This window comes from Bradyrhizobium sp. GW821-FHT13H05 (assembly GCF_058804065.1).
Genome location: NZ_JBXAPO010000002.1, coordinates 458329 through 515999, shown reverse-complemented (window position 1 = coordinate 515999; position 57671 = coordinate 458329). Strand labels below are relative to the sequence as shown.

The 57671-nt window shown below is 64.6% G+C and carries 47 protein-coding genes and 1 pseudogene (2 of these 48 only partly in view); 31 read left to right on the top strand and 17 right to left on the bottom strand.

The window, feature by feature from the left end; all coding sequences use genetic code 11:
• Both AC1RR3_RS06795 and cyoD read left to right on the top strand, forming a co-directional pair.
• On the top strand, positions 1 to 58 hold the 3' end of the coding sequence (locus tag AC1RR3_RS06795; protein WP_492820656.1) for a cytochrome (ubi)quinol oxidase subunit III. It extends 584 nt beyond the left edge of the window; the window shows 58 of its 642 coding nt (coding positions 585-642); its start codon lies beyond the left edge, outside the window; its stop codon occupies positions 56 to 58.
• Positions 55 to 444 (top strand): cytochrome o ubiquinol oxidase subunit IV, encoded by a 390-nt coding sequence (cyoD, locus tag AC1RR3_RS06790; protein ID WP_492820654.1) that lies wholly within the window; start codon positions 55 to 57, stop codon positions 442 to 444. The genes AC1RR3_RS06795 and cyoD overlap by 4 nt, the downstream gene beginning before the upstream one ends.
• 237 nt (positions 445 to 681) lie before the next feature.
• Here cyoD and AC1RR3_RS06785 read toward each other — a convergent pair whose 3' ends face one another.
• Entirely contained in the window at positions 682 to 1470 is a 789-nt protein-coding gene (locus tag AC1RR3_RS06785; RefSeq protein ID WP_492820652.1) for a thermonuclease family protein, read from the bottom strand.
• A gap of 203 nt (positions 1471 to 1673) precedes the next feature.
• On the opposite strand from AC1RR3_RS06785, the gene AC1RR3_RS06780 reads away from it, so the two are divergent.
• Genes AC1RR3_RS06780 through AC1RR3_RS06750 form a run of 7 tightly spaced genes read left to right on the top strand, consistent with a single transcriptional unit; the run spans position 1674 to position 10433 of the window.
• Positions 1674 to 3272: a GMC family oxidoreductase gene (locus AC1RR3_RS06780; RefSeq protein WP_492820650.1), complete on the top strand. Its 1599-nt coding sequence runs from the start codon at positions 1674 to 1676 to the stop codon at positions 3270 to 3272.
• A gap of 7 nt (positions 3273 to 3279) precedes the next feature.
• Positions 3280 to 3732 (top strand): hypothetical protein, encoded by a 453-nt coding sequence (locus tag AC1RR3_RS06775; protein ID WP_492820648.1) that lies wholly within the window; start codon positions 3280 to 3282, stop codon positions 3730 to 3732.
• A gap of 51 nt (positions 3733 to 3783) precedes the next feature.
• Positions 3784 to 4572, top strand: coding sequence for a gluconate 2-dehydrogenase subunit 3 family protein (locus AC1RR3_RS06770; RefSeq protein ID WP_492820646.1), 789 nt, complete (start codon positions 3784 to 3786; stop codon positions 4570 to 4572).
• Positions 4572 to 6335: a GMC family oxidoreductase gene (locus AC1RR3_RS06765; RefSeq protein WP_492820644.1), complete on the top strand. Its 1764-nt coding sequence runs from the start codon at positions 4572 to 4574 to the stop codon at positions 6333 to 6335. Before AC1RR3_RS06770 ends, AC1RR3_RS06765 begins: the two co-directional genes overlap by 1 nt.
• Positions 6332 to 7576, top strand: a complete 1245-nt coding sequence (locus tag AC1RR3_RS06760) for a cytochrome c (RefSeq protein ID WP_492820642.1) — start codon at positions 6332 to 6334, stop codon at positions 7574 to 7576. Before AC1RR3_RS06765 ends, AC1RR3_RS06760 begins: the two co-directional genes overlap by 4 nt.
• 57 nt (positions 7577 to 7633) lie before the next feature.
• On the top strand, positions 7634 to 8653 hold the full coding sequence (locus tag AC1RR3_RS06755; RefSeq protein ID WP_492820640.1) for a S1C family serine protease: 1020 nt from the start codon (positions 7634 to 7636) through the stop codon (positions 8651 to 8653).
• A 58-nt stretch (positions 8654 to 8711) separates the two neighbouring features.
• Positions 8712 to 10433 carry an FAD-dependent oxidoreductase gene (locus AC1RR3_RS06750; RefSeq protein ID WP_492820638.1) on the top strand — a complete coding sequence of 574 codons (1722 nt, stop codon included), beginning with the start codon at positions 8712 to 8714 and terminating at the stop codon, positions 10431 to 10433.
• A 132-nt stretch (positions 10434 to 10565) separates the two neighbouring features.
• On the opposite strand, the gene AC1RR3_RS06745 is transcribed toward AC1RR3_RS06750, so the two are convergent.
• The gene (locus AC1RR3_RS06745; RefSeq protein ID WP_492820636.1) at positions 10566 to 14042 is read right to left on the bottom strand and encodes an indolepyruvate ferredoxin oxidoreductase family protein; all 3477 of its coding nucleotides are present in this window, start codon (positions 14040 to 14042) and stop codon (positions 10566 to 10568) included.
• 168 nt (positions 14043 to 14210) lie between these two features.
• Between AC1RR3_RS06745 and AC1RR3_RS06740 the strand changes: the two genes are divergently transcribed.
• The 3 genes from AC1RR3_RS06740 (at position 14211) to AC1RR3_RS06730 (ending at position 17732) form a co-directional block, all read left to right on the top strand.
• The gene (locus AC1RR3_RS06740; protein WP_492820634.1) at positions 14211 to 15164 is read left to right on the top strand and encodes a hypothetical protein; all 954 of its coding nucleotides are present in this window, start codon (positions 14211 to 14213) and stop codon (positions 15162 to 15164) included.
• Positions 15165 to 15370: 206 nt separating this feature from the next.
• Positions 15371 to 16069, top strand: coding sequence for a cysteine hydrolase family protein (locus AC1RR3_RS06735; protein ID WP_492820632.1), 699 nt, complete (start codon positions 15371 to 15373; stop codon positions 16067 to 16069).
• 10 nt (positions 16070 to 16079) lie between these two features.
• On the top strand, positions 16080 to 17732 hold the full coding sequence (locus AC1RR3_RS06730) for a regulator (protein WP_492820630.1): 1653 nt from the start codon (positions 16080 to 16082) through the stop codon (positions 17730 to 17732).
• A gap of 94 nt (positions 17733 to 17826) precedes the next feature.
• Here the strand turns inward: AC1RR3_RS06730 and AC1RR3_RS06725 are convergent, their stop codons facing one another.
• The 11 genes from AC1RR3_RS06725 to AC1RR3_RS06675 form a co-directional block, all read right to left on the bottom strand.
• Positions 17827 to 19341, bottom strand: a complete 1515-nt coding sequence (locus AC1RR3_RS06725) for a DASS family sodium-coupled anion symporter (protein WP_492820628.1) — start codon at positions 19339 to 19341, stop codon at positions 17827 to 17829.
• A gap of 120 nt (positions 19342 to 19461) precedes the next feature.
• Complete coding sequence (locus tag AC1RR3_RS06720; RefSeq protein ID WP_492820626.1) at positions 19462 to 20286, bottom strand: carbohydrate ABC transporter permease; 825 nt, start codon at positions 20284 to 20286, stop codon at positions 19462 to 19464.
• Positions 20283 to 21221 carry a carbohydrate ABC transporter permease gene (locus tag AC1RR3_RS06715; protein WP_492820624.1) on the bottom strand — a complete coding sequence of 313 codons (939 nt, stop codon included), beginning with the start codon at positions 21219 to 21221 and terminating at the stop codon, positions 20283 to 20285. Before AC1RR3_RS06715 ends, AC1RR3_RS06720 begins: the two co-directional genes overlap by 4 nt.
• Positions 21218 to 22540, bottom strand: a complete 1323-nt coding sequence (locus tag AC1RR3_RS06710) for an ABC transporter substrate-binding protein (protein ID WP_492820622.1) — start codon at positions 22538 to 22540, stop codon at positions 21218 to 21220. The genes AC1RR3_RS06715 and AC1RR3_RS06710 overlap by 4 nt, the downstream gene beginning before the upstream one ends.
• Positions 22541 to 22619: 79 nt before the next feature.
• A complete protein-coding gene (soxA, locus tag AC1RR3_RS06705; RefSeq protein ID WP_492820620.1) occupies positions 22620 to 23399 on the bottom strand; it encodes a sulfur oxidation c-type cytochrome SoxA in 780 nt (259 codons plus the stop codon).
• The gene (soxZ, locus tag AC1RR3_RS06700) at positions 23396 to 23713 is read right to left on the bottom strand and encodes a thiosulfate oxidation carrier complex protein SoxZ (protein WP_492820618.1); all 318 of its coding nucleotides are present in this window, start codon (positions 23711 to 23713) and stop codon (positions 23396 to 23398) included. Before soxZ ends, soxA begins: the two co-directional genes overlap by 4 nt.
• Entirely contained in the window at positions 23713 to 24180 is a 468-nt protein-coding gene (locus tag AC1RR3_RS06695; RefSeq protein WP_492820616.1) for a SoxY-related AACIE arm protein, read from the bottom strand. Before AC1RR3_RS06695 ends, soxZ begins: the two co-directional genes overlap by 1 nt.
• Positions 24181 to 24188: 8 nt before the next feature.
• Positions 24189 to 24635, bottom strand: coding sequence for a sulfur oxidation c-type cytochrome SoxX (gene soxX, locus AC1RR3_RS06690; RefSeq protein ID WP_492820614.1), 447 nt, complete (start codon positions 24633 to 24635; stop codon positions 24189 to 24191).
• Positions 24628 to 25911, bottom strand: coding sequence for an FCSD flavin-binding domain-containing protein (locus AC1RR3_RS06685; protein WP_492820612.1), 1284 nt, complete (start codon positions 25909 to 25911; stop codon positions 24628 to 24630). The genes soxX and AC1RR3_RS06685 overlap by 8 nt, the downstream gene beginning before the upstream one ends.
• 48 nt (positions 25912 to 25959) lie before the next feature.
• Positions 25960 to 28146 (bottom strand): xanthine dehydrogenase family protein molybdopterin-binding subunit, encoded by a 2187-nt coding sequence (locus tag AC1RR3_RS06680; RefSeq protein ID WP_492820610.1) that lies wholly within the window; start codon positions 28144 to 28146, stop codon positions 25960 to 25962.
• Positions 28147 to 28157: 11 nt separating this feature from the next.
• The gene (locus tag AC1RR3_RS06675; protein ID WP_492820608.1) at positions 28158 to 28607 is read right to left on the bottom strand and encodes a (2Fe-2S)-binding protein; all 450 of its coding nucleotides are present in this window, start codon (positions 28605 to 28607) and stop codon (positions 28158 to 28160) included.
• Between the two features lie 270 nt (positions 28608 to 28877).
• Between AC1RR3_RS06675 and AC1RR3_RS06670 the strand changes: the two genes are divergently transcribed.
• From AC1RR3_RS06670 to AC1RR3_RS06640, 7 genes are all read left to right on the top strand, one after another.
• A complete protein-coding gene (locus AC1RR3_RS06670; RefSeq protein WP_492820606.1) occupies positions 28878 to 29132 on the top strand; it encodes a hypothetical protein in 255 nt (84 codons plus the stop codon).
• A 55-nt stretch (positions 29133 to 29187) separates the two neighbouring features.
• Entirely contained in the window at positions 29188 to 30261 is a 1074-nt protein-coding gene (locus AC1RR3_RS06665) for a radical SAM protein (protein WP_492820604.1), read from the top strand.
• Positions 30258 to 32204 (top strand): RiPP maturation radical SAM C-methyltransferase, encoded by a 1947-nt coding sequence (locus AC1RR3_RS06660; RefSeq protein ID WP_492820602.1) that lies wholly within the window; start codon positions 30258 to 30260, stop codon positions 32202 to 32204. The genes AC1RR3_RS06665 and AC1RR3_RS06660 overlap by 4 nt, the downstream gene beginning before the upstream one ends.
• Entirely contained in the window at positions 32201 to 33361 is a 1161-nt protein-coding gene (locus AC1RR3_RS06655; RefSeq protein WP_492820600.1) for a radical SAM protein, read from the top strand. The genes AC1RR3_RS06660 and AC1RR3_RS06655 overlap by 4 nt, the downstream gene beginning before the upstream one ends.
• The gene (locus tag AC1RR3_RS06650) at positions 33358 to 34779 is read left to right on the top strand and encodes a class I SAM-dependent methyltransferase (protein ID WP_492820598.1); all 1422 of its coding nucleotides are present in this window, start codon (positions 33358 to 33360) and stop codon (positions 34777 to 34779) included. The genes AC1RR3_RS06655 and AC1RR3_RS06650 overlap by 4 nt, the downstream gene beginning before the upstream one ends.
• Before the next feature lie 22 nt (positions 34780 to 34801).
• The gene (locus AC1RR3_RS06645) at positions 34802 to 35641 is read left to right on the top strand and encodes an aKG-HExxH-type peptide beta-hydroxylase (protein ID WP_492820596.1); all 840 of its coding nucleotides are present in this window, start codon (positions 34802 to 34804) and stop codon (positions 35639 to 35641) included.
• Between the two features lie 180 nt (positions 35642 to 35821).
• On the top strand, positions 35822 to 37438 hold the full coding sequence (locus AC1RR3_RS06640) for a B12-binding domain-containing radical SAM protein (protein ID WP_492820594.1): 1617 nt from the start codon (positions 35822 to 35824) through the stop codon (positions 37436 to 37438).
• Between the two features lie 4 nt (positions 37439 to 37442).
• Here AC1RR3_RS06640 and AC1RR3_RS06635 read toward each other — a convergent pair whose 3' ends face one another.
• Positions 37443 to 38831 carry an MFS transporter gene (locus tag AC1RR3_RS06635; protein WP_492820592.1) on the bottom strand — a complete coding sequence of 463 codons (1389 nt, stop codon included), beginning with the start codon at positions 38829 to 38831 and terminating at the stop codon, positions 37443 to 37445.
• A gap of 173 nt (positions 38832 to 39004) precedes the next feature.
• On the opposite strand from AC1RR3_RS06635, the gene AC1RR3_RS06630 reads away from it, so the two are divergent.
• Positions 39005 to 40066, top strand: a complete 1062-nt coding sequence (locus tag AC1RR3_RS06630; protein WP_492820590.1) for an isocitrate/isopropylmalate dehydrogenase family protein — start codon at positions 39005 to 39007, stop codon at positions 40064 to 40066.
• 234 nt (positions 40067 to 40300) lie between these two features.
• Here AC1RR3_RS06630 and AC1RR3_RS06625 read toward each other — a convergent pair whose 3' ends face one another.
• Positions 40301 to 41395 (bottom strand): amidohydrolase family protein, encoded by a 1095-nt coding sequence (locus tag AC1RR3_RS06625; protein ID WP_492820588.1) that lies wholly within the window; start codon positions 41393 to 41395, stop codon positions 40301 to 40303.
• A gap of 281 nt (positions 41396 to 41676) precedes the next feature.
• On the opposite strand from AC1RR3_RS06625, the gene AC1RR3_RS06620 reads away from it, so the two are divergent.
• On the top strand, positions 41677 to 42030 hold the full coding sequence (locus AC1RR3_RS06620; protein ID WP_492820586.1) for a UBP-type zinc finger domain-containing protein: 354 nt from the start codon (positions 41677 to 41679) through the stop codon (positions 42028 to 42030).
• Positions 42031 to 42442: 412 nt separating this feature from the next.
• Here AC1RR3_RS06620 and AC1RR3_RS06615 read toward each other — a convergent pair whose 3' ends face one another.
• A complete protein-coding gene (locus tag AC1RR3_RS06615) occupies positions 42443 to 43186 on the bottom strand; it encodes an SDR family NAD(P)-dependent oxidoreductase (RefSeq protein WP_492821421.1) in 744 nt (247 codons plus the stop codon).
• Positions 43187 to 43342: 156 nt separating this feature from the next.
• On the opposite strand from AC1RR3_RS06615, the gene AC1RR3_RS06610 reads away from it, so the two are divergent.
• From AC1RR3_RS06610 to AC1RR3_RS06585, 6 genes and pseudogenes are all read left to right on the top strand, one after another.
• A complete protein-coding gene (locus AC1RR3_RS06610) occupies positions 43343 to 44113 on the top strand; it encodes a methyltransferase domain-containing protein (RefSeq protein WP_492820584.1) in 771 nt (256 codons plus the stop codon).
• Between the two features lie 199 nt (positions 44114 to 44312).
• The gene (locus tag AC1RR3_RS06605; protein WP_492820582.1) at positions 44313 to 45314 is read left to right on the top strand and encodes a DctP family TRAP transporter solute-binding subunit; all 1002 of its coding nucleotides are present in this window, start codon (positions 44313 to 44315) and stop codon (positions 45312 to 45314) included.
• Between the two features lie 235 nt (positions 45315 to 45549).
• Positions 45550 to 45915, top strand: a pseudogene (locus tag AC1RR3_RS06600) (TRAP transporter small permease); the annotation flags it as partial.
• 243 nt (positions 45916 to 46158) lie between these two features.
• Entirely contained in the window at positions 46159 to 47442 is a 1284-nt protein-coding gene (locus AC1RR3_RS06595) for a TRAP transporter large permease (protein WP_492821419.1), read from the top strand.
• Positions 47443 to 47675: 233 nt separating this feature from the next.
• Complete coding sequence (locus tag AC1RR3_RS06590) at positions 47676 to 48833, top strand: diguanylate cyclase domain-containing protein (RefSeq protein ID WP_492820580.1); 1158 nt, start codon at positions 47676 to 47678, stop codon at positions 48831 to 48833.
• 69 nt (positions 48834 to 48902) lie between these two features.
• Positions 48903 to 50837 (top strand): alkyl/aryl-sulfatase, encoded by a 1935-nt coding sequence (locus tag AC1RR3_RS06585; protein WP_492820578.1) that lies wholly within the window; start codon positions 48903 to 48905, stop codon positions 50835 to 50837.
• Between the two features lie 177 nt (positions 50838 to 51014).
• On the opposite strand, the gene AC1RR3_RS06580 is transcribed toward AC1RR3_RS06585, so the two are convergent.
• On the bottom strand, positions 51015 to 52085 hold the full coding sequence (locus AC1RR3_RS06580; protein WP_492820576.1) for a glycosyltransferase family 4 protein: 1071 nt from the start codon (positions 52083 to 52085) through the stop codon (positions 51015 to 51017).
• Positions 52086 to 52370: 285 nt separating this feature from the next.
• Here AC1RR3_RS06580 and AC1RR3_RS06575 point away from each other — a divergent pair, with 285 nt between their 5' ends.
• The 4 genes in view from AC1RR3_RS06575 to AC1RR3_RS06560 are tightly spaced (at most 58 nt apart) and all read left to right on the top strand, a layout consistent with a single transcriptional unit that may run on beyond the window.
• Positions 52371 to 54134: an ABC transporter ATP-binding protein gene (locus tag AC1RR3_RS06575; RefSeq protein ID WP_492820574.1), complete on the top strand. Its 1764-nt coding sequence runs from the start codon at positions 52371 to 52373 to the stop codon at positions 54132 to 54134.
• 58 nt (positions 54135 to 54192) lie between these two features.
• Positions 54193 to 56394 (top strand): amylo-alpha-1,6-glucosidase, encoded by a 2202-nt coding sequence (locus AC1RR3_RS06570; RefSeq protein WP_492820572.1) that lies wholly within the window; start codon positions 54193 to 54195, stop codon positions 56392 to 56394.
• A gap of 21 nt (positions 56395 to 56415) precedes the next feature.
• On the top strand, positions 56416 to 56949 hold the full coding sequence (locus AC1RR3_RS06565) for a PRC-barrel domain-containing protein (protein WP_492820570.1): 534 nt from the start codon (positions 56416 to 56418) through the stop codon (positions 56947 to 56949).
• A gap of 23 nt (positions 56950 to 56972) precedes the next feature.
• Positions 56973 to 57671, top strand: partial view of an MFS transporter gene (locus AC1RR3_RS06560; protein WP_492820568.1) — the 5' portion only. 621 nt of this gene lie beyond the right edge of the window; only the first 699 of its 1320 coding nucleotides appear in the window; it begins with the start codon at positions 56973 to 56975; its stop codon lies beyond the right edge, outside the window.

The following is a 57671-nucleotide window of genomic DNA, read 5'->3' as shown; positions in this document are numbered from 1 at the left end:
CGACATCATCTGGGTCGGGGTGTTCTCCGTCGTCTATTTGCTTGGAGGTGGCGTATGAGCGATCAGGCGCACGTACCTGTTGGCCACGACCTCGCACCGGGCGAAGAAGAGCAACACAGCGTCGGCGAGCGGATCATCGGTTATGTCGTCGGCCTCGGCCTGGCGCTGCTGCTGACGGCGACCTCGTTCTTTATTGCCGGCACCGACTTGGTCTGGCAGCCCTCCATCCCCGTCGCGCTGATCGTGCTGGCGATCGCGCAGATGGGCGTGCACCTCGTGTTCTTCCTGCACATCACGACCGGCCCCGACAACACCAACAACGTGCTGGCGCTGGCCTTCGGGTTGCTGGTCGTCTTCCTGGTGGTCGGCGGCACCGTCTGGATCATGGGCCACCTCAACCAGAACATGCCGCCGATGGACCAGATCATGCAAATGCATCGCTAGTGCGAGCATGAATGCGGAAGTAGGGCGCACAAAAAAGAAGAGCCGCTTGTTTGTGACAAGCGGCCCAAGTCTAGGGAGGAAACGCCCGAGCAAAGACAATCCGATGAGGATCGTCTGCCAAGGAAGCGCTCGCGCAAAGCGCGTGCGCACGTTCATAAGTGCAGCAACTCACGACGAAGTTCAATTCCGGATCAATACTGTCTCCGGCTACCACTCACGGCTGCGTGAACCACTTGTTCACTTTGGCCGGCGGCAGTTGTAGGCCTTGCGGAAGCCGGCAGCCTGGGCGTCGTCCTCGGAGCAGAACCAGCGGTCCGGCTTGGTTGTCGCCGGATAGCTCGGGCAGCCCCGCAAATGATAGATGCCGATATTGCCGGTGACGCGGGCGCGCACCGCGAGCTTGCCCTTGATGCCGCAGCTCGGCGGCATCGTCAGGTCGTCCGGGAACAGGGCCGCGCGGATCTCCTTGTCGCGGTCCGACCGGCATGCCGCGCCGAGCAGCGTGCCGTCCTTCTTGCCGGTGCGGAATTCCTGCGGTGCAACAAAGCAGCCCTTCCAGATGCCGGCGGAGGCCGTCTTGGCGTCCGCCGCAGCCGGCTTGACGTTCGCCTTGATCGGCTCGCGGGCGATGGCATAGCCGAGTTTCACCAGCTGCTCGTTCAGGCTGACCTTGTCGCCTTCAGCCGTGCAGATGGCGCGGTGGCGCTTGCCAAAGCTCTTTTCCGGCCCGACGTCGTCACAGCGCACAGAGCGCTTGTTGATCAGTTTCGCCAGCTGGTCGCGGGCCTCGATGCCGCAGGTCCAGGGATCGGCGTGATCGTCGATGCAGACCTGGTCCAGTTCGGGCGCATCGACGCCGTCGAGGCGGTAGGTGACATCGCCGAGCTGGATCGAATTGGCGTCCCGGACGGTCGCAGCCGCCGTCAGCGCGGAGGCCGGGCTGGAGAGGCCCAGGACACCGGTCAGAGCGAGAAACAAAACAAGCGCGAAAGCGCGGGCGGCAGCAAATGAATTCCTGAAGGACATGCGGTCTCGCTATCGATGGCTCTGACGTCTCGTTCCTAGCATCCGGATCGGGCGATACCAAATGGTCTGCGCCCAGCGAAGTGCGACATTCGCCCGCCAGCCTTTACTCGCCGGGCACTCTGCCCATATCGTCCGGCGCTGTAGACAAAGGTTGCGTGGCCGAATCGTCCGGGAAGCGGCGAGGGCGGGAGGAAAGTGCTTCGATGAAAGACCCCGTGGACGTCCTGATCATCGGCGCCGGCGCTTCAGGCGCCGCGGTGGCGTGGTCGCTGGCCGAGACCAAGATGCATATCCTCTGCCTGGAGCAGGGCGGCTGGATGAACCCGGCGGAATATCCCAGCACGGGCCGGGACTGGGAGGCCAAGTTCTACGGCGAGTGGTCGTCGAGTCCCAACGTCCGCGGCCGGCCTGAGGACTATCCGATCAACGACGACAATTCGCCGATCAAGGTGGTCAACTATAATGCCGTCGGCGGCTCGACGGTGATGTACACCGCGCACTGGCCGCGGCTGCATCCCTCCGATTTCAAGGTGAAGACGCTCGACGGCGTCGCCGACGACTGGCCGATCGACTACGACGCGCTGACGCCGTTCTTCGAAGAGAACGACCGCATCATGGGCACGTCGGGGCTGTCAGGCGATCCGCTGTCGCCGCTGACGCATCCACCGATGCCGCAGCAGCCGATGGGATTGTCCGGTGCCATCATCGGCAAGGCCATGAACAAGCTCGGCTGGCACTGGTGGCCGTCGGACACGACGGTTGCGACCACAGACTATGAGGGCCGGGCGCGCTGCATCAATCTCGGCCATTGCACGCCGGCCTGCGCGCAAGGCGCCAAATCCTCGACCGACATCACCTATTGGCCGCAAGCGGTCCGCGCCGGTGTCGAGCTGCGCACTCATTGCCGGGTGCGCGAGATCACCACCGACGAGAACGGCATGGCCACGGGCGTGGTCTATTACGACAAGGACGGCACCGAGCAGTTTCAGCCGGCGCATGTCGTCATCATCGCCTGCAATGGCGTCGGCACGCCGCGGTTGCTGCTCAACTCGAAATCTAACCGCTTCCCGGATGGCCTCGCCAATTCGTCGGGCCTTGTCGGCAAGAATTTGATGTTCCACCCCTATGCGCAGATCTACGGCTATGTGAAGGAGCCCACCGACAGCAATCGCGCGCCGCCGACCTGCCTGTGGAGCAAGGAGTGGTACGATACGGACCTCTCGCGCGGCTTCGTTCGCGGCTATGGCGTCCAGTTCGTGCGCGGCGCCGGGCCGGTGTTCGAGGCCGTCGTCAGCGAGCAGAGGGGCATTTTGCCGTGGGGCGCGGATCATCACCGCGTGTTCCGCAAGCTCAACGGCCATCGGCTGGGGTTCTCGGCAATCTGTGAGGACCTGCCGGAGGAGCACAACCAGGTCACGCTCGATCCGGTCCTGAAGGACAGCCACGGTATTCCGGCGCCGAGGATCGACTACACGATCAGCGAGAATAGCCGGAAGATGATGGAGCATGCGCTCGCCCGCGGTCGCGAGGTTCTGGAAACGGCCGGTGCGACCGACATCTGCATCAACTCTCCGATCCCCTGGGGCGGCTGGCATTTGCTCGGCACGGCGCGGATGGGCACCGATCCCGGACGTTCCGTCGTCAACGAATGGGGCCGCTCGCACGATGTGAAGAACCTCTTCATCGTGGACGGCAGCATCTTCGTCACCTCGGGCGGGGTGAACCCGACCTCCACCATCCAGGCCCTTGCGCTCTACATCGCCGACCAGATGAAGCAGCGCCTCGCAAACTTGTTCGATTGAGGCCGTCATGTCCGAAAGTGAACAGCTCACGCGCGCCCAGCGCGACGATCTCCGCACCATCGCCGCGATGATCGTGCCCGCCAGCGACGAGTACGAGGTGCCCGGCGCCGACGATCCCGCGATCCAGGCCGATATGCTGGCGACGCTCGGCCGCGATACCAAATTGGTGGTAGCGGCGCTGAACCATCTGGCGCTATTGGCTGGGCAACCCCTCGCCGAACTCGATGCCACCAGGCGCGATGCGGTGGCGCAGGAGTTTCGCAAGCGCGGCGGCGTTGCTCCCGCAACACTCGTCCGCGTCGTCCTGCAATGCTATTACCGCGATGATCGCGTGCTGCGTTCGCTCGGGCTCGAGCTTCGCGCGCCGTTCCCCAAGGGTTATGTGCTGCCGGACGGCGACTGGTCGCTGCTCGATCCCGTGCGGGCACGTGGGGGGACGCCAAGAGGCGTGTCGCGTTGAAGTTGATGATTATGCATACCACCGTGGGGACGACAGTCCCGGGAGACGGCGATGAAACCTGACGATCCCCGGCGTTCGAACACGTCTATCCCTGAGTGGAACGCAGATCGCCCCCATCGCGGTGTTACGCGTCGCGCTCTGCTTGCGACCGCATCTCTCCTGGTCACGACCTCGGGTGTCAGCGCACGCGTGATCACAAAAGTGCTGCCCTGGAAGCCGAACGAGGCCTATCCGGTCTCACCGGTCCTGCCCGGCGGCTATCTCTTCTTCACCGCCAACGAAGCGGCCACGGTCGATGCCTTCGTGGACCGGCTGATTCCGACCGACGAACTTGGCGCCGGGGCAAAGGACGCTGGCGTCACCACGTTCATCGATCGGCAGCTCATGGGCCCGTATGGAGGGCATGACTGGCTCTATATGCAGGGGCCATTCCCGCCAAATCCGCTGCCGTCGCAAGGTCTGCAATCGCCGTTGACGCCGCGCCAGCAATACCGGCTGGGACTGGCCGCGCTCGACGCCTACTGCACGACGACGTTCAACCGCAGATTCGTCCAGCTCGATGCGGATGAGCAGGACAAGCTGATCGGAGGCCTGGAGAAGGGTGAGGTTCAACTGCCGAACTTCTCCAGCAGAATGTTGTTCAACGCGATCTACGCCAACACCATGGAAGGCTATTTCGCCGACCCGATCTACGGCGGTAATCGCGACATGGCAGGCTGGAAGCTCGTTGGATTCCCTGGCGTGCGATACGACTTCCGCGATGTCATCGACAAGCCGAACCAGCCCTACACCCTGCCGCCGGTCGGCATGCAGGGCCGTCCGGCCTGGGGAGAGCGCTGATGGTTCGCCGTCTTCCTCGCAAGGATGTCGTCATCGTCGGCCTCGGCTGGACCGGCTCGATCCTGGCCTATGAGCTTTCGCGTACCGGCCTCGACGTGGTCGCGATCGAGCGCGGACCATGGCGGGACACGGCGGCGGACTTCAACATCGGCACCGCTGCCGACGAGCTGCGCTATGCCGTGCGTCACGATCTCTTCCTGCGCCCGAAGCAGGAAACCCTGACCATGCGCAACAATCCGTCGCAGACGGCATTGCCGATCAGGCGGTGGGGAAGCTTCCTGCCAGGCAATGGGGTCGGCGGCGCGGGCATGCACTGGAACGGCCAGACCTGGCGCTTCCTGCCCGACGATTTCCGCATCCGCAGCCACATGATCGAGCGCTACGGCGAGAAGATCCTGCCCGAGGGCAATCACATCCAGGACTGGCCCGTCAGCTACGACGAGCTCGAGCCCTACTATGACAAGTTCGAGCGTGTCGCCGGCATCTCGGGCAAGGCCGGCAACATCAAGGGCGCGATCCAGCCGGGCGGCAATCCCTTCGAGGGGCAGCGTGCCAGCGAATATCCGACGCCGCCACTGAAGCAGGGCTATCAGCAGGAGCTGTTTACCAAGGCTGCCGCCAATATGGGGCTGCATCCGTTCCCCCGGCCATCGGCAAACATCTCGGTGGCCTACACCAATCCGTACGGTTGCAGCATGGCGCCATGCACCTATTGCGGTTTCTGCGAATGGTTCGGCTGCGCCAATTATTCGAAATCGTCACCGCAGACCTGCGTGCTGCCTGCGCTGATCCGCGAGCCGACCTTCGAAGCGCGGACCGAATGCGAGGTGACCAAGGTCAATCTCGCCGCCGATGGCAAGATGGCGACCGGTGTCACCTATGTCGATGCCAGTGGCGAGGAGTGGGAGCAGCCGGCCGACCTTGTGCTGGTCTGCGCCTACGGCCTGTTCAATGTGCGATTGCTACTGCTGTCCGGCATCGGAAAGCCTTATGATCCCGCGAGCAATGAAGGTGTGGTCGGCCGCAACTATGCCTACCAGACCGGCTCCGGTTCAACGGCGATCTTCGAAAACGTGAAGTTCAATCCGTTCGCGGCCGCAGGTTCGCTTGGCGCTGCACTCGACGACTACAACAGCGACAATTTCGACCACGGCCCGCATGGTTTCGTCGGCGGCGCCTCGATCACCTGTGCCCATACCAATGGAAGGCCGATTCGCTATCACCCGACGCCCAGGGGCACGCCGACCTGGGGCAGCGCCTGGAAGAAGGCCGTGCGTGACACCTATCAGCGTGTCGCCAATGTCGGCGCGCAGGGCAGCGTGATGAGCTACCGCAACAACTATCTCGATCTCGATCCGACCTACAAGGATCCGCTCGGCCGCCCCTTGATGCGCATGACCTTCGACTATCAGCCGAACGAGCAGAAGATGGCCAACTGGATGGCCGAGCGCTGTGACGAGATTGCGAAAGCGATGGGTGCGAAGACGACCCAGGTCAATCGTCTCAACGTGCCCTGGAACGTCGTGCCGTACCAGACGACGCACAACACCGGCGGCGCTGTCATGGGCAACGATCCCAAGACCAGCGTGCTCAACCGGTATCTGCAATCGTGGGACGTGCCCAATGTGTTCGTGATGGGTGCTTCCGCGTTTCCGCAGAATGCCGGCTACAATCCGACCGGGACGGTCGGTGCGCTGACCTATTGGGGGCTGGACGCGATCTTCAACTATCTGAAGTCGCCCGGCGCGCTGGTGCGGCCATGAGGTTGGAGCGTATCGTGCGGCTGCGCCATCTGATCCTGTTGCTGCCGCTGCTCGCGATCGGCGGCGCCGCGGCCGATCCCGACTCCTATGTCGATGTCGCGCGCGGCAAGGCGCTCGCGATCGCCGGCGATTGCGTTGCCTGCCACACCGCCAAGGGCGGCCGGCCCTTCGCCGGCGGGCTCGCGTTGCAGACCCCTTTTGGCGCTATCACGACCGCGAACATCACGCCCGATGATGCCACCGGGATCGGGAGCTGGTCTGCGAACGACTTTGCGCGCGCCATGCACGACGGCAGGCGACCGGACGGCACTTACCTCTATCCGGCCTTTCCCTATCCCTATTACACCAAGGTGACGCGCGACGATCTCGATGCGATCTACGCATATTTGCGCACGCTGCCGCCGGTCGAGAACCACGTCAACCGCAACACCCTGCCGTTCCCGTTCAACATCCGCATGTCGATGATCGGATGGAACATGCTGTTCTTCACGCCGGGCGAGTTCAAGCCTGATCCCAGGCGCTCGGACGAGTTCAATCGCGGCGCCTATCTCGTCGAGGGACTCGGCCATTGCGGTGCCTGCCACACGCCGTTCAATGCGCTCGGTGCGAGCAAGGACGACAAATATCTGCAAGGCAACCAGATCGACAACTGGACCGCGCCCAATATCACCAATGATACGCAGGCCGGCCTGGGCAAATGGACCGTCGACGACATCGTGCAATATCTGAAGACCGGGCAGGCGCGCTTTAGTCTCGCCAGTGGCCCGATGAAGGACGTGGTCGAGAACTCGACCTCGCACATGCCTGACACCGACCTGAAGGCGATCGCGGTCTATTTGAAGGAACGCGGCGCGGCCGGGCCCGCCGCACCTGCGCCGCTGCCGGCTTCCGATCCGCGCATGCAGGTGGGAGAGGCGATCTTCGTGGACACTTGCGCCGCCTGCCATATGCGCAACGGTGCAGGCGTCGAGCGCATGTTTCCGAAGCTCGCCGGCAATGTGGTGACGACCCAGGACGATCCCGCAAGCCTGATCCACATCATCATCGGTGGCGGCCGCGCCGCGGCGACCGATATAACGCCGACCTCGCCCGCAATGCCTTCGCTCGGTTACCGGCTGAACGACGCGCAGATCGCGGCCGTGGTCACCTATGTCCGCAACAGCTGGGGCAATGCCGCGGCCCCGGTCTCGACGGAAACCGTGCAAGGCATGCGTGCAAGGGTGACCGGCGCGGGCGACTAGCGGTCTTGCGGGAGCGACGCCGGGTAACCATCTGACTGGCCCAAAGGAATATTTGCCATGTTGGATTTTACCTCGGATGTTTCCGCGGCCGGCCTGTCGGCCGCCCCCGGTGATCGCGGTCCCGTCAACGATCAGCCGTTGCTGGACGCCTATTCCAATGCCGTGATCGACGTCACCGACCGCGTCGGTCCTGCCGTCGTGCGCGTCGAGACCGGGCCCAAGGTGCCGAACGGCCGCGAGCGCGGCGGGCTCGGCTCGGGCATCGTGATCTCGCCGGACGGGCTGGTCCTCACCAACAGCCACGTGGTCGGCTCATCGAAAGAGATTCGCCTGCGGGATGTCGAGGGCCATGTCGGCGACGCCCGGGTGCTCGGCGTCGATCCCGACACCGACCTTGCGCTGCTGCGCGCCAACGGCGTGCGCGACTTGCCCTATGCCGCGCTCGGCAACTCCCAGACCTTGCGGCGCGGCCAGCTTGTGATCGCGATCGGCAATCCGCTCGGCTTCGAATCGACCGTGACCGCCGGCGTGGTCTCGGCGCTGGGGCGCTCGATCCGCTCGGTGAGCGGACGTACGATCGAGGACGTGATCCAGACCGATGCCGCGCTCAATCCGGGTAATTCGGGCGGGCCGCTGGTGTCGTCGAATGCCGAGGTGATCGGCATCAACACCGCCATCATTAACGGCGCGCAAGGCATCTGCTTTGCAGTCGCCAGCAATACGGCGCAGTTCGTGCTGTCGGAGATCATCCGCCACGGCTATGTCCGACGCGCCTTCATCGGCGTTGCCGGACAGACCGCGCCGGTCCCGCGGCGGCACGCGGTGCTGGCCGGCGTCGAGAACAAGATGGGCGCGCTGCTGATGCAGATCGAGCCTGATGGTCCGGCGGCCAAGGCCGGCCTGTTGCCCGGCGACGTCGTCATCAAGCTCGACGGTGTCGAGATCAACGGCGTCGATGATCTGATCCGCGTGCTCGACCGCGACCGGATCGGCCGGCGGCTCGCCATGGACGTGCTGCGGCTCGGTCGCCTGCGGGCGATCGACATCGACCCGATCGAGCGGAAGCCGGCCCGCTAGCTGCGAGCCCGCGGGCGAGGTATGACGGTGTCATGCCTCGCTCCCGGAAGCCTGCCGCATGATGCCGGTGCATGAGATCTACGATGTGATCGTCATCGGCGCCGGTGCCGGTGGTATGACGGCAGCCGCCGTTGCCGCGGCCGAAGGGCTGCGCGTCCTTGTGATCGAGAAGACGGCGTTCGTCGGCGGCACCACCGCCTGGTCCGGCGGCATGGTCTGGATCCCCGCCAATCCCAAGATGAAAGAGGCGGGGCTCGCCGACAGCGTCACCGACGCCGTCCAGTATCTCGCAAGCACGGTGCCGGAGCCCGCCAATGCGGGTCTGCGCGCCGCCTTCCTCGCGCGCGGGCCGGAGGCGGTCGCCTGGCTCGAAGCCAATACCGAGGTGCGACTGCAGCCGGTGAAGGCCTATCCGGATTACTATCCGGAGCGGCTGGGCGCGACATCAGGCGGGCGCGTGCTGGAGCCGGTTGCCTTTGACGGCACGCGGCTGGGCGAGGGCTTTGCGCGGCTGCGCGCGCCGTTGCCGGAGTTCACGCTGTTCGGCGGGATGATGGTCAACCGGCTCGACATCCCGCATCTGCGGCGGATCGGCAAATCGCTGCGTTCGACCCTGCGCGCAGCGCGGCTCGTTTCCGAATACGCGTTGCAGCGGCTGCGCAGCCCGCGTGGCACGACGCTGCATCTCGGCAATGCGCTCGCTGCGCGACTTTTCGCGTCACTGCTGGCACGGCAGGTCGAGATTCTCTTCAGCGCCGACGTCGAGGATTTGTCGATGCAAAGCGAGCGCGTTAGCGGCGTGGTGATCCGCCACGGCGCCCGCGACCGCCTGATCGCCGCGCGCCGTGGCGTGGTGCTGGCGGCCGGCGGCTTCTCGCACGATGCCGTTTTGCGCAAGCGCTTCTTCCCGCCTGCGGCCGGCTTCGTCTCGGCAACCAGCACAGCAGGCACTGGCGACGGCCTTCGGCTTGCGGCGACGGCCGGTGCTGCGCTCAACACGGACGCGACGAGCCCGGCCTATTGGGTGCCGGCCTCGCTGTTCCGCCGCGCCGATGGCAGCCGCGACGTCTTTCCGCATACGGTGACCGACCGTGCCAAGCCCGGCGTGATTGCCGTCAACGCGGCCGGCCGGCGCTTCGTCAACGAGGCGCTGTCGTACCATGAATTCGTGCTCGCCATGCTGCGCGACGGCGACGGCGAGCCGGATCGATCGTTCTACCTGATCTGCGACCGCGAGTTCCTGTGGAGCTACGGTCTCGGCCGCATCAAGCCGTTTACGCGGAGTATTCGGCGCTATGTGGCGAGCGGCGAGTTGATCGAAGCGCCGGATGTCATGCAGCTCGCGGCCAAGATCGGCGTCAAGCCGTCAACACTCGCGGCGACGATTGCGAGCTACAACGAAGGCGCGAAGGAGGGCCGCGATCCCGAATTCGGCCGCGGCAGCACGACTTATCAACGTCATCTCGGCGATGCCGCTCACAAGCCCAACCCGTGCGTCGCCCCGATCGTGCGCGCACCGTTCTTTGCCCTACGCATCTATCCAGCCGACCTCGGCACCGCGATCGGCATGAAGGTGGATGCCCAGGCGCGCGTACTTCGTGAAGATGACACGCCGGTCGCGGGTCTTTACGCCTGCGGCAACGACATGGGCTCGATCATGAATGGCAACTATCCGGGGCCCGGGATCACGCTCGGGCCGGCGCTGACGTTCGGGTATATCGCGGGAAGGCATCTGGCAGAGGGGGCGGTGACGGCGAGTGCTGCGACGGCAACCGCCTGATTGTCGTCTCCGCTATATCCCCGTCATTGCGAGCGAAGCGAAGCAATCCAGAATCGTTCCGCGGAGGCAGTCTGGATTGCTTCGTCGCAAGGGCTCCTCGCAATGACTGGGAGAGAGCTCGCGCTCTATCTGCTACTCCGCCGCCGCCGCAAAGCGGCTGTTCTCCAGCTCCGCTTCCAGCCGCGCTTTCTCGGCCGCCGCCAGCTTGACGTTGGCCTCCTTGACATGGCCGAATCCACGGATCGTCTCCGGCACGCGCGCGAGCCGTGCCAGCAGCGGGATCTGCTCAGCCTTGAGCCCGGCCATCCGCTGATCGATCATCCCAAGATAATCCTCAACCAGCTTCCGCTCGGTCCGGCGCTCCTCGGTGCGGCCGAACGGATCGAACGCGCCGCCGCGCAGGAACTTGAGTTTTGCGAGACCACGGAAGACGTGGATCATCCAGCCGCCGAACTCTTTCTTCTGAAGATGCCCGGTGGTCTTGTCGCGCTGCGCGAAGATCGGCGGAGCCAGGTAGAACTTCAGCGAGAAATCGCCGTCGAATTTCTCCGAGACCTTCTTGGCAAAGCTGCCATCGGTGTAGAGCCGCGCGACCTCGTACTCGTCCTTGTAGGACATCAGCTTGAACAGGTTTTTGGCAACAGCTTCGGTCAGCTCCGAGGACGCGGGCGAGGCGGCGGTTTCCGCCTTGCGCACCCTGGCAACGGCCGCGAGATAGCGGTCGGCATAGGCCTGGTCCTGATAACCGGTCAGAAACTCCGCGCGGGTCGCGATGACGTCGTCGAGCGACTTTGTCGGCGCGGAGGCGCGGCTCTTGAATTGCAGCACGCTGCGGACCCGCGACATGTCGTGAGCGGCCAGCCGTCCCCAGGTGAAGGCGAGCTTGTTCATCTCGATTGCGGCGCCGTTGATTTCGATGGCGCGGAGCAGGGCCTCCAGCGACAGCGGGATCGCGCCTTTCTGAAAGGCGAAGCCGAGCATGAAGGGATTGGTTGCGATGCTGTCGCCCATCAACGCCGAGGCAATGCCTGTGGCGTCGATGATGTCGAGGTTCTTGTCGCCGACGGCGTCGCGCAGCACGGTCTGCATCGTGCCCATCTCGAAATCGAGATCGGGGTTCTGCACGAAACTCGCGGTCGGCTGCAAATCGGCGTTGATATAGGCCCTGGTCACGCCGCGCTCGGCGCGGCTGAGCGCGGTGGGGCCGGCCGAGACGATCATGTCGCAGCCCAGAATGACGTCGGCGCCACCGGTGGTGATGCGGACGGCCGAGATGTCCTCCGGCTTCGGGGCGATGCGGACATGGCTCATCACCGCGCCGTTCTTTTGCGACAGGCCGGTGAAATCCAGCGCCGAGCAGCCGCGGCCGTCGACATGGGCGGCCATGCCGAGCAGCGCGCCGATGGTGATGACGCCGGTGCCGCCGATGCCGGTGACGAGGATGTTGTAGGGTCCATCAAGCTCACGCGCGGGCGGCAACGGCAGATCGGCGAACAGCTGGCCGGAGTCCACCGCTGACGTCTTCATCCGCTTCAGCGAACCGCCATGCACGGTGACAAAGCTCGGGCAGAAGCCCTCGACGCAGGAAAAATCCTTGTTGCAGTTGGACTGGTCGATCTGGCGCTTGCGGCCGAACTCGGTCTCCAGCGGCTGCACCGAGACGCAGTTGGAGGCCTGCGAGCAATCGCCGCAGCCTTCGCAGACGAGCTCGTTGATGAAGGCGCGCTTGGCGGGATCGGGATAGAGCCCGCGCTTGCGGCGGCGGCGCTTCTCGGCGGCGCAGGTCTGGTCGTAGATCACGACCGTGAGTCCCTTGATGTCGCGCAGCTCGCGCTGCACGGCGTCGAGCTCGCGGCGATGATGGATGGTCGCGCCTTGCGGGAAGTAATTGCCTTCAGGGTACTTGGCGGGATCGTCCGAGACGATCGCAAGGCGCTTGACGCCCTCGGCCCAGACCTGATGCGCGATCTGCGCGACGTTGAAGGCGCCTTCGGCCGGCTGGCCGCCGGTCATCGCGACGGCGTCGTTGTAGAGGATCTTGTAGGTGATGTTGATGCCGGCGGCGGAAGCCGCGCGAAGGGCGAGAAGCCCGGAATGGGTGTAGGTGCCGTCGCCGAGATTCTGGAAAATATGCTGCTCGGTGGTGAAGGGCGACTGGCCGATCCAGTTCACGCCCTCGGCGCCCATATGTGAGATCAGGTCGGTGCGGCGGGTCGGCATGCTCAGGGCCATGCCGTGGCAGCCGATGCCGGCCATGGCGCGGCTGCCCTCCGGCACGCGCGTCGAGGTGTTGTGCGGGCAGCCCGAGCAGAAGAACGGCGTGCGCGCGAGCTTGATCTGCGTGGTGGTGGTGGCGGGACTGTCAAACGCCTCGAGCCGTGCCAGGCGCTGCTCCAGCACCGGGCTGTGATGACCGAGCTTGCGCAGCCGCGCCACCAGCGCGCCCGCAACGATGGTCGGCGTCAGCTCGCCCTCGCTCGGCAGCAGCGCTGCGCCGCTCTCGTCGCGCTTGCCCGTGACGGTCGGCCGCTTCGACGCATCGATATTGTAGAGGATGCGCATCAGCTGGTCTTCGATGAAGCCACGCTTCTCCTCGACCACCAGCACGTCCTGAAGGCCTTCGGCGAAACGCTTGGCGCCGCTTTCCTCCAGCGGCCAGGTCAATGCGACCTTGTAGATGCGAAGGCCGAGATCCTGCGCGTCCTTGTCGGTAATGCCCAAGTCTGCGAGCGCCTGGCGCAGATCGAGATAGGCCTTGCCGGTCGCGACGATGCCGAGCCGCGCGGGCTTGGAGTCGAGAACGATGCGATCGAGCTGGTTGGCGCGGGCGAAGGCCTGCACCGCGGCCATCTTCGGGCCGAACAGGCGCCGCTCCGCCTCCAGCGGCGGATCGGGCCAGCGGATGTTGAGGCCGCCGGGCGGCATCTCGAAATCATCGGGCAGCTTGATCTGGATACGTTCAGGATCGCTATAGATTGAGGCCGAGCTCTCCACGGTCTCGCTGATCGCCTTGAAGCCGACCCAGCAACCGGAGAAGCGCGACAGCGCAAAGCCATAGAGACCGAGGTCGAGATAGTCCTGGAGCGTGGCCGGATTGATCACGGGGATCAGCGCCGCCGCGAACACCTGCTCGCTCTGATGTGCCAGCGTCGACGACTGGCAACCATGGTCGTCACCGGCGAGCGCCAGCACGCCACCATTGAGCGAGGTGCCGGCCGCGTTGGCGTGCTTGAGCGCATCGACCGAGCGGTCGACGCCGGGGCCCTTGCCGTACCAGATGCCGAACACGCCATCGACCTTGGCGCCCGGAAACAGGCCGACCTGCTGGCTGCCCCAGACCGCGGTTGCAGCTAAGTCTTCGTTGAGGCCAGGGACAAAGGCGATGTCGTGCTGCTGGAGGTGCGACTTCGCGCGCCACAGCGCGTGATCGTACATGCCGAGCGGGGAACCGCGATAACCGGAGATGAAGCCGCCGGTGTTGAGCCCCTGGAGCCGATCGCGTTCGCGCTGCAACATGGGCAGGCGGACCAGAGCTTGTGTGCCGGACAGGAAGATCCGCCTCGATTCGAGCCGGTATTTGTCGTCCAGCTCGACCTGCATCAGCGTCATTTCGGGTGTCCTTGTTTTTCTTGGTCTGGCGGGAATTTTGCGCCGCGGAAAGAGCGGCGACTTGCGAAGCAGGATGAGGCAGTCAAGAGCATGGGTCGCCGAAGTCAATACGGCTAGCCGCATCCGTGGCGCTCCTGCTAGTCATGGCTGCCTGTGAAGGAGTTTGTGATGGCAAACGCGTTCAATACCGAGATCACCGAGACCGCCGAAGCGCTGATCGGCCCGTGGCGCCAGCCGCGCCAGATGCTCCACGCGCAGGTCTATGACGCGCACGCCTCGATCCATGACGATGCCACCGCGCAGAAGCTCGGCTTCAAGGGCGGCACCATCGAGGGCCCGACGCATTTCAGCCAGTTCGCCCCGCTCGGTGAGCGGCTGTGGGGACAAGCCTGGTTCGAGAGCGGCTGCCTCTCCGCGCATTATCGCAGCGTCTGCTACGAGGGCGAGGAGGTGCAGGCGATCCTGTCGAAGCCGCTGCCTGGGACGCGCCAGTGCCAGGTCCAGATGGTGAAGCGCGACGGCACCGAGGTGTTGCGCGGCACTGCGTCGGTTGACGATGCGCCGGTCGCGACCGCGCTTGAGACCCGTCTCGGCGAGCTCAAGCCGCTCACCGACCCCGTGATCCTGCGTGACGTGAAGGTGGCGCAGACGAGCAGGCGTCAGGCGGTGCGGATGGCGTTCGACCAGAACATGGGCGACCTCTATCCGTTTTCGTTGCGACAGAAGCTCGCTGTCATCACCGAGAACTCGCTTTACTACTCGGGCACCGACAATCCGTGGCGCAGGGCCATCATCCCGATGGAGATGTTGAGCGTGCTGTTCCAGTACCGCTCCAAGGACGAGCCGTTGCCGGCGAAGGGGCCGGCCGTCGGCCTGTTTGCCGACCAGGAGATCCGGCTGGTGAAGGGTCCGCTCTTCGTTGACGAAGAGTATGAAGTCGAGCGCGAGGTGGTCGCGCTGTCCGGCAGCCGGCGCACCGAGAGCGCCTGGGTGAAGACGCGCGTGTTCGACAAGGCGGGCGCGGTGGTGGCGACCATGCTGCTGAATATGGCGACGCTCAAGGACTCCTACGCGCCCTACGAGCAGGAGTATCGGCGGCTGTATGGAGATGCTGCCCGCTAAAAAAGCGAGCTTCGTTACCGCTCATCCTTTGGGCAAATGCACGTCGCAAAGCCGTCGCACAGCGAATAAGCAGACGCGCGCTCGTCTCATAACATTCTGACAGTGCAGCAAATTTCTCCGCGCTGCACGCCCGATCGCCATTGTACACAATGGCACGGCGCTTGCAGAACTCCTGGCAAAGAGAGTTCTCGCGGGGGCCTTGAGTCATGTTGAACTCAACCAAGCCGACACCGGGCGTCATCAGCGCCGAGCCCGAGCCGATCAAGCTCGACTGGGCGAGCACGGCGCTCGTTATCATCGACATGCAGCGCGATTTCATGGAGCCCGGCGGCTTCGGCGAGACACTCGGCAATGACGTCAGCCAGCTTGCGCGCGCGGTGAAGCCGATCGGCGCGCTGCTCAAGGCGGCGCGCGATACCGGCATGCTGGTGGTTCACACCCGCGAGGGCCATCTGCCCGACCTTTCCGATGCGCCGCCGGCGAAGGTCGAGCGCGGCGCGCCGAGCCTTCGCATCGGCGATCCCGGCCCGATGGGACGCATTCTCATTCGCGGCGAGGCCGGCCACGACATCATCCCCGAACTCTATCCGCTCGACAGCGAGGTCGTGATCGACAAGCCCGGCAAAGGCGCGTTCTACGCCACCGAGCTCACGGACGTGCTGGAGAAATACGGCATCGAGAATCTTCTGGTGTGCGGTGTCACGACGGAAGTGTGCGTCAACACCACCGTGCGCGAAGCCAATGACCGCGGCTATCGCTGCGTCGTCATCTCTGACGGCTGCGCATCCTACTTCCCCGAATTTCACGAGATGGGCCTGAAGATGATCAAGGCCCAGGGCGGCATCTTCGGCTGGGTAGCTAGCTCAGCCGCAGTCTTGGAGGCAATGAAGGTTTCGACCACATAGGGGTGATATCATGAGCACATTGACGGGGACGGCCGGCAAGTCCGAGTTCAAGCCGGCACTATGGACATCGGGCGACTGGAACGCGTTTTTCGGCTTCGGCACCAACATCCTCGTCAACATGCTGGTGCTCACGGGCCTGCTTCGTTTCGTGCTGAAGATGCCGGACAGTCTCGTGTTCGGCCGCATCCTGCCCGCGCTCGGGCTGATGATGTGCCTGTCGACCTTCTACTACGCGTTCCTCGCCTATCGCCTCGCGCAGAAGACCGGCCGCACCGACGTCTGCGCGCTGCCTTCGGGCGTCAGCGTGCCGCACATGTTCATCGTCACCTTCGTGATCATGCTGCCGATCACGATCAAGACCGGTGATCCGCTCAAGGGCTGGTCGGCCGGCCTCGTCTGGGTGTTCTTCCAGAGCTTCATCCTCATGATCGGCGGCTTCATCGCGCCGTTCATCCGCAGGATCACGCCGCGCGCGGCGCTGCTCGGCACGCTTGCCGGCGTCTCCGTCACCTTCATTTCGATGCGGCCGGCGCTCGAGATGTACATGACGCCGCAGATCGGTCTGGTCTGCTTCGCCATCATCCTGGTGAGCTGGTTCGGCGGCGTGAAATATTGGCGCGGCATTCCCGCAGGACTCGTCGCCATCGCCGCCGGCATGATCATCGCCTGGGGCTCGAACCTGTTCGGCCTTGGTCTGGGTGGATTGAGCGTCAAGGGCGTCGGCGATGCCTTTGCGAATTTCGGCTTCTCGGTGCCGATCCCGGCGGTAGGCTACGTCTTCTCCGGCTTCGAATTCCTCGGCGTCATCCTGGTCACGGCCATTCCGTTCGGCATCTATGACCTCGTCGAGGCCATGGACAATGTCGAGAGCGCGGAGGCTGCCGGCGACGAATATCCGACCACGCGCGTCTTGACCGCCGACGGCGTCGTCAGCCTGATCGGCTGTATGATGGGCAATCCCTTCATCAACGCCGTCTATATCGGCCATCCCGGCTGGAAGGCGATGGGCGGCCGCATCGGTTACTCGGCTGCGACCGGCATCATGGTGGTGGTGCTGGCCTGGTTCGGCATCATCTCGGTGCTGCTGGCGCTTGTGCCCGTGGTCGCGATCTCGCCGATCCTGCTTTACATCGGTATGCTCATCGGCGCGCAGGCGTTTCAGACCACGCCGGTCAAGCACGCGCCCGCGATCGTGCTGGCGCTGACCCCGCATCTTGCCGCCTGGGCCAAGCTCCAGATCGACACGATGCTGGGCTCGACCATGATGGCAGCGACCAGCGTCGGCGGGCTCGCCGCCGACAAGGCCGATGCAGTCAAGGCCGCCGCGATCGCCGCGCTGCCGCAACAGGGCGTGTTCTACCATGGGCTCGAGATCATGGGCGGCGGCTCCATTCTCGGCGGCCTCATCCTGGGCGCGATCGGTGTCTTCATCATCGAACGCGATTTCGAGAAGGCCTCGGCCTTTGCGCTGGTCGGTGCAGTGCTGACCTACTTCGGTTTCATGCACGGCGAGGCCGTCGGCATCGGCGGCGGCTTCGGCGTTACGCCCGCGGTTGCGTTCGCCTATGCCGTGACGGCGGCCGGCCTGTTTGCGGCCAGCAAGCTCGGCACCACCGAGCACTACGCCGCGCATCCGGAGATGCACGCAGCGCCCGCGGAATAAGCGTGGGCGAGAGTTCTGTTGCGGCCGGGTGGCGGCAAATGTCGCCCGGCCGCTTTCGTTTTGTCCTGTAGAGGACGACAGGAGCGCTCGATCCTCAGACGTAACCGAGCCAGCGCCAGTAGGTCGCGCCGAATACGAGAGTGAGCAGATAGGCCAGCACGGTGATTGCGACCCCGGTGCGTATGAAGTCGCGTGCCGCGAAGGCGCCCGTCCCGTAGCCGACCATCCCCTGAGGCGAATTCACCGGGAGAATGAAGCCGAAGCTTACGACGAACTGTAGCACGAGGGTCATGCCAAGCACATTTATTCCCGGCGTCTGCACCTTTTGCAGAACGGCGATCACGATTGGAATGAGGGACGATGCGAGCGCGGTCGCGCTGGCGAAGCCGAGATGAACGACGACAAGGAACCCTGCCATCACGGCAAGAATAGCGAGCGACGGAAGCTGGTTGAGACCGAACGATGCGACGATGAGGTTGGCCAGCCACTGTGCTGCCTGCGTTTGCAGCAAGGCCGTGCCGAGGCTGATGCCGATCCCGAACAGCACGATCGTTCCCCACGGGATCAACGGGTTTGCCGTCTTCCAGTCCATGACGCCGATGCCGGGAAGAAACAGCAGGGCCACCGCGATCGTCGTCGTCGTCGAGCTGTCGAAGGAGTGCAACACACCTTCGGTCGACCAGAAACACAGCAGGATGAGGGAGAGCGCCAACAGACGGGCTTCCTTGCCCGTCATTGGACCGAGTTCGCCCAGCGTTTTTTCCACGGTCGCCTTGCCGCCAAGGATCTCCTTTGTTTCCGGCGGCATCATGGTCATCATGATGAAGTACAGCCCAACCGACAACAGGAACGAGAACGGTGCCGCGGCGATGAACCAGCTCAACCAGGTGATGTCATGGCCGAGCATCTTCTGGAGAAAGCCGACGGCGACCATGTTCTGCGCCGCCGCGGTCTTGATGCCGACATTCCAGATGCTGACCGCCTGAACCGTCGTGATCATCAGAAGGCCGGCAAATCTGCTCTTCTTGTCGACGCCGAAAGCGACAATGATACCCATGATGATCGGGATCACAGCGGCTGCCCGCGCGGTTGCACTGGGCACGAGCAAGGCCAGCACCGTGGACACGACGATGGCGCCGATGACGATCCGGTTTGTTCGCGTCCCAACCCGTGACAGGATGATCAAGGCGATGCGACGATCGAGCCTGGTGACCGTCATGGCAGCCGCGAGGAACAAGGCCGCAGCGACCAGCGTCAGCGCCGTGTTGCCAAAGCCGCTCATCGCGGTGGTAAGGCCCTGAACCGAGCCGATCAAGACATTTGGGTTTGCGACGTTCGGCGAAATACCCAGGAGCAGGGCCATCAATGCGGCGATGACGATGGCGCTCACCGCATAGTCAAGCGCCTCCGTGACCCAGACGATAACCGCGAAGCCGAAAACCGCGAGCATCCGGTGGCCCGCGACTGATAACCCCGCTGGCGTCGGCAAGAGAAGGATAACAAGGAGGACAGCCGCTCCCAGCACCAATCCCCAGTTGGATCTAATCCAGGTCGGCTGCTTGCTGGCCTGTACCGCAGCGACTGGTGGAGCGTTGTCAGCGATGGTCATGGCTATTCCTCCCTTGCTAGAGAGATCTGCCAGAGTTGGCCAATACGTCCTTGCGGTGGATCAATGGCGGAGGGCGCGCCACGCCTTGCGTCCGGGATGTCGGCGGCACCCGCCACGCTGCTACCCGCCCTTGACCGCCCCCGCAGTCAGTCCGGCCACGATCTGCCGCTGCGCCAGCACCGTCAGCAGCAGCACCGGGAGCGTGACGACCAGCGCTGCGGCGGCGAGCGGCCCCCAGCTCAGCTGGTCGAACGAGATCATGTTGTAGACGGCGACCGGCAAAGTGCGCGTCTCGCGTCCGGCCAGCACGATGCCGAACACAAAATTGTTCCAGGAGAAGATGACGGCGAGGATGAAGGCGACCGCGATGCCGGGCTTGGCGATCGGCAAGGCGACGTGGCGAAACACCTGCCAGCGCGTGGCGCCGTCGATCAGCGCGGCTTCCTCCAACTCCAGCGGCGTCGTCTCGAAATAGCCAATCATGATCCAGATCACGATCGGTACCGTCACCACCAGATGGATGATGATCTGCGGCACCAGCGTACCGAGCAGGCCGAGCCACTGGAACATCAGGAACAGCGGGATCAGATAGGACAGACCGGGCGTGATGCGGGCGATCAGGATCACGATCGCGGATTTATGCGCGGCCATGCGCGCGATGCCGTAGCCGGCGGGGACGCCGACGATCAGCGCCAGCGCTGTCGCGCTTCCGGTGACGACCAGGCTGTTGATGAAATAGGTCAGGAAGCGATTGGAGGCGAGCACGTCGGCATAGTTCTTCCAGGCGATATGCTCGGGGAAGAACACTGGCGGGTAGGCGGCGTTGTCGATCTCGAATTTGAGCGACAGCGACAGCATCCAGAGGAAGAACAGGATCGCCGGCGACACGATGACGAACACCGAGAGCCACAGGCCGATCTGGCCAAGGATTTGACGTGGGCTCATGCGCCGTTCTCGATCTCGGTCCACACCATACGCTGGCGGGCGTACAGCATCACCGCGGCAAGCAGGACGATCAGCAGGAAAAACACCACCGCGATCGCCGAGCCGTAGCCGAGGTCGTAATAGGTGAAGGCGACGCTGTAGAGATAGATGTTGATGGTCTCCGACGCCGAGCCCGGTCCGCCTTGCGTGATCGCGAAGATGATGTCGAAACTCTTCACCGCGTCGATCATGCGGATCATGCCGGCGATGAACAGGAACGGCATGATCAGCGGCAAGGTAATGAAGCGGAACACCTGCCAGAGATTGGCGCCGTCGATCTGCGCGCTCTCATAGGGCTCGGTCGGAATTGCGGCGAGGCCCCCGAGCACGATCAGCATGACGAGCGGCGTCCATTGCCAGGTCTCGACCAGCACCAGCGAGGGAATGACGGTCGCCGGATGAAAGACCCAGAGCTGCGGAGGTATCCCGACCAGCGACAGCAAATAGTTCAGCACGCCGAGTTGCGGGTGGAACATCATGGTCCAGACCAGCGCGATCGCGACGGGTGTCGCCATCATCGGCATGATGAAGACACCGCGCAGAAAACCGCGGCCGGCGAATTTCTGGTGGAATACCACGGCCGCGAACGTGCCGAACACCAGCGGCAGCAGCACCGACAGCGCGGTGTAGACGATGGTGTGGACCACCGCCTCGAGAAAGCGCGGATCGCTGGTCAGCCGCAGATAGTTGGAGAACCCGACGAAGGTGGTCGGCGAACCGACCTTCCATTCGTTCAGGCTCATCCAGATGGTGAAGACCCAGGGGAAGATGATGATCGCGACCACGACGACCAGCGCCGGCACCACGAACGGCCAGTAGGACGGCGGCCGCAACTCCTTCTCCGGCGCGGCACCAGACTGTGCCGCGGCCGGAGTCGATTGTGTCAACGCACTCACGTCTTTTCGCTACGCTCCAGGATCGGCCGGTACTGGTCGTTGGCCTTCTTCAGCTCGGCTGCGGGATCGGCGCCCGACAGCGTGGCGGTGAGCGCCGCGCCGACAATGTCGCGGAATTCAGCGACCGGGATCACGACGGGCAGCCCGAGCTTGCTGATCTTGCCGGACTCGATCACCGACTGCAGCCATTCCTTGGTCTTCACGCCCTTCTGGACCTCGGGATCGCCAAGGATCGAGTTGCGGAACGGCACGCCGCCGCCGGCCTGGAGCAGCCGCGCGCCCTGCTGCTTCGAGACCGCCCATTGGCAGAGCAAATAGGCGGCTTCCTTGTTCTTGCTCGCCGCGGCAATGCCGATGCCGTCGCCATAGGTCGAGGAGTACTGTCCCTTGGGCCCGGCGGGCACGACGGTGTAGCCGACCTTGCCGACGATGCGCGAGGCGGCCGGGTCCTCCAGCGGCGGCGCCCAGCCGACGCCGTCGATCCACATCGCCGACCGTCCTTGCGTGAACGAGGCCATCGACTCCATCCAGTTGAAGCCGGCGACGCCGGGCGGGGCGGTCTTCGTCAGCAGCGTCTGGTAGAGCTTGGTCGCGGCAATCGCTTCCGGACCGTCGGTCAGGATGTTGCCCTTGGCATCGAGGAATTCGCCGCCATAATCGAGGAAGAAGTTGCTCCACATCGCCATGTTGGCGTTGCGCAAGCCGCGCCCGACGAAGCCGTAAATGCCTTCCTTGGGATCGGTGAGCTTCTCGGCCGCGGCAACCATCTCGTCGAGGGTCTTCGGCACCGCCACGCCCTTCTTCTCGAACAGCTCCTTGTTGTAATAGAGGATGAAATAGTCCACCGACCAGGGCAGCGACAGCATCTGGCCCTTGTCGTTCTTGGCGTATTGCAGGCCCGCGGCGGAAAAATCGCTCTCGACGAGGTCGGGCGCGGTCAGATTCGGGTCCTTCATGAAGGGCGTCATGTCGGCCAGCCAGCCGGCTTTCTCGAATTGCCGCTTCTGCACGTGATAGCTGAGATGGACGACGTCGAAGCTCGGTCGGCCCGAGGTGAACTCGATCACGACCTTCTGGCGCTGCTGCTGCTCGGGGATCTGCTCCGCCTCGACCTGGATGCCGGTGAGGTCGGTGAATTCCTTGATGTTCTTTTGCAGATTGTCGCCGCGCGGACCCTTGGCGAGGATCACCTCCAGCTTGGTCCCGGCATATTTCTTCCAGTTGACCTCGGCGCGCGCCGGCAATCCGGTCAGGCTGAGCGCGCCAGCCGCTGCGGTGCCGGTCAAGAGCGTGCGGCGCGAGATTCTGTAGTCGACCACTTCTAGTCCTCCCTGTGACTCATCGTATTTGAGGGGGATACTAGCGACCGTGCCGCGCCTGCCTAGTCCTATTCTCGGGTCAGGGGCGAACCGCCGGCGTTTCCATCGGCAGGCCGCGCGCCCGCGACATCAGATAGAGCTCGAGCGCGACGAGCTCCGGTGCACCGTAATCATAGGCCTGGGCGCGAACGCCGCTCATGCAGCTGCGCAAGCGCCGCTCCAGCGACCCCAATGTCTGCCATTCCAGCCGATACAGCGGATAGCCGGTCGGCTGTGCTTGCGTAATGGGCGCGCCGGCAAGGCGCTTGTCGAAATTGTCGTCGTGGCAATTGGTGCAGGCCAGGTTGAGCTGACCCTCGCGCTGCATGAAGAGGTCGCGGCCCCGTTCGACGTAGGGTTTCAATCGCGGATCATCGCCGGCCGTGATCGCGACGCCGCGCGACTGGTGGGCGACGAAGGCGGAGAGTGCCAGCAGGTCGCGGCTCTCATAGGGGAGTGGGGTTGCCTGCTGCTGATCGGCGCGGCAGAGATTGATGCGTTGATCGAGAGTGATGGGACGGGCCAGCGCCTTGTCGAAGGCGGGATAGCGCGCCGCGACGCCCTTCATGCTGCCGCGCGCATCACCGTGGCAATCGGCGCAGGCTTTCCCGGCGGTGCCTGCCTTCTTCATCCACAGGGCCTCACCGTCGAGCACGAACAGCATGCCCGGATTGGACGTGTCGTCATCCTGCATGGCGCGCGTGTCCGGCCCCATGAACGAGTAGCCGGACCGGCGCGCATCGGGCGGGATCTCGCCGGCGAGTAGGACAGGCGCTGCCGCGACAAGTGCCGCCACCATTGTCGCGCGCCAAAATCTCATTCGACTGTGATCGACGCCGAGGCGGTGGACGAATAGCCGTTGTCACCGATCCATTCGAACTCGAACTTGCCGCTCTCCTTCGCGATCGTGAAGAACGACAAATACGGGTTCGCGGCGATCGCCGGAAACAGATCGGCGCGAAAGACCTCTGTGCCGTTATAGCGGCAGGCAAAACTCGTGATGATGTCCCGCGGCACGAGCTGGCCATCGGCGGTGTGGCGGAAGCCAGTTTCCATGATGTGCGAGGTCAGCGTGCGGATCTCGATGATGTCGCCACGCCTTGCCTTCGCGGGAACGTTGATGAGCGCGGCCATCAGTTCATCTCCTCGGTGCAGGCGGCCAGCGTCACGACGATTTCGGCGGTGATCTGCCAGAAGGTATCGTCGGACAGGCGGGCGATTGCCACCACCTTCTGGGTGTCGGCAAGCCGGATCCTGGTCGAGACCTGGGCGCGGCCGGAGGAGGGGTTGAGATAGAAGTTGCCGATGTTGGGCTGCGGGTTCTTCTCGTTGAAGACGTGGATGCTCTTGACGTAGTCGTCAGCGGTCATCGGGCTCGCGACGCTTACCGTCATCGGCACGGTGTTGCCGTTCTCGACCAGCGGCGGAATGTCGAGCTTGACCCTGCCGGTGCGAATCTGGGCTTCGCCGACGACGTTGCGGATGGCGCTGTTGAGCATGGCGGGCGTCGCTTCCAGCGGCCGCAGCGTGACGATCGGGATCGTTCCGGCGACCGTCGCGCTTCCGGCAAGGCTCAAAAACTGTCGTCGCGTGGTTGGCATGAACGGTCCTAGTCCCGAAGCGTAGCAAGAAAAGCCACGACGTCCTCGATTTCCGCGGCCGACAATATCGGCTTGCCGGCAAAATTGCGCCCGACACGCACGAATCCGTCATTGCGATAATAAGACGGCATGATGGTCTCCGGGTTGAAGCGCGACGCATCGACCAGCCGAAGCCGCAACTGGCCTGCCGTCCAGCGGTTCCCGGCGCCGGTGAGGTCAGGCGCGAGGTCGCCCTGGAACCGCGTTTCCGGAAATGGTCCGGAATGGCAGAGGATGCAGGTCGTGGTGCGCGCCAGCACCAGCGCGCGACCGCGCGCGGCATCGCCGGGCGCGCCGGTGAGCGATTCTGCGATGCCGTCGCCGGCGATCTTGTAGGGCACGAGCTCGTCCGCGTTGGCAGCGCAGGCAACACTTGCGGCGATCAGCGCCGCGATATGGACGGCTGCCTTAGCCAAAGGTGTCCGCCGTGATGGTTTGAAACCAGCGCTCGGCGTCGGCCGCCTCGCGGGCGCGCAGCTCGCGCGGGGCATCGACCGGGCTGGTCGCGCCGCCCTCGACCTCCGCGAAGATGTCGCCTTTCGGCTGATAGTTGCCGGCGAGCGAGAAGCCGTAGCCGGGCGCGACGGTGTTGTAGCAGACGCCGGTCAGCCGCGGTGTTTCCGGCGCGCGGCCAGCGAGCAGGTTGACGATCGCTGTGGCGCAGGCCTTGCCTTGTGTGCTCGCGGCCGAGGCCGATTTGGGAATGCCGCCGCCGAGGCAGGCATCGCCGATGACGTGGATGTTCGGGACGAGTTTGGACTCGAAAGTCACCGGATCGATCGGGCACCAGCCGGTCGCATCCGTTGCGCCTGCGATCTCGGCGATGCGGCCGGCGCGCTGCGGTGGGATGACGTTGGCGACCTCAGGGGTGTAGTTGCCGAATTCGGTGACAATGGTCCTTGTTGAAGGATCGACCGAGGTGACGCGGCCGCCTTGCGACAGACCAATGCGTTCGATCATGTCGCCATAGAGTTCCTTCCACGCCTTCTCGAACAGCCGTTGCTGCGAGAAACTGTCCTTGGCATCGAGGATCAGCACTTTCGAGCGCGGCTTCTTCGTCTTCAGATAATGCGCAATCAGGCTGGCGCGCTCGTAAGGCGCCGGCGGACAGCGCGAGGGATTGGCCGGGATCGCGATGGCGACCGTGCCGCCGTCGTCCATCGCCTCCAACTGCCGGCGCAGCAGCAGCGTTTGTGCGCCTGCCTTCCAGGCATGCGGCATTTTTCCTGACGCGGCGTCGTCATAGCCGGGCAGGGCTTCGAAATGGAAGTCGATGCCGGGGGAGAGGACGAGACGGTCATAGGGCAGCGCGACGCCATCGGTCGTCACGACGCTGCGTCGGTCCGGCTCGATCGTGGTCACGGCCTGGCCAATCATTGTGACGCCGTCGGCGGCGAGCTTGTCGTAGTCGAACTGCTGTGCGTCGATGTCGCGCAGGCCCGCGATCACCTCGTTGCTGAAGGGACATGAGGTGAAGACCGCATTGGGCTCGATCAGGATGACCTGCAAGTCTCCCTGCGCGCGCTTCAGCGCGCGGGCACTGGCCGCGCCGCCAAAACCGCCGCCGACCACGACGACACGGCCTGCCGATTGCGCGCGCAGGATCGACGGTCGCGCCAGCGTTGCGGCTGCCGCGGTGATGCCGAGCAGGGCGTTCCGCCGTGTCACCGGGCGCATGGTCATCAGGATCATCCAGGCAAAGCACCGCGGCGGCCGTCGTGGCCGCCGCGGTGCGTCTCTTTACGCGAAGGTGATGTTCTGGTCGCGCAGCGGCACCGAGCGAATGCGCTTGCCCGTCGCTGCGAAGTAGGCGTTGAGCACCGCCGGCGCCGCGACGCCGATGGTCGGCTCGCCGACGCCGCCCCAGAACCCGCCGCTCGGCACCATCACCGCTTCCACCTTCGGCATTTCGTTGATGCGCATCGAGTTGTAGGTGTCGAAGTTGCTTTGCTCGATCTTGCCGTCCTTGACGGTGCAGCCGCCATAGAACAGTGCGGACAGCCCATAGACGAAGGAGCCCGCGATCTGCCGCTCCACCTGCGCCGGATTGACGACGTAGCCGGGGTCGGTGGAGGCAACGATGCGGTGCACCTTGATCTTGCTGCCGTCGGTCACCGAGATCTCGGCGGCGCCGGCAACGTAGCTGCCATAGCCCATCACCTGCGCGATGCCGCGATAGACACCCTGCGGCGCCGGCTTGTCCCAGCCGATTTTCTCGGCCACGGCATTGAGCACCGCCAGATGCTTGGGATGGTTGCCCATCAGCTTGCGGCGGAACTCGAGCGGGTCCTGGCCTGCGGCATGGGCGAGCTCGTCCATGAAGCATTCCATGTAGATCGCGTTGTGATTGACGTTGACGCCGCGCCAGAAGCCGGGCGGGACGTGCGGGTTGCGCATCGCATGCTCGACCAGCAGGTTCGGCACCGAATACCCAATCGCGGCTTCGCCGGACTGGGCGACGCCCTGGAACGCCGCCGGATCCATGCCGTTCTGCAGCGCTTCGGGGCGCAGCGAGAACAGGATCGATTGTCCGGACAGGCGGTAATGCAACGCGACCAGATTGTTGTTGGCGTCGAACGCGCCGGTCATCTTGCACTGGGTGATCGGGTGATACCGGCCGTGCGCCATGTCCTCTTCGCGCGACCACAATAGCTTGATCGGCGTGCCCGGCATCTGCTTGGCGATCATGACGGCCTGGCGGACATAGTCGGTCTGGCCGCGCCGGCCGAAGCCGCCGCCGGGCATCACCTTGTACATGTCGCACTTCTCTGCCGGTAGGCCTGAGGCCTCCAGCACTGCCGCGAAGACGGCTTCGCCGTTCTGCGTGCCGCACCAGACCTCGCATTTGTCGGCGGTGTAGAGCGCGGTGGCGTTCATCGGCTCCATCGTGGCGTGGTTCTGGTAGGGGTAGCTGTAGACGGCCTCGACCTTCTTGGCGGCGCCGGCAATCGCGGCCTTCACGTCGCCGTTCTTGTTGCCGACATAGGCCGGCTGCGAATCGTCGAGGCCTTCGGCCAGCCACTTCGCAATCGACTCGCTGGAGACCTTGGCGTTCTCGCCCTCGTCCCAGACGATCGGCAGCGCTTCCAGCGCGGTCTTGGCGTGCCACCAGGTATCGGCAACGACTGCAACCGCGGTGTCGCCGACCTTGACGACCTTCTTGACGCCTTTCATGCCGGTGATCTTGGCTTCGTCAAAGCTCTTCAGCTTGCCGCCGAACACCGGGCAGTCCTTGATCGCAGCGTTCAGCATGCCCGGCAGCTTGACATCGATGCCGTAGATCATCGTGCCGGTGGTCTTGTCGGCGGTGTCGAGCCGCAGCAATCCCTTGCCCGCGATGGTCCAGTCCTTGGGGTCCTTGAGCTTGACGTCGGCCGGCGGCGTCAGCTTGGCGGCGGCTTCGGCGACCTTGCCGTAGGTCGTCGTCTTGCCGGACGCCTTGTGGGTGATGACGCCCTTGGCGACGGCGCATTCGGAGGCCGGCACCTTCCACTCGTTCGCGGCCGCCTCGATCAGCATCACGCGCGCGGTGGCGCCGCCCTTGCGGACATAGTCCTGCGAGGAGCGGATGCCGCGGCTGCCGCCGGTCGAGAAGTCGCCCCAGGCGCGCTTGCGGGCGACGCTCTGGCCGGGGGTCGGATATTCAGTCGTGACCTTCGACCAGTCGCATTCGAGTTCCTCGGCGACGAGTTGGGCGAGGCCGGTCAGCGAGCCCTGGCCCATCTCGGAGCGGGCGATGCGGATCACGACGGTGTCATCGGGCCGGACCACGACCCAGGCGTTGACTTCGGGCGAGCCATCGGCCGCGCGGACCACGGCGGGGCCGCCCAAGGGCAGATCGAGGCCGATGGCGAGGCCGGCGCCAATCGCGGCGGTGCCGACGACGAAGGCGCGGCGGTTCATCTTGGGAGAGACGTGCTTGTTCATGGGGCAGCTCCTTAGGCGCTTGCGATCGTGTGGATCGCTTCGCGCACCTGCTGGAAGGTGCCGCAGCGGCAGATATTGGTGATGGCCTCGTCGATATCGGCGTCGGTCGGTTTCGGCTTCTCGGCGAGCAGCGCCGCCACCGCCATGATCATGCCGCTCTGGCAATAGCCGCATTGTGGAACATCCTTCGCGATCCAGGCCTGCTGCACCTTGTGCAGCGCGTTCCCGGACGCGAGTCCCTCGATCGTCGTGATCTTCTTGCCTTCGGCCTCGGCGACCGAGACGCCGCAGGAGCGGGTGGCGACGCCGTCCATGTGAACCGTGCAGGCGCCGCATTGTGCAATGCCGCAGCCATATTTGGTGCCGGTCAGGCCGGCATTCTCGCGGATCGCCCAGAGCAGCGGGGTATCCGGCTCGACGTCGAGCGTCAGTGTTTTTCCGTTGATTGTTAGGTTTGCCATCGCAAGTCCCCTGATTGGCCCAATCCACCGATTGGACTCAGAGACACAATGTGTCTGGCAAACTGGAACTGTTCAAATCAATAGTCCGCGGGGTCGCCGTCAAAAGGGGCTGACATGCGCGGGGAAGAATACCGGGCGCGCGGTGTTGCGCGTTGTGAATGGCGGTGCATGTCCGCAGCCTTTGGTCGCATCGAATTCATTTGACTAACCTTAGGTATTGTACAACCTTTGGTTTGATGGATTATTAGTCCATCCTAAGGGAGAATCGCCATGGGTCGCATCGTCACGATTGATCTCGAAAAAGTTCTTGCGTCGGGTAACGATCTCAAAGCCAAGTCACCTTCCGGACTCACCACTCACGCCGATCTGCTCGGCCTTGCCAGCGACGTCAGCAAGGATCCGGTCTCCTATCTGAGCAGCGTCGGCGTACAGCTCGACGACACGACGGCTTCGATGCTGCGGAGCAAGCTGGCCTCGCGTAGCGGCGGTGTCCAGGCCGGCACGATCCATATCGACATCCTCTGATCCGGCATCCGCAGATCATGATGGCCGGCTGACCGGCTCGCCGGGCAGCCGGGATATGAGGTCGTCGGCCATGGCGTTCGGCGCACAATTTTTATCTGATTTCCGCGCGGCCCGGGTGACGCCTACCAATCTTGTTTTGAACGTCACGCTGAAATGCCCGCTCAAATGTTCGCACTGCTGCTTTTCATCTGACATGTTTCACGGCGGCCATCTGTCCGCCGCGGACGTTCATCGTTGCATTCAGCAGGCCGCGCAGATTCCGTCGATGGAGATCGTCCATTTCGTCGGCGGCGATCCTATGCTGCATGCGGACATCGTCGGTGACGCCGTGGCGCTGGCCGCATCGCTGGGCCTGCGTGCCGGCATCACCACGAGTGCGTTCTGGGCCAAGTCGCCTGCGCGCGCGACGGCTTCTGTCCGGCGATTGCGGACTGCCGGACTCACCGAGATGACGCTGTCCTACGATGACCCTCATGCCGAGTTCGTGCCGATCAATTTCATCGCCAATGCGGTGGCGGCGGCGCGTGAGTGCGGCCTGTTGCTGCGGATCGCGGTGGTTATTGAAGCCGGCTCGAAGATCACCGCCGCCAGCCTGCGCGCCGATCTCGGCCTTCAGGACGAGCCCGGCATCAACATCTACGAGACCGTTGCCAACTCGACCGGCCGCGGCGACAGCGTGGACGAGGACACGCAGGCCGGGCGCATTCACCATGCCTCGGCCTATCGCGGTCCCTGTGAGTCCGTTCTCCACACCGTTACGGTCGATCACGAGGGCGGCATCCGGCCCTGCTGCGGTGTGCTGCCCCATCACGACTCGCTGATGGTGGGGCACATCGAGAAGGAAGGGATTGAAGCCGCGATGCGGGCGGCCGCCGACGATCCGCTCTACAGATGGATCAGGCTGGAAGGACCCGTCGCCATTCTCGCCGCTGTCACGGCCAACGATCCCGCGCCGATGCGCGCGGAGGATTTTGACGGCATCTGTACCGCCTGTGATCGCATCTTCCGCTCGCCGGAACTGCTGGCGCGCGTGCGCGAAGCCGCCGAAGTGCGCCGCAGCCAGATCGAGACCTGCGAGATCCTGCTGGCCGGGCAGGCCGCGCCTCAAGACATCACGGTCGCGCCATGAGCACCGATGTCCTCTTCTGCTCGGCGCCGGTGATGTCCGTGGTGCGCCCGTCCGCGGCGCTCGGCCTGTTGCAGGCGCTGCTGCGGCAAAGGGGCATTCGGGCCGAGTCACTCTATCTCAATCTGCTCTTCGCCGACCGCATCGGGCTCGACCTGAACGAGCAGCTTGCGGAAAAATTGCCGAGCCATCTTCTGGCCGGCGACTGGCTGTTCGGCGAATGCCTGGGCACGCGGCCCGGCCGGCCGCAGGCGGAGCGCCACATCCATGAGCTCGGCGCCGCTATCGAGCGCAAGGGGCTGGCGCAGCTCCACGAGATCCGCCGCAATCTGATCCCGTCCTTCGTTGAGGAAGCGGCCGACCGGCTGCTTGAACGCAACCCCAGGATCATCGGCTTCACCTCGATGTTCGAGCAGACGGTCGCTTCGCTGGCGATCGCGGCCGCGGTCAAGGCGCGCGACCCGTCCGTCGTGATCTGCTTCGGCGGCGCCAATTGCCATGGGCCGATGGGCGCGGTGCTGCTGAAGAACTTTTCGCAGATCGACTACGTCTTCAATGGCGAGGCCGACACCGTGATCGGCCCGGCCGTCGAGGCGATCCTGCGCGGCGAGCAGCCGCACGGCATGCCGGGATGCCTGTCCCGCGACCAGCCTGCCACAGGTAGCGCATCCGGTCCGACCGCGATGGATGCGCTGCCGATCCCCGACTACGCCGACTATTTCGCGCAGCTGGCCTGGATGTCGGAAGCCTCGCGTGTGCGTCCGTCTATTCCATTCGAGTCCTCGCGGGGGTGCTGGTGGGGGCAGAAACATCACTGCACCTTCTGCGGCCTGAACGGGGCGGGTATGGCGTTTCGCGCCAAGTCCGCGCCGCGCGTGCTCCGCGAGATCGAGACGCTGCATGCGCAATTCGGAATCGGCCGGTTCGCTGCGACCGACAACATCCTCGGCATGACCCACATCGACGGCGTGCTTGGAAAGCTCGCCGAACGCCCGGCGCATGGCTTTCGCTTCTTCTACGAGATCAAGGCCAACATGGACGAGACGCAGCTCGAGAAGCTGGCGCTTGCGGGGACGGTCTGGCTGCAGCCCGGCATCGAGAGCCTGTCGGACCCGGTGCTGCATCTGATGCGCAAGGGCGTGAGTGCCTTGCTCAACCTGCGTCTGCTGCGCAATTGCCGCGAGCTCGGCGTCGGGCTGGTCTGGTCGATCCTGTATGGATTTCCGGGTGAGCCGCGCGAGGCCTACGACGCGGTTGCCAAAATGGTCCCGCTGCTCGAACATCTTCAGCCGCCGGTCGGCTGCGGCCGCATTCGCCTCGACCGCTTCAGCCCGAATTTCGAACGCGCCGCCGAGATCGGCTTTCACAACGTCACGCCGATGCCGGCCTATGGCGCGATCTATGACGTTCCTGATGAGGATCTCGCCAACCTCGCTTACTTCTTTGAGGGCGATGCGCCCGATGCCGCGCGCGAGCAGGATTTGGTGTCACTCAAGGCTGCGAGCGCAAGATGGCGCGCGCGCTGGTTCGACGGGCCTTTTGCGCCTCAGTTGACGATGACGGCCGTGGGGACCGCGCACCTCGTCAGCGACACCCGCGCTTGTGCGCTTCAACCATTCTACTGCCCGACACCGGCCGAGATCGCCGTGCTCGATCTGCTGCGCAATCCCTGCACGCGGGCGAACGTCGTCGAGCAGCTCGTCGGTCGCTTCGACGCCGCCTCGGTCGAAGCCGCGATGGATGCGATTGTGATGCGACGGTTCGCGATCGAGATCGACGGCAGGGTGCTCTCGCTGGTCACCGAGGCAGGCCGGGAGATCTTTGACGCCGACGCCCGCGCCGAGTTTCCGCTCGGCTTCGTTCTGCCGCGCGAGCGCGCGACGGTTCACGCGGCCCTGGCGGATGTCCGCGACGAGCCGGCTGGCCTGGAACGGGTGCAGCCATGACCGTCGAAGTCCGCCCGCTCGGTGACAAGTGCAACATCAAGTGCCGCTACTGCTATCAGGAGGGCATCCGCACCGCCGGCAACGTGCCGACGCGCTACGATCTCGATGCGATCATGGCGACACTGGACAGATTGGCCGAGCCGTTCAGCCTGTTCGGCGGCGAGATCATGCTGACGCGCCGGCCCGATCTCGAGCGCCTGATGCAGCTTGGACTTGAGCGCCACGGCGGCGTCGGCATGCAGACCAACGGCACATTGATCGAGGAGCGCGACATCGAGCTCTTCAGGAGATATTGCGTTCGCATCGGCATCTCGATCGACGGCCCGGGGCCGCTCAACGATGCCCGCTGGGCCGGCAGTTTACCGGCAACGCGGCGTGCGACCGCGCGGATCGAGGCGGCGATCGAGACACTGTGCCGAGAGGGCATGCCGCCGAATGTGATCGTGACGCTCAATAGAATGAACGCCGCACCGGATCGGCTGGGTGTGCTCTGTGAGTGGATCAGGTTTCTCGGCAGCCTCGGTGTGCGCAAGCTGCGGCTGCATCTGCTGGAGCAGGACGAAACGGAGGCCGGTGAGGGCCTGTCACTCAGCGCACAGGAAAATCTTGCGGCTCTCAGGCGATTGCGCCGGCTCGAACAGGAGCTGCCGTCGGTCCAGTTCGACATCTTCGCCGAGATGGCGGCGATGCTCAGGGGCGATGACGCGCAGACCTCATGCGTTTTCCATGCCTGCGATCCCTATGCGACCCGTGCCGTGGTCGGCGTCGAGAGCGACGGCCGGCTCGGCAATTGCGGCCGCACCAACAAGGACGGGGTGACCCATTTGCGCGCCGGCCGCGAGGCCTTCGACCGCCAGCTCTCGCTCTACCGGACGCCGCAGGCCGACGGCGGATGCCAGGGATGCCGGTTCTTTCTGGCCTGCAAGGGCAATTGTCCGGGCACCGCGATCGGCGGCGACTGGCGGATGCGCTCGATCGATTGTCCGGTGTGGTTCGGCCTGTTCGAGGACATCGAGACTGAGCTTCAGGCGAATGGCGAGGTCGCGCTCAGTCGGTCGGAAAGTCGACCGGATATCGAAGCGAAGATGATCGCCGCATGGTCGATCGGTGACAATCCGACTCTGCATTCGTTGATTCAGCAGGTGGAAGCACCATGACGTCCGCCTGGTCGACATGCTGGTTGTCTTGGCCGCGTCCTCCTCTAGCGGTTGCGCCGCGCGAGCCGGTTCTTGCCAAGGCAGCCGGGCAGCGCATCAGCTTTGGCGGACCGCAGGCGCGCGCGCTCTGGCAGCCGCGACTGGAGCGTCTTGGCGAGGTCGCGCTCGCGATCGAACTGGAGATGGTGCGACTGAAGCGCCTTCCGGCCACTGTGGTTTGGACCGGCTATGATGGCGTCGAAGCCTTGACGGAGCGGGCACGCGCGATTGGCCTCGAAGCGAAGCCGGTCAAGGCGTCGCTCGGCTATGCCGCCGACTGGCCGCAGGACGCGTCGATCGAGGAGCCGAAGCGGCTGCTCGACTACGCGTTCCTGATCGGCGCTGCGCCGCTCGATGTTGCGCTTGCCGAGCCGGCGGCAGAGGACATGGTGAAGACGGCGATACGGTTCGGCTATCCCGCATGCTGCGCAAAATCCTGGGCAGACTATCTCGGGCGCGGCGGAAGCGATCCGCTGGCGAGACTGTTCGCGCGCGATGACAAGGCGGCGATGCCTGCCCACGTCGCGCTCGCGGTTCTCGGATTGGGGCCGGTGCGGCACGCACCGTGTTCTGCGGGCTGTTCCGCCACGCGTGAGTGTTCGCGTGTGTTTCTCGATCTCGGCCGGAAGCTGGGATTTGTCGAAGAGATGGCGTGGCTCGAAGAGATCACGGACTGGGCGGTTGGTGCGTCGCTGGTCAACGGCATCGCCGAAATCACGTCGGCTGCCTTCCGCTGCGTATGGCTGTCCGACGAAGGCATGGCGCCCCGTGACCGCGCAGCAGCGCCGCGCCCGGAGAGACGAGTTGCGGCGGCGGTCGAGCCTTCGGATGACACCGCCATCCTCGCGGAGCTCGGCAGCGGATTTGAAGCCGCGGGATTTGGCAGTCCCTTCGCGATGCGCTCGCGCTTCAGCACAATTGTCTGGGAGCAGACCGCTGCGCTGCGTCGTGCGAGATCGGCTGTGCATGTCGGTTGCGGCGATGGCCTGTTGCTGGAGCTGATCGCGCAGACGCGGCCCAAGCTGAGATTGTACGGCACCGAGCAAGACGCTGTGGCAGCGGACGCCGCACGCCAGCGCATCGGCGCGTCGTCGCCTGTGCTCGGCGGGGACAGCATCGAGGCGCTCGCGGCGCTGTCGCGTCTCGTGCCCGAAGGTATCGATCTCGCCTTCGTCGATCCGGCGCGGCTTGGCAGTCACGAGGCGCTGGCCGCCATCCGCATGATCGCAAAGTCGGTGATCGTGATCGGCACCGATCGCTCACTGCGCCGGTTCAAGGACATGGATACGTATGCTGCAACGATGGGGCTCGCCCTGTTGCCTGGACGCGCAGCTCGAGTCTCAGCGGCCCTCTCGCCGGCGATGGATCGTCTGCACTGACCGGTTCGAAGGAGAACGCACCATGGATGCGATGTCGATTGACTGGGAACGCACCGCGCGCCCGCAGGCCGATGGTTACGACACGGCGGTCGCTCTCGGCCTGATCGAAACCGAGCCGACGCCGTGGCGACCGCTGCCTCCGCTGCGGCCACCGGTGAACGGTGCGCCGGCCATTGCCGAGGGCAGGGTTGCGCTGCGCACCGAGGATCCATTGCTGCCCGCGCCGCGGTTTGTTCCCGACGCGCAAGCCATTCCGGCGCTCGAGCAGGCGCTTCGTTATGTCTGCCGCTGGCCGCTCGCTGCGAAGCAATGGCCTGAGATCGTGCACACCATCCAGTGCTATCGCGACACCGAGCAGCCGACCGATGGGCCCGGTCGCCTCGGCTCGGCCAGCCATTCCGTCGATGCGCGGTTCGGCGTCATCGGCCTCACGGTCAACTGTCCGCTCGCGGCCGCGCAGGCCATCGTTCATGAGATGGCGCATCACAAGCTGAGGGCGTTTGGCGTTGCCAACGAGAATGCGATCCGGATCATCAGCAATCCGCAGGACGAACTTTATTCCAGCCCGATCGTGGTCGACCGGCCGCGTCCGATGACGGCGGTGCTGCACGCGCAGTATTCGTTCATCCACGTCACCCAACTCGACGTGCACATGCTCGAGCAGGAGGAGGACCCGCAGGTTCGCAGCGACATCCGCGCGCTGCTCGCGCGCAATGCCTCGCGGATGGAGAAGGGGTTCGACACCTTGCGGCAGCACGCCCGCACTGACGGGCCCGGCCGCGAGTTCCTTGGTGCGTTCTTCGCCTGGTGCAGCGATGTCCTGGCGAGCAGTCGGAAGCTGCTTGCGACCGAACGGGCCTGAGCGGCACGCTCCGCCGCGAGCCCGGGGTTCCGGGCGCCAATCCGCGGCCTGCGGCGACGTTCGTTCATAAATGCCGGTTCCAGCCGGTCACCATTGCGCTGCGGCGACAGTTTGTCCCTTTTGCCGGGGTGCAAGACGGCTGCGCTTTGCCTACACTGCGCCCGAAGCAAAAGGAGTTCCATGAACGTGGCAAGCCCCTGCAACGTGCTGATGCTCTATCCGCTGTTTACGGCGGAGTCGTTCTGGAGCTTTGGCGAGTCCTGCAAGCTAATGGGTGTCCGGCGCCCGGCTGCGCCGCTCGGGCTGATCACCGTCGCCGCGATGCTGCCGAAGGACTGGACGGTCCGGCTGATCGATTGCAACACGCAAGCTTTCGGTGACGACGATCTGGCCTGGGCCGACGTCGTCTTCACCGGCGGCATGCTGCCGCAGCAGGCTGACACGTTGCGCCTGATCGAGCTATGCCGCGCGGTGGGCAAGCCGGTGGTGGTCGGCGGTCCCGATCCCACCTCCAGTCCCCACATCTACGAGAAGGCCGACTTCCAGGTGCTCGGTGAGGCCGAGAGTATCCTCGACGAATTCATCGCGGCCTGGGAGGGCGGGGCACGATCCGGCGTCTTCATCGCGCCGAAATTCCAGGCCGACGTCACCAGGACGCCGGTGCCGCGTTTCGACCTGCTCAAGTTCGAGGACTACCTTTATCTCGGTGTGCAGTATTCGCGCGGCTGCCCATTCACCTGCGAGTTCTGCGACATCATCGAACTCTACGGACGCGTGCCGCGCACCAAGACGAATGAGCAGATGCTGGTCGAACTCGACAGGCTCTACCAGATGGGTTACCGCGGCCACCTCGACTTCGTCGACGACAATTTCATCGGCAACAAGAAGTCGCTCCGCCTGTTCCTGCCGCAGCTCGCCGAATGGCAGCGCGCGCACGGCTACCCCTTCGAATTGTCGACCGAGGCCTCGGTCAACCTGGCAGACGATCCGGAGCTGCTGGACATGATGGGCGCGGCCAATTTTTTCGCTGTCTTCGTCGGCATCGAAAGTCCGGATCCCGCAACGCTGGTCGCGATGCGGAAGAAGCAGAACACGCGGCGCAACATCGCCGAGAGCATCCACAAGATCTATGCCGCCGGCATGCTCGTCACCGCGGGCTTCATCGTCGGCTTCGACAACGAGAAGGTCTCGATGGCGGAGGCGATGGTCGACTTCATCGAGGAGGCCGCGATCCCCGTCGCCATGGTCGGCCTGCTCTATGCGTTGCCGAACACGCAGCTGACGCGGCGCCTCGCCAAGGAAGGCCGGCTGCACGCGGACCACGATCTGGCGTCGACCACGGGCGGCGATCAGTGCACCGGCGGAATCAATTTCGATCCGGTCCGCCCGCTGCGCGATATCCTGACGGACTACAAGACGGTGCTCGAGCGCGTCTACAGCCCGGCAGCCTATGCGGGCCGTGTCGACAAGTTGATGACGCTGCTCGACCGTTCCAGGCAGCGACATGAGCTGGCCGAGGGCGACATCCGCGCCAAGGTCGGCGCGATGGAGACCGTGCACCGCGTGGTCACCGCCATTCCGAACGGGCGTCCGCTCTGGCAGACCTTCATGAACTGCGCCAAGCGCGACACGTCATCGGCGCGCATTGCCGTGCAGATGATCGCCGCCTATGCGCATCTCGGACCGTTCTCGCGCAAGGTCATCGACGCCATCGACGTGCGCCTCGCGGCGCTCGACGACGAGATCGTCATCCCGGCGGCGACGATCGACACGACAGCAGCTCGGCACTTGGCCTGAGAGCTTACTTCACCGCCAGCCGCAAGAAGCTCATCACGCTGCCGAGCGCGGCAAAGCCGGCGCCAAGCGCCAGTGCTACGGTCGCACCCTCGTGACCGGCCAGCGCGAAGCAGGCCGCCGCGAGTGCTGCGCCCGTCGTCTGTCCCGTCAAGCGCGCGGTCGCGACGATGCCGGAGGCGCTGCCGCTGCGGTGGGGCGGTGCACTCGACATCACCGCTTTCATGTTCGGCGCCTGGAAGAAGCCGAACCCCATGCCGCAGATCACCATCCGCCAGATGATGTCGGGGATGGCCGGATTGGCCGGCAGCATCGCCAGCAGCGCCATGCCGAGGCCGAGCAGCACCAGCCCGATGCCGCCGAGCAGGCCCACGGCGTAGCGGTCGGAGAGACGCCCCGCGATCGGCGCCATGATGCCGACGACCAGCGGCCACGGCGTCATGAAGAAGCCGGTCTCGACCTGCGAACGTCCCAGCACGTCCTCGAAATAGAACGGCAGCGAGACGAAGGCGAGGCCCTGGACTGCAAACGAGCACAGCGCCGTCGCCGCGGACAGCGCGAACATCGGCCGGCTGAACAAATCGATCGGCAGCATCGGTGCGGGATGGTCGGCATGGCGGCGCGTCAGGATGAAGCCGAGCACCAGGGCCGTGACCAGCTCGACGCCCACGACGGCCGGCGACAGGTTATGCGCGGCGCTGCCGATGCCCGTGATGAACAGGCCGAGGCAGGCCGACGCCAGGGCCGCGCCGACAAAGTCAAAGCCGTGGTCGGCCCGCGGCGTTTTCGGCAGCATCGCAAAGCCGATGCCGATCGCGATGAGGCCGAACGGGATGTTGACGGCGAACAGCCACGGCCACGGGCCGAGCGCGAGGATGGCGGAGGCGATCGACGGCCCGAAGGTGAAGGCGGTCGCGACCACAAGCGCGTTGTGACCAAAACCGCGGCCGAGCATCCGGCCGGGATAGACGAAGCGCACCAGCGCCGTGTTGACGCTCATGATGCCGCTGGCGCCGAGGCCCTGCAGCGTGCGCGCGACCAGCAGACTGTCGAGCGACCACGCCACCGCGCAGAACAGCGAGGCGATGGTGAACAGGATCAGGCCGCCGAGATAGATGCGCTGATGCCCGACAATTTCACCAAGAGCTCCGAGCGGCAGCAGCGTCGCCACCAGCGCGATCTGGTAGACGTTGACGACCCAGACCGACTGCTCCGGCGAGACATGCAGGTCGGCGGCAATGGCAGGCAGCGCGATATTGGCGATCGCGGTGTCGAGCGAGGCCATCGCCAGTGCGGTGAAGATGGCAGCGATCGCCCAGCGCCGCTGCGTGGCCGGAAGGCCGTCGGCAACGGGATGGTCGGGCTCGCGCGCGGCGGCAGGTAACGTGATTGTCATTGCGTTAGCGCGTTGCTCCGGCGGCGTGGCCATAGGGGGACTTTCGGCATGTACTACGGCCAAGCCTGCTTCCACAGGCATATGCTTGCATGCTGTGTATGCGTGAAGGTGAGGCGATGATTCCAGGCTCTGGCGTATGATCGCGCCAGCGGCTGCAATATCAGGGGATCACCATGCAACTCGTCGTTCTGCCCGGTGACGGCATCGGACCGGAGATCACGGCTGCGACATCGGGCGTGCTGCGCGCGGCCTCCGAGCGCTTCCAGCTCAATCTGCGCCTGGAGGAGCACGCTGTCGGACATGCCAGCTTGAAACAGTTCGGCACGACGGTGCGCCCCGAGCTGCTCGACATCGTCCGCGCCGCCGATGGCCTGATCCTGGGCCCGACCGCGACCTTCGACTTCAAGGACGAGGCGCATGGCGAGATCAATCCGTCCAGGCATTTTCGCAAGAGCCTCGACCTCTATGCCAATGTCCGGCCCGCGCGCACCTATGCGGGGCGGCCCGGCCGGCTTGGCGAATTCGACCTCGTCGTGGTGCGCGAGAACACCGAGGGGTTTTACGCCGACCGCAACATGGAGCAGGGCAATGGCGAGATGCTGGTCACGCCAGATGTCGTGATCTCGCTGCGCCGGATCACGCGGCTGTGCTGCGAGCGCATCGCGCACGCCGCCTGCCGTCTGGCGATGAAGCGGCGCAAGCATCTCACCATCGTGCACAAGGCCAATGTGCTCAAGATCGGTGACGGCATGTTCCTCGACATCTGCCGCGCGGCGGCGAAGGGCTATGCCGGCCTCGACGTCGACGACATCCTGGTCGATGCGATGATGGCGCATGTGGTGCGCAACCCCGACCGCTTCGACGTCATCGTCGCCACCAACATGTTTGGCGACATCCTGTCCGATCTCACCGCGGAGCTGTCAGGCAGCCTCGGCCTCGGCGGCTCGCTCAATGTCGGCGATCGCTATGCGATGGCGCAGGCCGCGCATGGCTCGGCGCCTGACATCGCAGGGCAGGACGTCGCCAATCCGGTCTCGCTGATCCTGTCGACCGCGCTGCTGCTCGGCTGGCACGGCGAGAAGAGCGGCGCGGTGCGTTACGAGGAGGCCGCGCGTGCGATCGAAGCGGCGGTGGCGAAAGCGCTTGGCGAGGGCAGGGCGACGCGCGACGTCGGCGGCAGGCTCGGCACGATCGCGGCGGGGGCCGCGATCGCGGAGATCTTGCAGGCGGAGTGAGGGGCCTCTCGCAAATTTTTTGGGGGCCCAGACCCAAAACGTCGAAAACAACCCCATGCACAGTAGAAGGCCCATTGATCGATAAGGGGTTTTCGGATCGCGTTGCGGCGGCATTCGCAGACGCCGTAAAGTTGACCCGTCGGGCAAAACACTGGCATGATGTCATCGTGGCCGCGACCGTGAGCAAGGCCCGCGCGCAGGCGCAAGCCGTGCCACGCTTTTCACGATGATGCTCTAAGCCTGTAGCCGGGGCACGAGACGTATCGCATTCTGATGGCCGATCGCATCGAGATCCCCCGTCGAGAGGCCGAGCTTCTGCAACTGCGCGAACTGGCCGAGGCCGAAATACGGATAGTCGCTGCCATAGGTGATCTGGGAGGCCGGGACGAGCTTGAGCAGCGCGGCCATGGACGGCGCGAACGTCGCATTCGCGGTGTCGTAGTGCAGCCGGGCCAGCTCGCCTTCGATCCCCTCCGGCGCAAACTCCTTGAGGTCGGGCCGCGCCCCGTAGAACGAGTTGATGCGCCCGGCCATCATCGGGATCGTGCCGCCGGCGTGCGAGAACAGCCATTTGATGTCGCGGTGGTGGGCAAATGAGCCGCTGAGCAGGAGGCTCGTCACGGTGCGCGTGGTGTCGTGCGGGACTTCGATCACCGCCGGAAACGTGCCGACGCTGAGTGCACTACAGCAACTCGCGACCAGTGGATGGACATAAACGACCGCCTTGCGACGGTTCAGCTCCTCCAGCACCGGCTTGTAGGCGGTGTTGCCGAGCCATTTGTCGCCGTAACTGCTTTGCAACCCGATGCCGTCGGCCTTCAGCGTGTCGAAGGCATATTCGATCTCCTTGAGCGTGGCATCGATGTCCAGCATCGACAAGGTCGCGAACAGGCCGAAGCGGCCCGGATGATCGCGCATCATCTCCGCCGCATACTCGTTGCAGGCGCGCGCGAGCCGGCCGGCTTCCGCCGGTCCAAGGTCGAACCACACGCCCGGCGTGGAAGCGACCGACAGGATGCCCGTGCGTATGCCATTGCGGTCCATGTCCTCGACGAGCTTTTCGCGGGTCCAGGCCACCTGACCGGGAAAGTGCGGCAGCTTGCGTGCGTCTTCGTAGCCGAGCCAGAGCTTTTGATATTCGGGCGGATAGAAATGAAGGTGGGTATCGATCAGCGCCGGCTTGGTCTGTCCGTGCACCGCAACGGTCGGGATGGCCGAGGCCAACCCAAGCGCGCCTGCTCCAGCGAGAAAGCCGCGGCGCGACGACAGCGAGCCGCAACAGTTCGGGCAGGGCTGATGCCCTCGCGATGTCCGATCCCACATGCTCATGTTCGCGTCTCCCGTGACGAATTTGCGGTGACAGGGCCGGTGGTGCTTCTGCCGTGATCGTTGGGGATTTGAATGTGCCGATTTTTCGTCGCGAAGCGATGTCTGTCGTCTCGCGATCGCCAGCAATTTTATGTGAGCGCGGCCCTGATTGTCCCGCGAGAGGTTACGTGATGTCGCAACATTGACCCGTCAGGCAAAACGCTGGCAAAATGCGATCGTGGGTGGAGATCGCGGCGTCGATGCGTCGATGGTGTCCTCAAGTCGTTCCAGTGAGCTGACCTATGACGTCTGAGAGGGATGGCATCAACCTCGCCGCCAAGCCAAGCGGAACGGGCTGCGTGGAATGCGCGGCGGCGGGCGGGTGGTGGTTTCATCTTCGCAGATGTGTCGAATGCGGTCACATCGGTTGCTGCGACACGTCGCCCAATCAGCACGCATCGAAGCACAACGCGGCGACAGGTCACCCTGTCATCACGAGCTTCGAGCCGGGCGAACGATGGTTCTACGACTATCGCACCGGAGAGGCTTTCGTCGGCCCGAAACTTCCAGGCCCGCACGCGCATCCGCTGGATCAGCCGGTGCCCGGACCGGACGGGGCGGTGCCTCCGGACTGGCAATCGCGGCTCCACGAATAGGCGGTAAGCCGCAGCGGTAGACCACTTGCGAAACCGATCACGTTTCACGTCGGATGCTGTCGATGGGTTTCGCTGCGCTCTTCCTATCCTACGGGCTGCATCTTCGCCTCTTCTCGTTAGCGGCAAGAGTATCGCAGATGCACTCCGTCATTGCGAGCGCAGCGAAGCAATCCAGACTGTCTCCGCGGAAAGACTCTGGATTGCTTCGCTGCGCTCGCTATGACGATGCGGATGCCGCGAGGCTTGTATGTAGAGTGGGCAAAGCGAAGCGTGCCCACCATTCGCAGCGAGGATAAAATGGTGGGCACGGCGTGCAAAGAGCACGCCTTTGCCCACCCCACGGCACTGTCGATGGGGTTCGCTTCGCTCGACCCATCCTGCGGACGACGGATCGGCTCCAGCAGTCCCCGCCCTAAAACTGATACCTCCGCAGCCCCCCATCCACCGGGATCACCGTGCCCGTGATGTATCGCGCCACCGGCGAGGCCAGAAACACCGCGAGAGCCGCCAGATCTTCCGGCTCGCCCCAATAGCCGACCGGGATCTCTTCTTCCGCAAAGCGCTCGCGATAATCCGGCGGATAGTTGCGGCGGATCTGTTCGCTCATGATGCGGCCGGGCGGGATGCAGTTGATGGTGATGCCGTGCTCGCCGATCTCGCGCGACAGGCCTTTGGCCCAGGCGTGCACGGCGGCCTTGGCGGCGAAGGCGGCGTTGAGGCCTTCGGGCTCGGACTTGCCGGTGATGTTGACGATGCGGCCCCATTTGCGTTCGATCATCTGCGGCAGCAGCGCATGCGCGATGCGGCGGTAGCTGGTGAAGTTCAGCGCGATCGCTTCGTCCCATTTGCTGTCGGGCGCATCGACGGGAAGGGGACGGCTGCCGCCGGCATTGTTGATGAGGATGTCGACATGGCCGAGCTCCTTCAGCGCGAAGGCGGCGATTGTTTCCGCCGCGTCCTTGGCCATCACGTCCTGCTCCAGCGGTGTGATCAATCCGCCACCGACTTCCTTCACCAGCTCGGCGAGCAGGTCGGCGCGGCGCGCCACGCCGACGACGCGCACGCCTTCGGCAGCCAGGCCCTTGGCGATGGCGCGGCCGATGCCGATGCTCGCGCCCGTGACGACAGCGGTTTTGGATTTGAGCCCGAGGTCCATGGTCACACGCTCTCTTGTTTGCTTTTGCTTGTTGCGGTTCGTTTGGTGTTCGTTTCCTGCCCGTCCCGCCGGCTTTCTCGAATTGCCTGAGCGGGACGAGCAGTGGTAACCAAGAGCCACGTTGAAGGAAACACGAAAAAGAGAAGGCGTCGCGCGATGGTCTGGGATCCGCAGCAATATCTGAAGTTCTCCGGCCACCGGCTCCGACCGGCCGTCGACCTCTTGATGCGCATTCCGGATTTCGCCCCGCGCGAGATCGCCGATCTCGGGGCAGGGGCCGGCAACGTGACCAAGCTGATCAAGGAGCGCTGGCCGACCGCGACCGTGACCGGCGTCGAGGGTTCGGCCGAGATGGTCGCCGCGGGCCGCAAGGCCGCGCCGGAGGTGGAATGGTCCCATGAGGACCTCGGCCAGTGGCGTCCTGCCAAGCCCTATGATTTGATCTATTCCAATGCCGCACTGCACTGGCTGCCCAATCATGCGGCACTCTTCCCGTCGGTGATGGAGAAGGTCGTGCCTGGCGGCATGCTCGCGGTGCAGATGCCACGCAACTTCCTGGCGCCCTCGCATGTCCTGATCGGCGAGACCGCGCTGAATGGACCCTGGCGGTCCAAGGTCGAGCATCTCGTCACCCCACCGCCGGTGGAGGGGCCGGCCTTCTATCACGATCTCCTTTTGCCCTTGTCCCAGAACATCGACATCTGGGAGACCGAATACCTCCAGGTGCTCGAGGGCGAGAACCCCGTGAAGGAATGGACCAAGGGGACCTGGCTGACGCGCTATCTCGACATCCTCGAGGGCGAGGAGAAGGCGGCCTTCGAAGCGGCCTATGGGATGCGAGTTGCGAAGGCCTATCCGAAGAATGCGGCGGGGCAGACGCTGTTCCCGTTCCGGCGGCTGTTCATGGTCGCCCAGCGCAAGGGCTGATGCGACTATCGCAATGCGACATAAGCGCTCGCTTCCGGGAGGAGAGCGGGTGCCGGGTTGCGCCCCCAACAGCCGTCAAGATAGCTTGGCTGCGGCAAATTGGGCTTAGGTCTAGTTGTTCGGGTGGCGGATTGCTGCCACTACTGACGGCGTAAAACAAAAAAGACCCGGTTTTCAGGGGTTATTGGGGAGGTCCTTCATGCGCAAACTGCTTCTCGCGGTCGCTGCGGCCGCATTCGCTCTCGCTCCTGCCGTCGCCCAAGCTCAGAATCCGATCGTCATCAAATTCAGCCACGTCGTCGCCAACGACACGCCGAAAGGCAAGGGCGCGCTGAAGTTCAAGGAACTTGCCGAGAAGTACACCGACGGCAAGGTCAGGATCGAGATCTATCCGAACTCCTCGCTCTACAAGGACAAGGAGGAGATCGAGGCGCTCCAGCTCGGCTCGGTGCAGATGCTGGCGCCCTCGACCGCGAAATTCGCGCCGCTCGGCATCAAGGAATTCGAGGCGCTCGATTTGCCCTGGCTGTTCAAGGACGACGCGACCTATTCCAGCGCGATGAAGGGCACCATCGGAAAATGGCTGTTCCAGAAGCTGGAGTCCAAGGGCATCACCGGGCTCGCTTACTGGGACAATGGCTTCCACATGGTGTCGTCGAACCGCGCGTTGATGAAGCCGGAGGATTTCAAGGGCCTGAAATTCCGCATCTCCGGATCCAAGATCGCGGACCAGTATTTCCGCCTGATGGGCTCGATCCCGCAGATCATGGCGTTCTCGGAGGTCTACCAGGCGCTGCAGACCGGCGTGGTCGACGGCTGCGAGAACACCGCATCGAACTATCTGACGCAGAAATTCTACGAGGTGCAGAAGGACATTACCGTGTCCTATCACGCGCATCTGCAATATGCCGTCATCGTCAACTCGAAATTCTGGTCCGGCCTGCCGCCCGACATCCGCGCCCAGCTCGAGAAGGCGATGAACGAGGCGACCGACTACACCAACCTGATCGCGCACCAGGAGAACGAGGACGCGCTGGCCGAGATCAAGAAGGCAGGCAAGACCACGCTGCATTATCTGACTGACGCCGACCGCAAGGCATGGCAGGAAGCGATGCGGCCGACTTACACTTGGGCCAAGGGGCGGGTCGGGCAGGAAGTGCTCGATCTCGTCGCCAAGGAACTCGACGTCAAGATGAACTGACGCGTTGTCAGGAGAATAATACGAACGGTCGGGAGTGTGCGCACTCCCGACCGTTTCGCATCGATAGGGGGGCTTTGACTTGCTTCGCGTGCTCAATCAGGCGCTCAACCATCTCGAAGAATGGTTGATCGCGACGCTCATTGCGGCTGCAACCGGCCTGATCTTCATTGCCGTTTTGCATCGCTATGGGGCCGGCGAGTCGATCGTCCTGTCGCGATGGGCGGCCGCACACGGGATGAGCTGGCTCGCGACGCTGTCGATGGCGGTGTTCACCTTCCTGTCCGAGCTCGACCTGTCCTGGGCACAGGAACTCTGCATCTACATGTTCATCTGGATGGCGAAGTTCGGCGCGGCCTATGGCGTGCGCACCGGCATCCATGTCGGCGTCGACCTGCTCGTCAACCGCCTGCCCGAACATTCCCGCAAGCATGTGATTCTGTTCGCGCTGCTGTGCGGCGCGTTGTTCACCGGCATGATCGCCGCGTTCGGCGCCTCCTTTGTCGCCGAGATGTTCAAGACCGGCCAGCAGTCCAACGATCTGGAAGCGCCGATGTGGTTCGTCTATCTGGCGATCCCGCTCGGCTCGGGCCTGATGTGCTTCCGCTTCCTCCAGGTCTCCTGGTTCTACTACTGGACCGGCGAGCTGCCGCATCACGACGAAACCCGTGTCGAGGGCGTGGAGGCCGACGTCTCGCCGGCGCTGCACCCGCAGCCCGCCGGCGCCGCGACCAAGGCTGCGGCGCGAAAAGTGTCGCCGCTGGGCGTGATCCTGATCATGGCGCCGGTCCTGATCTTCACCATGTGTCTCGCCGAGAAATTCGGCGTGCTGATGCTGCCGCACTGGATGCGGGCTGCGACCGTGTTTGCGCTGCTGATCGCGCTGATGCTGACCGGCATCCCGGTCTCGATCGCGCTCGGCCTCACCGTGATGACGTTCCTGTTCACGCTGACCACGGTGCCGATCGAGGCGGTCTCGATGAAGCTCTTCACGGGCATCGAGGGCTTCGAGATCATGGCGATCCCGTTCTTCATCCTCGCCGGCAATTTCCTCACCCATGGCGGCGTCGCGCGTCGCATGATCAACTTCGCGACCTCGCTGATCGGCCACTGGCATGGCGGTCTCGGTCTTGCCGGCATCGTCGCCTGCGCGATGTTCGCGCTGGTCTGCGGCTCGAGCGTTGCGACCGTTGCCGCGATCGGCGCCATCGTGCTGCCGGAGATGGTCCGCCACGGCTATCCCATGCATTTCGGCGCCGGCATCATCACGGTCGCCGGCTCGCTCGGCATCCTGATGCTGCCGTCGATCCCGAAGATCGTCTACGCGGTCTCCACCAACACCTCGATCGGGGCGCTGTTCGTCGCGGGCCTCTTGCCCGGCATGCTGCTGACGACGATGCTCTGCATCGTCACCTGGTGGCTCGCCCGCAAGCGCGACTATCCGCGGATGCAGAAGGCGAGCTGGGGTGAAACGCTCCACGCCTTCCGCGAGAGCATCTGGGGATTGATGCTGGTCGTCATCATCATCGGCGGCATCTATAGCGGCCTGTTCACCGCGACCGAGGCGGCGGCGATGGCCGCGGTCTACTCCTTTGTCATAGCGGTGTTCGTCTACAAGGCGATCAAGATGGTGGACGTGCCGCGGGTGCTGCTCCGTGCCGCCAACACCAGCGCGATGCTGCTCTACATCGTCACCAACGCGGTGCTGTTCTCCTTCGTGCTCTCCAACGAGAACCTGCCGTCGGCGCTCGCGGACTGGATCGCGGCGCAGAACCTCGGTTGGGTCGGCTTCCTGTTCGTGGTCAATATCCTCTTGCTGCTCGCCGGCAATTTCATGGAGCCGAACTCGATCATCCTGATCATGGCCCCGATCCTGGCGCCCGCGGCCAAGAAGCTCGGCATCGACCTCGTCCATTTCGGCATCGTGATGGACGTCAACATGGAGGTCGGCCTCTGCCATCCGCCTGTCGGATTGAATCTCTACGTCGCCTCGATGATCGCGCGCATGCGAATAACCGAGCTCGCGGTCGCGGTGCTGCCGTGGCTGATCACCATGCTCGGCTTCCTCGTCATCGTGACCTACTGGCCCGATCTGACGCTGTGGCTGCCGCGGGTGCTGGGGATGCATTAGCGTCCGCGCAGACGGTGCGTAGCCCGGATGGAGCGCAAGCGTAATCCGGGTCTTCGCGCGAGGAGAGACCGCCCCGGATTGCGCTTCGCTCCATCCGGGCTACGGACGTCCACCGGATTGTCGGGCCACATATGGCTAACGCGCGGTAAACCCGCGCGCTCAAATGCCATCACGTTGCGATGCACGCATTTTTACGGATGTGCGGTAGGACCATGCCAGCGGATGGGGCTGGCATGTTGTTCAACAGAATGGAAACCGGACGGGCGTCGATTTCCGACGCTGTCTACATGGAAGTCATCACGGGCCTTCACGGCACGACGATGCCGACCGTTCTCGCGGCCGCCTGCCAGGTGATGGTCGGCGCGATCACGACTTACGAGACCGGCGACATGGTGACGGCAGTCCTGACCGTCGCCGGTGTCGTGGTGGCTATCGTCCGCCTGTTCGAAATTCTTGCATTTCGTCGTCGCCTCGCGCGTCCCCCGCAACTCGGTCGGGCCGAAGCCGTGCTCTGGGAGCGGCGTTATGTTGCCGGCACCGTTGCGACGGCCCTCGTGCTTGGTGTATTTGCCGCGCGCAGCATCGTGCTGGGTGATGCGCTCTGCTCCGTGATGGCGATCGGTATCGGATTCGGCTTTGGCGCCGGCGTGGTGGCGCGGCTGGCGTTGCGCCCCGTCGCGGCGCTGCTCGATCTCGTCGCCATCGCCGCGCCCGCTGCAATCGTCACTTTCATGCAGCCTGATCTGCGTCATGTCGGGCTCGGGCTCCTCATCCTGATGTACGTGGCCGCGAGCTTCGAGATGGTGCGGCTGAGCTTCAACGCCTCGATCAACCAGATCACGCTGAAGCGGCAGTTCGAGCAGCTTGCGCGCTTGGACCCGATGACCGGCGTGTCCAATCGTGCGGTGCTGGCGACGGATTTGCCCGCGATGCTCGCAGCCGGGACGCTCGCCGTCCACACGCTCGATCTCGACCGTTTCAAGGAAGCCAACGACCGGTTCGGCCATCCCGTCGGCGACGCGCTGCTCAAGCAGGTCGCCGGGCGGCTCAGGGCGATCGCCGCGGCCGAGGACCTCGTGGTCCGGATGGGCGGCGACGAGTTCGTCCTGGTCCAGCGCGCGGCGATCGACGCGGAAGTGATAGCGCAGTGCATCGTGCAGTCGATCAGCGCGCCCTATGATATCGACGGACAAATGATCGAGCTTGGCGTCAGCGTCGGCGTCGCCGTCGCACCGGACGATGGCCGCACCGCGGAGGCGCTGTTGTCGCGCTCCGACAAGGCGCTGTACCGCGCCAAGCAGCATCGCGGCGGCTATGTGCTGGCCCGTGAATTGCGGATGGCGGACACGATCGCATCGGGCCAGATTGTTTCCGAAGGGCTGGCCGCTTAAGCAGCGGTTGGAACCGCACCCCAGATGCGGTTAGATGCCTCCCCAGAAGACGAGCCGGGGAGGAGCCTTATGAACAGCACCGAAGCAGCCGACGCGCCCAAGGACGCAACGCCATCCGTCATCGCGCAGCAGGACGCCATGCTGAATGCGCTGCCGTTTTCCGACACGCGGGATTTCGACGATGCCGCGCGCGGCTTTCTCGGCACGATCGACAACGCAGAGATCAGCAATCCGCAGGGGCGGACGGTCTGGAGCCTGAAGCCTTACGGTTTCCTCTCTGCCGAGCAGGCGCCGCCCACGGTCAATCCCAGCCTGTGGCGGCAGGCGCGGCTCAATATGCATCATGGCCTGTTCGAGGTGGTGCCCGGCGTCTACCAGGTGCGCGGGCTCGACATCGCCAACATGACGCTGATCGAGGGCGACAGTGGCGTCATTGTCGTGGACACCCTGACCTCGATCGAAGGCGCGCGCGCCGCGCTCGATCTTTACTTCAAGCACCGGGGGCTGCGGCCGGTCGCAGCCGTCATCTTCACCCATACGCACACCGATCATTGGGGCGGCGCGCGCGGCGTGCTGGAGGAAGACGCACTCGCCACCGGCCGGGTGCCGATCATCGCGCCGAACCTGTTCATGGAGCACGCCGTCTCCGAGAACATCATCGCGGGGCCCGCGATGCTGCGCCGGGCGCAATATCAATTCGGCCCGTTCCTTGCGAAGGGCGTGCGAGGGCAGGTCGACAACGGGCTCGGCAAGTCGATGGCGGCAGGCGGCGTTGCGCTGCTGCGGCCGACCGATCTGATCATGGCGACCGGCGACAGGCGCGTCATCGACGGCGTCGCATTCGAATTTCAGATGGCGCCGAACAGCGAGGCGCCGGCGGAGATGCATTTCTTCATCCCGCGCTACAGACTGTTGAACCTCGCCGAGAACTGCACCCACAATTTCCACAATCTGCTGCCGTTCCGCGGCGCCGATGTGCGCGACTCGCTGGCCTGGTCGAAGTACCTCAACGAGGCCTTGCAGCTCTGGGACGGCAAGGCGGAGGCGATGTGCGGCCAGCATCACTGGCCGGTGTGGGGACGCGAGCGGATCGGCACCATGATCCGGCAGCAGCGCGATCTCTACAAATTCGCGCATGACCAGACCATTCGCCTGATGAACCACGGTCTGACCGCCGCCGAGATCGCGGAGACCATTCAGCTGCCGAAGAGCCTGGAGGGCGCCTGGCACGGCCGCGGCTATTACGGCCATATCAGGCACAATGTGAAGGCGATCTACCAGAAATATCTGGGATGGTACGACGCCAATCCGGTCAATCTCGATCCGTTGCCGCCGGTCGAGTCGGGCAAGAAATATGTCGAGTATATGGGCGGCGCCGAGGCCATCCTCGCGCGGGCCGTTGCGGACTTCGACAAGGGCGAGTTTCGTTTCGTCGCGCAGGCGCTCGGCCATCTCGTCTTTGCCGAGCCTGACAATGCGGCGGCACGTCACCTGCTGGCGGATACGCTGGAGCAGCTCGGCTATGCCGCCGAGAGCTCGACCTGGCGCAACGCCTATCTGTTCGGCGCCCAGGAGCTGCGCCAGGGCATGCCGAAGACACCGCCGCGTCCGCCGATGCCGCGCGAGACGCTGGCGGCACTGCGCACTTCACAACTCTGGGACGTGCTCGGCATTCGTCTCAATGGACCGAAGGCGGAAGGCAAGCATATCGTGCTGAACTGGAGTTTTTCGGACACGGGCGAGACGTTCGTGCTCAATCTGGAGAACTGCGCGCTGACCTATACCGAGGGCGTGCAGGCGGAAGGCGCCGATGCCAGCTTCACGCTGGCACGCGCAACGCTCGACGAGGTGATCGCGAAGCTGACGAGTTTTCCGGAAGCCGTCGCCGCCGGCAAGGTCAAGCTGTCCGGCAACCCGATGAAGCTCGCCGAGCTGATGGGGCTGATGGACGAGTTTCCGCGGATGTTCGAGATTGTCGAGCCGAAACGGGCGATGGTGGTGTAGGGCACGCTGACAGCCCCGTCGTCATTGCGAGCGGGGCGCCACAAACTCGCTGTCATCGCCCGGCTTGACCGGGCGATCCAGTACGCCGTGCCAGCAGTGCGGAGCCGATGAGCTGCAGCGTACTGGATGCCCCGCTTTCGCGGGGCATGACAGTGTGACGTGAGGCGACAGCGGCCCTTACTCCGCGCTGCTCACCAGCTTGATCCGTGGCGCCTGCGCTTCCGTGAGGCTGCGATAGGCCGCGAGATAGTCGAGTGCCATCCGCCGCGCGGTGAAGCGTTGCTCGAACTGCTTGCGGATCGCGTCGCGGTTCAGCTGCGGCAGGCGTTTGACGACGCCGGCGGCGCTGATGACGTCCTCGACCACGAAGCCGGTCAGGCCCTCGTCGATGATCTCGGGCACCGAGCCGCGGTTGAAGGCGATCACCGGCGTGCCGCAGGCCATGGCTTCGATCATCACGAGGCCGAACGGCTCCGGCCAGTCGATCGGCAGCAGCAAGCCGAGTGCGCCGCTCAGGAAATCCGATTTCTCGTGGTCGCCGATCTCGCCGATGAAGTCCACCAGCGGATTGCCTGCGATCATCGGCTTGATCAGCTCGTCATAATAGTCCTGGTCGGCGCGATCGACCTTGGCGGCGATCTTCAGCGGGATGCCGCAATGCATCGCGATCTTGATGGCGCGATCGACGCCTTTCTCCGGCGCGATGCGGCCGAGCACGGCGAGATATTCCTGTTTCGCCGGTTTCGGCATCAGCAGATTCTCCGGCAGGCCGTGATGGATCGTCCTCACCCAGTTTGCCTGCGGCACCGGACGCCGCTGCGCATTCGAGATCGAGATCACGGGGACCTTGGAGAAGGTGTTGAACACAGGCTGATGCTCCGGCAGGTCGAGCCGGCCGTGCAGCGTGGTCAGGAACGGCGTCGGCTGCCGGTAGAACAGCGACCACGGATAATAGTCGAGATGGAAGTGGAGGAAGTCGAACTCCTCGTCGTCACATTTCTGCCGCACGCGCTCCAGCATCACCATATGCAGCGCATTGGGATCGCGTACGGAACCGTCGAGGCGAAGTGCCCGTGGCCAGGTTGCGTCCAGTTTTGCCGACGTTTGCGAATCGCCGCTGGCGAACAGCGTTACGTCGTGCCCAAGGGCAACCAACTCCTCCGTCAACCAGTGCACCACCCGCTCGGTGCCGCCATACAGCTTGGGTGGAACAGCCTCGGTCAACGGAGCTACCTGCGCGATGCGCATCTCACCTTCTCCTCTGTGCGAACATGGAAGTCAAAAACCCCCGCCGTGTCACGGCACCGGCATGCCAGTCGAGGGAACGTTCTCGCAATTGCGAAGTTCCTTCAATGAACGTTACTTCTTCGACACACATGTTCGGCTCTCGGGTTTGGTCGCGATGCTGCCATCACCTCAACTCAGATCGCCCGCATCCGCATGTCGTGATGACTTTGCCCGGGAACCGAGGCGAAGCGGTCGATGTTCAGTCGACAGCTAAGAAAACTGGAATCATAACGGGGTCGCAGCCACATGGATCATCTCTCTGGATACGCGCGCAGGCCATTTGCCTTTGTCTTGCGCTATCTCCGGCGCCGTTTGGCATCGCATCTCGTGATCCTGGGCGCTGTCGTTGCAGCCGTTGCCTGCTCCGTGGGCACGCAGTATGGCGTCAAATCCCTGGTCGACAGTCTGTCGGCGGGAACATCGCATGGTGGTGGCGTATGGCTGGCATTCATTCTGCTCATGTCGCTGATCGCCGCCGACAACTTCTTGTGGCGGATCGCGAGCTGGACGGCGAGTTTCACCTTCGTTCGGGTCACTGGCGATCTACGCCGTGACATTTTTCGCCATCTGACCGGGCATGCACCGAGCTATTTCTCCGATCGGATGCCGGGCATGCTGACCAGCCGCATTACCGCCACATCCAATGCCGTGTTCACGGTCGAGAACATGTTCGTCTGGAACGTGTTGCCGCCGTGCATCGCCACGGTTGCGGCCATCGCGCTGATTGGAACCGTCAGCCCCTATATGGCGCTCGGCCTGACCGTGATCGCCGGCGGCATGGTGATCGCGATGTTCCGTCTGGCTGCGGCCGGCAAGCCGCTGCATGATGATTTCGCCGACAAGGCCGCTGTCGTCGACGGCGAGATGATCGACGTCATCAGCAACATGCCGCTGGTCCGCGCCTTCTGCGGCATCGGCCACGAGCACGAGCGGTTCGACGCGACCGTGAACCGGGAGCTCACCGCAAGAAGCCGCAGCCTGCGTTATCTGGAGAAGCTGCGCCTGCTGCACGCCGCCGTGACGGTGCTGTTGACGGTCGGGCTGATGGCCTGGGCGGTCACGCTGTGGCAGCAGGGCGAGGCGACCACCGGCGACGTCGTGCTGGTCTGTACGCTCGGCATCTCGATCCTGAGCGCCACCCGCGATCTCGCCGTCGCACTGGTGGATGTTACCCAGCACGTCGCGCGCCTGACCGAGGCCATTGCGACGCTGCTGGTGCCGCATGAACTGCGCGACCACCCCGAGGCCGAACCGCTGGTGAAGAGCGGCGCCGCGATTGCGTTCAACAACGTGACCTTCGGCTATCCCGGCGGCGAGAAGATCTTTGAACGGTTCAGCCTGCGGCTCCAGCCCGGCCAGCGCGTCGGCCTGGTCGGCCAGTCCGGCGGCGGCAAATCGACGCTGTTCACGCTGCTTCAGCGTTTCTACGATCCCGACGAGGGCAGCGTGACCGTCGACGGCCAGGACATCGCGATGGTGACCCAGCTGAGCCTGCGCGAGGCGATTTCGGTCGTGCCGCAGGACATTTCCTTGTTCCATCGCTCCATTCGTGAGAACATCCGCTACGGCCGGCCGAACGCGACCGACGACGAGGTGCTGCGCGCGGCGATTGCGGCGCGCTGCGACTTCATCGACAGCCTGCCGGAAGGTCTCGACACCATGGTCGGCGACCGCGGTGTCAAAATGTCCGGCGGCCAGCGACAGCGCATCGCGATCGCGCGCGCCTTCCTGAAGGACGCGCCGATCCTGCTGCTGGACGAGGCCACCGCGGCGCTCGACAGCGAGTCCGAGGAGGCGATCCGCGAGGCGCTGTCACGCTTGATGCGTGGTCGCACGGTGATCGCGATTGCGCATCGCCTCGCGACGCTGCGCAATTTCGACCGCGTCGTCGTGCTGAGGGCCGGCAAGATCATCGAGGACGGCGCGCCCGATCGGCTGATGCAGGGCCACGGGCCTTACCGTGAGCTGGTGACGCAGGAAATGAGCCGGCTCGCGCAAGCGGCCGCGTAAATCCAGCAGTGGCGTTCGCGTTGATTGCGTTCCGAAACGAAACGCAGGGGAGCAGCCTATGGCTGAGGTCGTAACCAAATTCGCCTCTGTTGCGCGCACCGTGGAACAGGTCGCGGAGCAGCCGTTCTACATCCCGATGACCGGTCCCGCGGCGCGGCCGCGGCGGTCGCTCAAGCATGACGACACCTTCATCGTGCTGGACAGCCATGGCGACATCGGCGCCTCTGCCGGCGGGCCGGATGGCCTGTTCAACTACGATACGCGCTACCTGGCCCGGCTCGAGCTCGTGCTGAATGATCTGCAGCCGCTGTTGCTCGGCTCCAATATGCGCGACGACAATTCCGCGCTGACCGTCGATCTCACCAATCCCGACATCTACCGCCAGGGCAGTCTCGTGCTCCAGAAGGATCTGCTGCACATCGTGCGCACGATCTTCCTGTGGCGCGGCACGGCCTATCAGCGCATCGGCGTGCAGAACCACGGTGATCGGCCGGCCAGCTTCGAGCTGACGCTGCTGTTCGACAACGATTTTGCCGATCTGTTCGAGGTCCGGGGCGAACGGCGCCCGCGCCGCGGCACCGGCACGAGCAAGCTGCTCGGTCCGACTGACGTGCGGTTCGAATATCGCGGCCTCGACAATGCCGAGCGCACGACGGGCCTGCATTTCGACCCACGTCCGACGCGGCTCTCGGTGAATGCGGCGACATGGCAACTCGAGCTGGACCCGCACGAGTCAAAGTCGCTGTTCGTGGCTGCGTCCTGCAACCGGCCGGTCGAAGAGAGGCCGGCGCGGTTTTTCAGGGGCCTGCTTGCCCATCGCCGCGAGATGCGGCAGTCGACCAAGGGCGCCGCCAGCATCGAGACCTCCAACAACATCTTCAATGAGGTGCTGTGCCAGGCCATGGCCGACCTCAACATGCTGATGACGGAGACGCCGCAGGGCCGCTATCCCTATGCCGGCATTCCCTGGTACTCGACGACGTTCGGCCGCGACGGGCTGATCACGGCGCTCCAGATGCTCTGGGTCGATCCGCGCGTCGCCAAGGGCGTGCTCAGGCGCCTGGCGCATTTCCAGGCCAAGGCGATCAATCTGCTCGCCGATGCCGCGCCCGGAAAGATTCTGCACGAGATGCGCGGCGGCGAGATGGCGGCGCTGGGTGAGGTGCCGTTCTCGCAATATTACGGCAGCGTGGATTCCACCGCCTTGTTCGTCCTGCTCGCCGGATGCTATTTCGAGCGCACCGGCGACGAGGCGACGCTGATCGAGCTATGGCCGGCCATCGAGGCGGGTCTGGCCTGGATCGACGGCCCCGGTGATCCCGATCAGGACGGATTCGTCGAATACCAGCGCGCGACGGAGAAGGGACTGGCGAATCAAGGCTGGAAGGATTCCTACGACGCGATCTTCCATGCCGACGGCCAGCTTGCCGAAGGCAATATCGCGCTCGCTGAAGTCCAGGGCTACGTCTACGCCGCCAAGCAGCTGGCGGCGCGGTGCGCGCTGCGGCTCGGCAAGCCGGACCGCGTGCGCAAGCTCGAGGCCGAGGCCAAGGCGCTGGCCGAGCGCTTCGAACAGGCGTTCTGGTGCGAGGAACTCGGCACCTATGCGCTGGCGCTCGACGGCAGGAAGCGGCCCTGCAAGGTGCGGACCTCGAATGCCGGGCAGGTGCTGTTCAGCGGCATGATCCGGGAAGATCGTGCGCGTCTGGTCGCCGCCGACCTGATGCAGCCGCATTTCTTCTCGGGCTGGGGCATCCGCACCGTCGCGCGAGGCGAGGTCCGCTACAACCCGATGTCCTATCATGACGGGTCGATCTGGCCGCACGACAACGCGCTGATCGCGCTTGGGCTCGCGCGCTACGGCCTCAAGCATTCGGTGGCGCATGTGTTCAAGGGCCTGTTCGATGCTGCGACCTATATGGACCTGCGCCGGCTGCCCGAATTGTTCTGCGGCTTCCGGCGCGAGAAGCGGCGCGGCCCGACGCTGTACCCGGTCGCCTGCGCGCCGCAGGCCTGGGCCAGCGCGACGCCGTTCACGCTGCTGGAGGCGGCGCTGGGTATCGAGTTCGACGTGGCGCGCGGCGAGATCCGCCTGCGCAATCCGCATCTGCCGGCCTTTCTGAACGAGGTGATCCTGCGCGATCTGCGCCTCGGCGAATCCAGCGTGGATCTGCGCGTCAGCCGTCACGGCGACGACGTGGCGCTGGAAGTGTTGCGCACGCGCGGGCAGATCCAGGTGTCGATCGTGCTGGCGCGCTAGCTGTGCCTGCGAGGAGGGTCTATGCGTACGATCGGAGCATTGCTGCTGAGCTTGACGATCGTCGCTGGATTGACGGTCGCTGTATCACGTGCCGCGGAGGAGCAGCCAGCGGCCCCAACGACGCCCCCGAGTGAGGCGAATGCGCCGGCAGCAGTACAGCCGCCGGCTTCCACCGTGCCCGTCACGCCGAAGGATGCCGCGCCGCCGCCGTCGGTGACCATCATCGGTGCGAGCGACGCCCACGGCGTGCTTGGCCGTGATGTGCTCAGCGCCGCCAACGAGGACATGGGCCGCATCGTCGATGTCATCGTCGACCGAAGCGGGCACGTGCGCGCCGCCGTGATCGATTTCGGCGGCTTCCTCGGCGTCGGCAGCCGCAGGATCGTGGTGGACTGGAATGCGATGCGGTTCGGCAAGATCGTCAACAAGAAGGACAGCATCACGCTCGAATTGACCAAGGCGCAGGTCGCGGCCGCACCGGAATACAAGGAAGACACGCCGATGGTGGTGCTCGGCGCATCCGGCAGCCTGCAACCGCTGCAAGCTGTTCAGTGAGGCGCGGGGAGGAATGGCCACCGGTGCTGTTGTCGAGAAAACCGAACCATGCCGCCGAGGATCGCGCTCGCCGCGTTGAGCAGGACAATTTTGCCGCGGCTTCGGCCGCAGGTATCCCGGCGCCGTCGCGCCAGAGCCTGCGCGGCCTCGACTGGTTCATCTTCTTTCTCGCCGACGTGCAGACCGGGTTCGGTCCCTTCATCGCGGTTTACCTCACGACGCAGAAATGGACCCAGGTCGAGATCGGCCTCGTGCTGTCGATCGGCGGCATCGTCGCGCTGATCGGGCAGATGCCGGGCGGCGCCATCATCGACGCGGCAAAATCCGAGCGGCTGGTCGCAGGCCTTGCGATCGCGACCATCGGCTGCTGCGCGCTCGCCTATGCGGCGATGCCGATCTTTCCCGTGGTGGTGGCTGCCGCCACGCTGCATGCGGCGGCCAGCTGCGTGCTGGGGCCGGCGATCGCGGCGATCAGCCTTGGACTGGTCGGCCCGCTCAAGATCGGCGAGCGGCTCGGCCGCAATGCGCGCTTCGCCTCGCTCGGCAATGGCGTGGCCGCCGCGGTGATGGGCACGGCCGGCTATCTGCTGTCGAGCCGGTCGGTGTTCCTGGTCACCTTCCTGCTCGCGATCCCGACCCTGATCGCGTTGTCGCGGATCCGCGAGGAGGAAGTCGATATCGCGCGCTGCCACGGCGAGATGCCGCGCGAGGCTGAAGCTCGC

Bases quoted from the DNA above. Each gene is read 5' to 3' on its own strand.
- cyoD (WP_492820654.1), top strand. From the start codon at position 55: ATGAGCGATCAGGCGCACGTACCTGTTGGCCACGACCTCGCACCGGGC.
- AC1RR3_RS06785 (WP_492820652.1), bottom strand. From the start codon at position 1,470: ATGTCCTTCAGGAATTCATTTGCTGCCGCCCGCGCTTTCGCGCTTGTT.
- AC1RR3_RS06780 (WP_492820650.1), top strand. From the start codon at position 1,674: ATGAAAGACCCCGTGGACGTCCTGATCATCGGCGCCGGCGCTTCAGGC.
- AC1RR3_RS06775 (WP_492820648.1), top strand. From the start codon at position 3,280: ATGTCCGAAAGTGAACAGCTCACGCGCGCCCAGCGCGACGATCTCCGC.
- AC1RR3_RS06770 (WP_492820646.1), top strand. From the start codon at position 3,784: ATGAAACCTGACGATCCCCGGCGTTCGAACACGTCTATCCCTGAGTGG.
- AC1RR3_RS06765 (WP_492820644.1), top strand. From the start codon at position 4,572: ATGGTTCGCCGTCTTCCTCGCAAGGATGTCGTCATCGTCGGCCTCGGC.
- AC1RR3_RS06760 (WP_492820642.1), top strand. From the start codon at position 6,332: ATGAGGTTGGAGCGTATCGTGCGGCTGCGCCATCTGATCCTGTTGCTG.
- AC1RR3_RS06755 (WP_492820640.1), top strand. From the start codon at position 7,634: ATGTTGGATTTTACCTCGGATGTTTCCGCGGCCGGCCTGTCGGCCGCC.
- AC1RR3_RS06750 (WP_492820638.1), top strand. From the start codon at position 8,712: ATGATGCCGGTGCATGAGATCTACGATGTGATCGTCATCGGCGCCGGT.
- AC1RR3_RS06745 (WP_492820636.1), bottom strand. From the start codon at position 14,042: ATGACGCTGATGCAGGTCGAGCTGGACGACAAATACCGGCTCGAATCG.
- AC1RR3_RS06740 (WP_492820634.1), top strand. From the start codon at position 14,211: ATGGCAAACGCGTTCAATACCGAGATCACCGAGACCGCCGAAGCGCTG.
- AC1RR3_RS06735 (WP_492820632.1), top strand. From the start codon at position 15,371: ATGTTGAACTCAACCAAGCCGACACCGGGCGTCATCAGCGCCGAGCCC.
- AC1RR3_RS06730 (WP_492820630.1), top strand. From the start codon at position 16,080: ATGAGCACATTGACGGGGACGGCCGGCAAGTCCGAGTTCAAGCCGGCA.
- AC1RR3_RS06725 (WP_492820628.1), bottom strand. From the start codon at position 19,341: ATGACCATCGCTGACAACGCTCCACCAGTCGCTGCGGTACAGGCCAGC.
- AC1RR3_RS06720 (WP_492820626.1), bottom strand. From the start codon at position 20,286: ATGAGCCCACGTCAAATCCTTGGCCAGATCGGCCTGTGGCTCTCGGTG.
- soxA (WP_492820620.1), bottom strand. From the start codon at position 23,399: ATGAGATTTTGGCGCGCGACAATGGTGGCGGCACTTGTCGCGGCAGCG.
- soxZ (WP_492820618.1), bottom strand. From the start codon at position 23,713: ATGGCCGCGCTCATCAACGTTCCCGCGAAGGCAAGGCGTGGCGACATC.
- AC1RR3_RS06695 (WP_492820616.1), bottom strand. From the start codon at position 24,180: ATGCCAACCACGCGACGACAGTTTTTGAGCCTTGCCGGAAGCGCGACG.
- AC1RR3_RS06685 (WP_492820612.1), bottom strand. From the start codon at position 25,911: ATGATCCTGATGACCATGCGCCCGGTGACACGGCGGAACGCCCTGCTC.
- AC1RR3_RS06680 (WP_492820610.1), bottom strand. From the start codon at position 28,146: ATGAACAAGCACGTCTCTCCCAAGATGAACCGCCGCGCCTTCGTCGTC.
- AC1RR3_RS06675 (WP_492820608.1), bottom strand. From the start codon at position 28,607: ATGGCAAACCTAACAATCAACGGAAAAACACTGACGCTCGACGTCGAG.
- AC1RR3_RS06670 (WP_492820606.1), top strand. From the start codon at position 28,878: ATGGGTCGCATCGTCACGATTGATCTCGAAAAAGTTCTTGCGTCGGGT.
- AC1RR3_RS06665 (WP_492820604.1), top strand. From the start codon at position 29,188: ATGAGGTCGTCGGCCATGGCGTTCGGCGCACAATTTTTATCTGATTTC.
- AC1RR3_RS06660 (WP_492820602.1), top strand. From the start codon at position 30,258: ATGAGCACCGATGTCCTCTTCTGCTCGGCGCCGGTGATGTCCGTGGTG.
- AC1RR3_RS06655 (WP_492820600.1), top strand. From the start codon at position 32,201: ATGACCGTCGAAGTCCGCCCGCTCGGTGACAAGTGCAACATCAAGTGC.
- AC1RR3_RS06650 (WP_492820598.1), top strand. From the start codon at position 33,358: ATGACGTCCGCCTGGTCGACATGCTGGTTGTCTTGGCCGCGTCCTCCT.
- AC1RR3_RS06645 (WP_492820596.1), top strand. From the start codon at position 34,802: ATGGATGCGATGTCGATTGACTGGGAACGCACCGCGCGCCCGCAGGCC.
- AC1RR3_RS06640 (WP_492820594.1), top strand. From the start codon at position 35,822: ATGAACGTGGCAAGCCCCTGCAACGTGCTGATGCTCTATCCGCTGTTT.
- AC1RR3_RS06635 (WP_492820592.1), bottom strand. From the start codon at position 38,831: ATGACAATCACGTTACCTGCCGCCGCGCGCGAGCCCGACCATCCCGTT.
- AC1RR3_RS06630 (WP_492820590.1), top strand. From the start codon at position 39,005: ATGCAACTCGTCGTTCTGCCCGGTGACGGCATCGGACCGGAGATCACG.
- AC1RR3_RS06625 (WP_492820588.1), bottom strand. From the start codon at position 41,395: ATGAGCATGTGGGATCGGACATCGCGAGGGCATCAGCCCTGCCCGAAC.
- AC1RR3_RS06620 (WP_492820586.1), top strand. From the start codon at position 41,677: ATGACGTCTGAGAGGGATGGCATCAACCTCGCCGCCAAGCCAAGCGGA.
- AC1RR3_RS06615 (WP_492821421.1), bottom strand. From the start codon at position 43,186: ATGGACCTCGGGCTCAAATCCAAAACCGCTGTCGTCACGGGCGCGAGC.
- AC1RR3_RS06610 (WP_492820584.1), top strand. From the start codon at position 43,343: ATGGTCTGGGATCCGCAGCAATATCTGAAGTTCTCCGGCCACCGGCTC.
- AC1RR3_RS06605 (WP_492820582.1), top strand. From the start codon at position 44,313: ATGCGCAAACTGCTTCTCGCGGTCGCTGCGGCCGCATTCGCTCTCGCT.
- AC1RR3_RS06595 (WP_492821419.1), top strand. From the start codon at position 46,159: ATGCGGGCTGCGACCGTGTTTGCGCTGCTGATCGCGCTGATGCTGACC.
- AC1RR3_RS06590 (WP_492820580.1), top strand. From the start codon at position 47,676: ATGTTGTTCAACAGAATGGAAACCGGACGGGCGTCGATTTCCGACGCT.
- AC1RR3_RS06585 (WP_492820578.1), top strand. From the start codon at position 48,903: ATGAACAGCACCGAAGCAGCCGACGCGCCCAAGGACGCAACGCCATCC.
- AC1RR3_RS06580 (WP_492820576.1), bottom strand. From the start codon at position 52,085: ATGCGCATCGCGCAGGTAGCTCCGTTGACCGAGGCTGTTCCACCCAAG.
- AC1RR3_RS06575 (WP_492820574.1), top strand. From the start codon at position 52,371: ATGGATCATCTCTCTGGATACGCGCGCAGGCCATTTGCCTTTGTCTTG.
- AC1RR3_RS06570 (WP_492820572.1), top strand. From the start codon at position 54,193: ATGGCTGAGGTCGTAACCAAATTCGCCTCTGTTGCGCGCACCGTGGAA.
- AC1RR3_RS06565 (WP_492820570.1), top strand. From the start codon at position 56,416: ATGCGTACGATCGGAGCATTGCTGCTGAGCTTGACGATCGTCGCTGGA.